The organism is Rhodoferax sp. UBA5149 (assembly GCF_002413825.1).
GTDB lineage: Bacteria > Pseudomonadota > Gammaproteobacteria > Burkholderiales > Burkholderiaceae_C > Rhodoferax.
Genome location: NZ_DHXT01000043.1, coordinates 1 through 46550 on the forward strand (window position 1 = coordinate 1; position 46550 = coordinate 46550).

At 57.0% G+C, this 46550-nt stretch carries 35 protein-coding genes; 22 read left to right on the top strand and 13 right to left on the bottom strand.

Going from position 1 to position 46550, the window contains the following annotated elements:
* Window positions 1-164 precede the first annotated feature (164 nt).
* From B3V69_RS03245 to B3V69_RS03275, 7 genes are all read left to right on the top strand, one after another.
* A complete protein-coding gene (locus B3V69_RS03245; RefSeq protein WP_296443748.1) occupies window positions 165-1544 on the top strand; it encodes a phenylacetate--CoA ligase family protein in 1380 nt (459 codons plus the stop codon).
* Window positions 1537-2847: a putative O-glycosylation ligase, exosortase A system-associated gene (locus B3V69_RS03250; RefSeq protein ID WP_296443750.1), complete on the top strand. Its 1311-nt coding sequence runs from the start codon at window positions 1537-1539 to the stop codon at window positions 2845-2847. Before B3V69_RS03245 ends, B3V69_RS03250 begins: the two co-directional genes overlap by 8 nt.
* Window positions 2766-3812, top strand: coding sequence for a polysaccharide deacetylase family protein (locus tag B3V69_RS03255; RefSeq protein ID WP_296443752.1), 1047 nt, complete (start codon window positions 2766-2768; stop codon window positions 3810-3812). Before B3V69_RS03250 ends, B3V69_RS03255 begins: the two co-directional genes overlap by 82 nt.
* A 200-nt stretch (window positions 3813-4012) precedes the next feature.
* Window positions 4013-5359 carry a polysaccharide lyase gene (locus B3V69_RS03260; RefSeq protein ID WP_296443754.1) on the top strand — a complete coding sequence of 449 codons (1347 nt, stop codon included), beginning with the start codon at window positions 4013-4015 and terminating at the stop codon, window positions 5357-5359.
* Window positions 5360-5617: 258 nt separating this feature from the next.
* Window positions 5618-7660 (top strand): heparinase II/III domain-containing protein, encoded by a 2043-nt coding sequence (locus tag B3V69_RS03265; protein ID WP_296443756.1) that lies wholly within the window; start codon window positions 5618-5620, stop codon window positions 7658-7660.
* A 66-nt stretch (window positions 7661-7726) separates the two neighbouring features.
* Window positions 7727-9055, top strand: coding sequence for a hypothetical protein (locus tag B3V69_RS03270; RefSeq protein WP_296443758.1), 1329 nt, complete (start codon window positions 7727-7729; stop codon window positions 9053-9055).
* A gap of 345 nt (window positions 9056-9400) precedes the next feature.
* Complete coding sequence (locus B3V69_RS03275) at window positions 9401-12301, top strand: DNRLRE domain-containing protein (protein WP_296443761.1); 2901 nt, start codon at window positions 9401-9403, stop codon at window positions 12299-12301.
* 127 nt (window positions 12302-12428) lie between these two features.
* On the opposite strand, the gene B3V69_RS03280 is transcribed toward B3V69_RS03275, so the two are convergent.
* Window positions 12429-14045, bottom strand: a complete 1617-nt coding sequence (locus B3V69_RS03280; RefSeq protein WP_296443763.1) for an asparagine synthetase B family protein — start codon at window positions 14043-14045, stop codon at window positions 12429-12431.
* Between the two features lie 308 nt (window positions 14046-14353).
* On the opposite strand from B3V69_RS03280, the gene B3V69_RS03285 reads away from it, so the two are divergent.
* Window positions 14354-15640 (top strand): glycosyltransferase, encoded by a 1287-nt coding sequence (locus B3V69_RS03285; protein ID WP_296443765.1) that lies wholly within the window; start codon window positions 14354-14356, stop codon window positions 15638-15640.
* A gap of 5 nt (window positions 15641-15645) precedes the next feature.
* Entirely contained in the window at window positions 15646-17088 is a 1443-nt protein-coding gene (locus B3V69_RS03290; RefSeq protein ID WP_296443767.1) for an oligosaccharide flippase family protein, read from the top strand.
* An 89-nt stretch (window positions 17089-17177) separates the two neighbouring features.
* Here the strand turns inward: B3V69_RS03290 and B3V69_RS03295 are convergent, their stop codons facing one another.
* The 3 genes from B3V69_RS03295 to B3V69_RS03305 all read right to left on the bottom strand — a co-directional run bounded on the left by B3V69_RS03295 (window position 17178) and on the right by B3V69_RS03305 (window position 19349).
* Window positions 17178-18155: a glycosyltransferase gene (locus tag B3V69_RS03295; protein ID WP_296443817.1), complete on the bottom strand. Its 978-nt coding sequence runs from the start codon at window positions 18153-18155 to the stop codon at window positions 17178-17180.
* Window positions 18156-18232: 77 nt separating this feature from the next.
* Window positions 18233-18940 carry a class I SAM-dependent methyltransferase gene (locus B3V69_RS03300; protein ID WP_296443768.1) on the bottom strand — a complete coding sequence of 236 codons (708 nt, stop codon included), beginning with the start codon at window positions 18938-18940 and terminating at the stop codon, window positions 18233-18235.
* Between the two features lie 16 nt (window positions 18941-18956).
* The gene (locus B3V69_RS03305; RefSeq protein WP_296443770.1) at window positions 18957-19349 is read right to left on the bottom strand and encodes a tetratricopeptide repeat protein; all 393 of its coding nucleotides are present in this window, start codon (window positions 19347-19349) and stop codon (window positions 18957-18959) included.
* A gap of 492 nt (window positions 19350-19841) precedes the next feature.
* On the opposite strand from B3V69_RS03305, the gene B3V69_RS03310 reads away from it, so the two are divergent.
* Window positions 19842-20540: a hypothetical protein gene (locus B3V69_RS03310; RefSeq protein ID WP_296443772.1), complete on the top strand. Its 699-nt coding sequence runs from the start codon at window positions 19842-19844 to the stop codon at window positions 20538-20540.
* A gap of 3 nt (window positions 20541-20543) precedes the next feature.
* On the opposite strand, the gene B3V69_RS03315 is transcribed toward B3V69_RS03310, so the two are convergent.
* The 5 genes from B3V69_RS03315 to B3V69_RS03335 form a co-directional block, all read right to left on the bottom strand.
* A complete protein-coding gene (locus tag B3V69_RS03315) occupies window positions 20544-21410 on the bottom strand; it encodes a hydrolase 1, exosortase A system-associated (protein WP_296443774.1) in 867 nt (288 codons plus the stop codon).
* A gap of 255 nt (window positions 21411-21665) precedes the next feature.
* Window positions 21666-22508, bottom strand: coding sequence for a PEP-CTERM sorting domain-containing protein (locus tag B3V69_RS03320; protein ID WP_296443776.1), 843 nt, complete (start codon window positions 22506-22508; stop codon window positions 21666-21668).
* A gap of 303 nt (window positions 22509-22811) precedes the next feature.
* Window positions 22812-23669, bottom strand: coding sequence for a helix-turn-helix transcriptional regulator (locus B3V69_RS03325; RefSeq protein WP_296443778.1), 858 nt, complete (start codon window positions 23667-23669; stop codon window positions 22812-22814).
* A gap of 53 nt (window positions 23670-23722) precedes the next feature.
* Entirely contained in the window at window positions 23723-24595 is an 873-nt protein-coding gene (locus B3V69_RS03330) for a hydrolase 2, exosortase A system-associated (protein ID WP_296443780.1), read from the bottom strand.
* Window positions 24596-24607: 12 nt separating this feature from the next.
* The gene (locus tag B3V69_RS03335; RefSeq protein ID WP_296443782.1) at window positions 24608-24859 is read right to left on the bottom strand and encodes an acyl carrier protein; all 252 of its coding nucleotides are present in this window, start codon (window positions 24857-24859) and stop codon (window positions 24608-24610) included.
* Between the two features lie 127 nt (window positions 24860-24986).
* Between B3V69_RS03335 and B3V69_RS03340 the strand changes: the two genes are divergently transcribed.
* The 12 genes from B3V69_RS03340 (at window position 24987) to B3V69_RS03395 (ending at window position 41900) form a co-directional block, all read left to right on the top strand.
* Window positions 24987-26603: an acyl-CoA ligase (AMP-forming), exosortase A system-associated gene (locus B3V69_RS03340; protein WP_296443784.1), complete on the top strand. Its 1617-nt coding sequence runs from the start codon at window positions 24987-24989 to the stop codon at window positions 26601-26603.
* Between the two features lie 41 nt (window positions 26604-26644).
* Window positions 26645-27889: a pyridoxal-dependent decarboxylase, exosortase A system-associated gene (locus B3V69_RS03345; RefSeq protein WP_296443786.1), complete on the top strand. Its 1245-nt coding sequence runs from the start codon at window positions 26645-26647 to the stop codon at window positions 27887-27889.
* Window positions 27882-29870 carry a hypothetical protein gene (locus tag B3V69_RS03350; RefSeq protein ID WP_296443788.1) on the top strand — a complete coding sequence of 663 codons (1989 nt, stop codon included), beginning with the start codon at window positions 27882-27884 and terminating at the stop codon, window positions 29868-29870. The genes B3V69_RS03345 and B3V69_RS03350 overlap by 8 nt, the downstream gene beginning before the upstream one ends.
* A gap of 119 nt (window positions 29871-29989) precedes the next feature.
* Window positions 29990-31372 carry a TIGR03013 family XrtA/PEP-CTERM system glycosyltransferase gene (locus B3V69_RS03355; RefSeq protein ID WP_296443820.1) on the top strand — a complete coding sequence of 461 codons (1383 nt, stop codon included), beginning with the start codon at window positions 29990-29992 and terminating at the stop codon, window positions 31370-31372.
* A gap of 52 nt (window positions 31373-31424) precedes the next feature.
* Entirely contained in the window at window positions 31425-33536 is a 2112-nt protein-coding gene (prsK, locus tag B3V69_RS03360; RefSeq protein WP_296443791.1) for an XrtA/PEP-CTERM system histidine kinase PrsK, read from the top strand.
* Window positions 33533-34894 carry a PEP-CTERM-box response regulator transcription factor gene (prsR, locus tag B3V69_RS03365; RefSeq protein ID WP_296443794.1) on the top strand — a complete coding sequence of 454 codons (1362 nt, stop codon included), beginning with the start codon at window positions 33533-33535 and terminating at the stop codon, window positions 34892-34894. The genes prsK and prsR overlap by 4 nt, the downstream gene beginning before the upstream one ends.
* 37 nt (window positions 34895-34931) lie before the next feature.
* Window positions 34932-37706 carry an XrtA/PEP-CTERM system TPR-repeat protein PrsT gene (prsT, locus tag B3V69_RS03370; protein ID WP_296443796.1) on the top strand — a complete coding sequence of 925 codons (2775 nt, stop codon included), beginning with the start codon at window positions 34932-34934 and terminating at the stop codon, window positions 37704-37706.
* Between the two features lie 249 nt (window positions 37707-37955).
* Entirely contained in the window at window positions 37956-38684 is a 729-nt protein-coding gene (locus B3V69_RS03375) for a hypothetical protein (RefSeq protein WP_296443799.1), read from the top strand.
* A gap of 38 nt (window positions 38685-38722) precedes the next feature.
* Window positions 38723-39025, top strand: coding sequence for an HPr-rel-A system PqqD family peptide chaperone (locus tag B3V69_RS03380; protein WP_296443801.1), 303 nt, complete (start codon window positions 38723-38725; stop codon window positions 39023-39025).
* On the top strand, window positions 39022-39936 hold the full coding sequence (locus B3V69_RS03385; protein ID WP_296443803.1) for an HprK-related kinase A: 915 nt from the start codon (window positions 39022-39024) through the stop codon (window positions 39934-39936). Before B3V69_RS03380 ends, B3V69_RS03385 begins: the two co-directional genes overlap by 4 nt.
* Window positions 39933-41051, top strand: coding sequence for a nucleotidyltransferase domain-containing protein (locus B3V69_RS03390; RefSeq protein WP_296443805.1), 1119 nt, complete (start codon window positions 39933-39935; stop codon window positions 41049-41051). The genes B3V69_RS03385 and B3V69_RS03390 overlap by 4 nt, the downstream gene beginning before the upstream one ends.
* Window positions 41052-41129: 78 nt before the next feature.
* Window positions 41130-41900, top strand: coding sequence for a S1 family peptidase (locus tag B3V69_RS03395; RefSeq protein ID WP_296443807.1), 771 nt, complete (start codon window positions 41130-41132; stop codon window positions 41898-41900).
* A 23-nt stretch (window positions 41901-41923) separates the two neighbouring features.
* On the opposite strand, the gene B3V69_RS03400 is transcribed toward B3V69_RS03395, so the two are convergent.
* The 4 genes from B3V69_RS03400 to B3V69_RS03415 all read right to left on the bottom strand — a co-directional run.
* Window positions 41924-43237: a GNAT family N-acetyltransferase gene (locus B3V69_RS03400; protein ID WP_296443809.1), complete on the bottom strand. Its 1314-nt coding sequence runs from the start codon at window positions 43235-43237 to the stop codon at window positions 41924-41926.
* Between the two features lie 115 nt (window positions 43238-43352).
* Entirely contained in the window at window positions 43353-44831 is a 1479-nt protein-coding gene (locus B3V69_RS03405; RefSeq protein ID WP_296443811.1) for a mannose-1-phosphate guanylyltransferase/mannose-6-phosphate isomerase, read from the bottom strand.
* Between the two features lie 49 nt (window positions 44832-44880).
* The gene (locus B3V69_RS03410) at window positions 44881-45984 is read right to left on the bottom strand and encodes an NDP-sugar synthase (RefSeq protein WP_296443813.1); all 1104 of its coding nucleotides are present in this window, start codon (window positions 45982-45984) and stop codon (window positions 44881-44883) included.
* 50 nt (window positions 45985-46034) lie between these two features.
* Window positions 46035-46550, bottom strand: a 516-nt coding sequence (locus B3V69_RS03415) for a GDP-mannose 4,6-dehydratase (protein WP_296443815.1), incomplete at its 5' end; no start/stop codon positions are given.

Genomic DNA, 46550 nt, shown 5'->3' on the forward strand with positions numbered 1-46550 from the left:
GATCAAGCCATGGCCCGGGAAGTACTTCGTGTCTTGCAAAACCCCGCTATTGCCGCGAGTCTGCGGCAGGCGGGGTTGGTCGAGGCAGAGAAATATGCTTGGCCGCAGGTACGCGCCAAGTGGCTGGATGCCTATATCCGGTCTGCTACGCCAGGGAGGGCGCTATGAGTCTCTATACCGCACTATGTTCGAACTTATTCTTCCCGCTCCATGAACGCCTCAAAGGCCATGAATCCGTGGCCTTGCGCAAGCGCCTGGAGGAAAGTCAGTGGTGGCCCGCTGAACAACTCGAGACTTACCGTGCCAAGAGATTGCAAGAGTTCCTGGTCGATATCGGACAGCGTGTTCCCTACTACCAACAGTTGTTCAAACAACTCAATTTCGCGCCGAACACGGTCCGCTCGACCGCCGCATTGCAACTGTTGCCATTGCTCGCTAAATCAGACATCCGGGAAAATGTTGAAAAGCTGAAAGCCGAAGGCCATGGCCCATTGACACGTTACAACACCGGTGGTTCTTCCGGAGAACCCCTTGTTTTTTACATGGGCAAGGCGCGCAAATGCCACGACGTTGCTGCCAAGTGGCGCGCCACCCGCTGGTGGGGCGTTGATATTGGCGACTCTGAACTGGTCGTGTGGGGTAGCCCGATGGAGATTGGTGCACAAGACCGCGTCAGGCGCCTGCGTGATGCACTGCTGCGAAGCCGCTTGTTGCCAGCTTTTGAGATGTCGCCTCAAAATTTGGACCGGTTTGTGGAGACGATCCGCGTTACCCGTCCTTCCATGCTGTTTGGCTATCCATCAAGTCTTTCTCTTATTGCACAGCACGCACGGCGAAAAAGCGTCGCCATGAATAATCTGGGGATCAAGGTTGCATTCGTCACCTCCGAGAAGCTTTATGACGAGCAACGAGCGATCATCAGCGAGGTATTTGCTTGCCCGGTGGCTAACGGCTACGGTGCTCGCGACGCAGGGTTCATCGCACACCAGTGCCTTGAGGGTAGTTTTCATATCAGCGCCGAAGACATCATTGTGGAAACAGTGCGTTCAGACGGCTCTCCTGCGGCCGCAGGGGAGGCTGGCGAGATTGTCGTCACACACATGGCAACTGTGGACTTTCCTTTCGTGCGCTATCGCACCGGTGATATGGGGGTTTTGGACGACAAGCCATGCGCGTGTGGCCGTGGCTTGCCCGTTCTGAAAGAAGTGCAGGGACGCACGACCGACTTTGTTGTGGCCCGCGATGGCACGATCATGCACGGTCTGGCATTGATCTACACAGTGCGGGACGTGCCGGGCGTTGAACGTTTCAAAATTGAGCAGTTGTCGCTGGATCAAACAATCGTCAAGGTCGTGGCTGGACCAGCCTTTGGCGCAGCAGAAGAGGCGCGCATCATCCGCGACTTCAAAGCCCGGTTGGGTGAAGCCGTTGATATTCGCGTCGAAAGGGTGAGTGACATTGCCAATGAATCCTCAGGCAAGTTCCGCTATGTTGTGAGCCAGGTCAGGACTGTTGGAAATAGCAAGGAGGGAAAAAGTGCGTGATTTACTGATGCTGGGAATTGTTCTGGGCGCGTTGCCGTTTGCCCTGCGGCACACCTGGATGGGCGTGTTGTTGTGGACCTGGATCAGCATCATGAACCCCCACAAGCTGGCGTGGGGTTTCGCCCAAAACGCGCCGTGGGCAGCCGTAGTAGGCGGCGTCACGATTCTTTCTCTGTTTACTTCCCGGGACAAACTGAATATGCCGTGGGAACCTCCGGTCAAAGTCCTGTTTGCGTTTGTCATCTGGATGTGCGTGACCACAGCATTCGCTATGTACCCCTCGATCTCTTTCGAGCATCTCACCAAGGTATTGAAGATACAGCTGATGACGGTCATAGCACTTGCTGCCTTGCGTGAGCGCAAGCACATTGAACTTTTTATCTGGGTGAATATTCTTTCAATTGGCTTCTATGGTTTAAAAGGTGGCCTTTTCACCCTCAGGGGCGGTGGTGCGGAGCGGGTATGGGGGCCGCCCGGTGGTTTTATTGAAGGAAACAACGAGCTCGCTGTGGCGATCGTCATGGTGATCCCGCTGATAAATTATTTGAGGGTAGTCGCAACGCGTCCGTGGATTCGCCACGGATTGTTGGCGCTCATGCTGCTGTGTGCAGTTTCGGTCTTCGGATCACAGTCCAGAGGGGCGCTGTTGGCTGTTTCCGCGATGGGCCTGGTTCTATGGTTGCGGTCTGAACGAAAAATAGTGACCGGTTTTTGGGTTGGTGTCATTGCTCTCGCCTTGCTTGCCTTTATGCCTGGCTCGTGGGAGCAACGCATGAACACGATCGGAAGCTATGAGCAGGACCACTCGGCGATGGGGCGAGTTGATGCATGGAAGATGACTATCAACTTGGCCAACCGAAACTTCTTTGGTGGGGGTTTTGAAATTTACAGGCCCGACATCTACGCCATATTCGCACCCGATTCACCGCAGCACCAGGGGGCCCACAGTATTTATTTTTCGGTACTTGGTGAGCATGGTTATGTTGGGCTGATTCTATTTATTGCGATATGGGTGCTGGCATTTCGAACAGCCGGGAAGCTCAGGCAGGATGCGAAAAAGCGGGCCGAGTCACTATGGCTTCACCACTTGGCCGGTATGTGCCAAGTGTCGCTTGTTGGCTATTTGGTCGGTGGCTCTTTTTTGGCCTTGGCCTACTTTGACCTGCCCTATAACGTTCTCGTCGTGCTGGTGGTCTCTTTGCGCTGGTTACAGGAAAAAAGATGGGAGAGCGAACCACAAGGGGCTTTTGGTGCGGCAACGGCCTCGAGTTCAATTCCGACGATCGTCCGGAAAAGGGCATAACAATGGTTATGAAAGGTCTCTTTGGCGCGCTATCTCCCGGTGGACCGAGGGCCCGCCTGCCCATTTTTGTATTTCACCGCGTGTTGGCGCAACAAGACCCGTTGTTTCCCGGCGAGCCTGATGCCCGCCACTTCGACGAAATTATGGGTTGGGTGGCCAAATGGTTTCAAGTACTTCCGCTGGACACGGCGGTCATGCAGCTTCGCGCCGGTACGCTGCCTGCACGTGCTGCCGCTATTACATTTGATGATGGTTACGCGGATAACGCCACCAACGCACTGCCGATACTGCGGCGACATGGCTTGCATGCCACCTTCTTTGTGGCCACATCGTTCCTGGATGGCGGGCGGATGTGGAATGACACACTTATAGAAACAATACGGGCTTGTGAAGTGGACGCACTGGACTTAAGCGGTGCAGGTTTTGGGCACTTCAAGCTGACGTCTGCCGTAGACAGACGTCTTGCCATTGAGTCCTTGCTGGGGCGCGTCAAGCATCTTCAGCCGGACCAGCGGAGTGAAGCGGTAACACAGGTGCAAAGAGCAGTGCCGATTGCTTTGCCTGACGACTTGATGATGACGTCCGGACAAGTCATTCAGTTGCGCGATGCAGGTATGCAAATTGGTGCGCACACCTGCAACCATCCCATTCTGGCGAACTTGACTGACAGCGAGGCCATGGCAGAGATAGCGGACAGCAAGATGGCACTTGAATCATTGTTAAATGAACCGGTTTCCTTGTTCGCTTACCCCAACGGTAAGCCGGGCACGGACTACTGTGGAAAACACGCCGAGATGGTCCGCCAAGCCGGCTTTGCCGCAGCGGTATCGACGGCCTCAGGCGTGTCATCGGCGGCCACAGATGTCTTTCAGTTGCCACGCTTCACGCCGTGGGACCGGACGCGGCTGCGGTATGGCATTCGGTTGATGCTCAATCTGCGCGCCGCGGCGCCGCAGGTGGCGTAGCGGATCAATCGGCTTGGCCGCCAAGGACCATTGTTGATGTTGAAAAAGGAGAGTTCGTGATGTTGAATAGATTGAGTCACCTGCTGGTCTTGGTTGGCTGTCTTGCCTGTGGTTCAGCCGCGATCGCGGTATCGGACGCTTTTGTACTCGGTGACGGCGTGGCTGGGCCGACCTGTGCGAACTACACGAGCATGGGTCCTATGGCATGGAGCCGTGCTGGCGGTGACTGGGTCGATGCCGCGGGAAAGCTATATGGCGACCATCCTTTTGCCACGCAGTCAGTGCCACCGGGCACAGGGCGCCAGGCGGAAGACTGGGACGTTACCGAGCTGGTTCGGGCTTGGCTTGACGGGCGTTATCCCAATGCCGGTATGCTGCTGCGGGTCAAGCCGGGGGTCAAAAACGGCGTGGTGGATTTTCACAGTCGAGAGTCGCCAGATCCAAGCGTTCGTCCAGTGCTCAAGTTGCAGTGGTCGGACGGCTCGCAGAGCAGGCTGTCTCCCGCTGCAGATACGTTTCTCGACTGCACCTCGCTGTCCAGTCTGGGCGAAAAACCGAGTATGAAAGTGAGTGGTTCACAAAGTGCGCTGTTGCGATTTGAACTGAAAAGAACGGAGGCGCGGCTGCAGCAGGCGGTTCTCTATCTCGTCTCAGACATACGGTATGCGAGTAACACTCAGATTGGAGTCTACCGCGTTGCCCCGCCTTACGCGCGGATGTCAGGCGATGTTGTGATGGGCTTGGCGAAAGACTACGCTCAAGATGTGGGCGTTGAAAAAAACCCTGATGTTGTGTTTGCAACGGGCTTCGAAAGCCCGGTCTGGCTCACCGAGTGGGGTTATTTTGGTCCGCGAAGTACAGCCGAGGCGATTGCCGAAGACGCTGCCAGACGATTTGAGCCGCTTTCTGGGCGGGCATTGCGCGTTCGTCTGGTTAAGGGACAAAACCTCGGCCTCGATTTGCGCTACCTGTTTGCCAAAGGGGGCAAGCCTGAGCCAGAGGAAATCTATTTCCGGTACTACCTGCGGTTCGCCGATGACTGGAACCCGTACGCTGACGGTGGCAAGATGCCTGGCATTGCCGGAACCTATGACCGCGCTGGGTGGGGCATGCGCAAGTCGGACGGGTACAACGGTTGGTCTGTGCGCGGCGGTTTTGCGCCCCGACCACCTGTGGACAAGTCTGTGGCCCGCCTGACTGCCATGGGCTCCTACGCCTATCACGCAGATGCGGCGGGCGTGTCCGGAGAGTACTGGGGCTGGAATGAAGGCCCGTCAGGCCTGCTGGAAAACAATCGCTGGTATTCAGTGGAGCAATATGTCAAGCTGAATACTCCTGGTGCCCGCGACGGCATATTTCGGGCCTGGATAGACGGTCGCCAGGTGCTGGAAAAAACGACAATTCTGTTTCGCCACACGCGCGATTTGAAAATTGAGAATGTCTGGATGAATATCTACCATGGAGGTACGACGCCCGCGCCCCAAGATATGACGCTGTACATTGACAACGTGGTGATCGCCCGACGCTACGTTGGCCCGATCAAATGATGACCCGTACAACGGTGAGAGTGCAATTGCGTGGAAATTAGCCTTAGCCCAGGCAAAGCGCGCGGTGTGGCCGGTGCCCCTGTGCGAGCCAGGTTTCTTTATTTTCTCTGGCGATGGACGCTTCCCCTCGCGCTTGTGTCTGCTGTATGGATGCCGGATTTTTTGCACTATCGAATTGATCGTAGGCCAGTCTCTCAGGCGGCGCTACAAGCCTGCGCACAGGCACCTGCTTCCGCTGTTTTGGATGAGATATCCGGCATGGCACTGGGTGCACGGCTCGGCATTCCAGATGGAAAAGTCATTGGGGTCGCCGAACAAATACTGGCGGGAACTATCCCCGTGCGCGGCTTCCTGGAAGCGCCTTTGGCCCTGCAAGGCTATCCAATAGACTATCAACGTGGGCCGCCATCGCTCCAGCTTGCCATGGCCAGCCTGGAGGTTGAACGTGTCTTGCTCAGTGCCTTCGAGCAAACGCATAGCCGGCGTTTTCTGGATTTGGCAGCCAGTCGCGTCCTCGATTTTGCAGCGCATGAGGCTGGGCAAAGACACGGGGAGGGGTTTCTGTGGAACGATCATGCGGTGTCGGGCCGAATCTCCGTATTGATAAAGCTGTGGCGACTGGTGCGCGAAAGTCCTGACTTCCCAGTTTCGTCGTCCCGTCAGATACTTTCGCTGGTTGAACGTAGCGGTCGTCTGCTGGCAAAACCAGGTCAATTCACGGTCAGAACCAATCATGGCGTGGCACAAAATCTCGCACTTCTGCAGATTGCTGCTGCATTTCCGGCGTTTCCTGAATCCGACGCGTGGCGCAGTCTCGCGCTGGAAAGGCTGATGGTCCAACTGCCTTTTTATGTCTCGCGGGAAGGTGTCGTCCTCGAACACTCGGCCGGTTATCAATTGTTTGGCGCTGAATTGCTGGCCATGGCGGGCCGTCTCAGCGCACTTAACGGCCTGGTGCCTGCGCCATCGCTTGTTGATGCCGCACGAAATTCGCGTCTGGTGCTGGCTGTCATGATGCGCCCGGATGGAACTCTTCCACTACTCGGTAATACTGGCAGCGGCGGTGGCAACGCAAGGCTAACAAGCCAGAGCACCGGCATCGCCCCCATTCGACACTTGTTGCCACCCCATCCAGACCCAGTGATTGGAAACAGCTTGTTTCCAGCGGCGGGCTACGCGATCTGGTGGCGAGCCAATGAATTGAAGCAGCTTTCCCAAACACTCATAGCCTGGGCCAAACACGATGGACATGGCCACAAGCACGCGGATGAAGGATCGGTTCTTCTCTGGTCTGGCGGCGTCGATTGGCTCACCAATACGGGCTACTGGCCTTATGGGGAGCGCAATGAGAAGGCAGCCTACTCCTGGACTGGCTCCAATGCACCTCATCAACCGGGGGAAGAGTTTTCTATCCCACGTTCTGTCCAACTGCTGAAAACTGGTAACGCATCGGGGGTCAGCTTCATTGAAGTCCAGCGGCGCAATCTCGACGGTGCGCAGTTTCGACGTCAGGTTTTGCAGATCGATAGTCAGACCTGGCTGGTTCTGGATTTCTCCCAGGACGTCCCAAAGGGTACGGAAATGATCTGGACAGTTGACCCCGTACTTCGATTATTGCCAGGCGCGACGACGCATAGTTTTATCAGTACTCCGATATCCGATGGACGGCATTTGACGATCAGTTACGCGACCCAAAGCGTGGCCAAGCTTCAAATTCGCCGTGGTTCTGTGCGACCGTTTGCGGGCTGGGTGGTTGTTAATGGCAGGCCCACGCCGGCGGATGCTCTGCAAATTGTTGATCCGGCAGCCAATTCGGCCAACGCCATTCTGTTTCGGGTTGCGTCAAGCTCAAGCGGCACCACACAAAAAATATCGATGGAAATGGGGGCAACGGCAGACCACTGGGCAGTCTTGCTGGAGGGGGCAGGGGAACCCAGGCGAATCACCAGAAACGACACGACGATCACGATTGGCAACGTAGTGACCGGGCCAAGTCTTGCCGGTGCTTCCTTGCTTGTGCCGTTGCGACCTGCGCCAGACATCGCCACCGAGCAGGCGGCCCTGAAGAGCGCCTATGCGAGTGCCATCAGTAGCTATCCGCCTTGGCGGGAACTGTCGCGCTACAGACTTCGGCTGTCTTATGCGCTGGCTATCCTGGCACTATTCGTTGAGGTGGGGTGGTTTGCCATGTCAAAACAGGTCGGCGTCATAACGACGCGCCAGTCTTTGCACGCCCACATGGGGATCACGCTGGGTTGGGCGGCCATTGCTGTGTGGACATTTCAGTTCTATTTAAGGTGACCACCCTTTTGGTTTTGGGGTGGGCGCCCGTGTTAACTTCAAATGCTACTAACCTGGGACTCTAAAATGCAAGAAGTGACGGAGTGTTGCCACCACGCTGAACCCTCGACCATAAACGGCACATCGCCCAATCGGAGAGGATTCCTGCAGTCTGCCGCGACGGCTGCGGGTTCTGTGGCCTTGTTGACTGGTGCTGGCATCGCGGCTGATCGCGTACGGGCCGCGTCGGCGTCGATCCCTGGCTGGGTACCCGCCAGCGGTGGCACCGCCAAGGCGGTTGCAACGGCGAATACCTTTCTTTCGCAGAATGGGAGACTCGTCGGCTGGGAGTACGCCTTTGGGAAGATCATTGACGACTACTCAGGGGGTGTCTTCAATCCGTACTGGGGTCCATTGGGCGCGATGGTGTTCCACGGTGGGGGGCATGCGGCCACGTTCGATAACAGTGTTGTGATACTCGATTTCAACGACGTGACCTTCAAGCGCTTGTCGATTCCGACGCCCAGCAACAAAGGCGAAAACTGGATTTCAACGACCGGGTTGGCGCAGAAAGTCGATTCCGCGTTCAATTCATCCTATTGCGAATATGGTGATGGCCAGCCCGGTTCGGGTCACACTTATGACACGCTCGCCATATTGCCCCCCGCCGATGGCGGGGCTCCTTTGGGGTCATTGATCCGCGTTTCCAGCTTTGCCGTTCATGTCAATTTGTCGCGCAGCACAGGCTGGGCCCATCGATTTGATTTTCAATCCATGGCGATGCGCAATGGCAAGTGGGTGCGCTGGTCGGTGAATGGGCCGACCAATTATTTGTTTCCCGGGGCCTGCTCCGCGTACGATTCGCGTCGCAAGCGGTTTTGGTGGATGGCTGCTCTGTCGTACCTCCCGCCGATGATCCGTTACCTTGACGTCGCAACGCAACAGCAACTGGAAACACCCTATGCGCGTACGGCACGATTGGCCCCTGCGGCGGACTCAGGTAGCATGACCCTGCGATACGACCCGGTGCGCGACATTCTTGTTTTGACATGCACCTTGGGCGGCAAACTGGTGCTCGCCTTTCTTCGTTGTGCATCGCCTGAAATGGGTTGGGTGGTGCCCCCCTTGTCGGCGAGCATTCCAGCGCAGTCCGGTGCATCACACGCATTCGATTTTGTACCCGAAGCAGACAAGTTTGTGTTGCTCACGGGTGCCGACAACTCGGCGCTCTATGACATCAGGGCTCCGCAGGATCCAACGCTCGTATGGACCGTGACACGCCGACCACTGGTCGGTGTTGCAATTGCGACCGCCCACATTGCCGGAAAGCGATGGAGCTACGCGCCGGCGGTCAAGTCGTTTGTTTGGATGGCGAGTAGTTCGTCCGGCGTCATCGCGTACCGTCCGTTCGTGTGAACGTCTGCCGTCGCATATCTTCCGCGTCGCCCCGTAGGAAAAGTTTACAGATCAGCCGCAGCGCGCAGGTCGAACATCGCTAACCCCTTGTTTCAATTGGCTTCGGGATAGTGCGCACGAAAATTGCGTACTGCGTGATGGTCCACCACAAAACGGCCATCGCTCATGAATCAGTTCTCCCCAATCTCTTGGTGCTGTCAGGCGGCATTTCAAAAAATGAGGTGCCTAGGCTACTGGCTTACGTTTGCAGTGTTGGCTGGCCTGACGGCCTGCGGTGGAGGCACCGATACCCCAGATAAATCGTCACCGACCCCGTCCAGCCTGCAGCAGACTCCGGTCAATTTGGTGATTGACACGACAAGCCCGGGGCTCGTGATCGAAGGTAGTTTTGACCAGGTTCCCGGCTACCTGGCAAAGAGCCAGCAGGTCTTGCGCAGCAATGGTGCCGCGAGCGCGCGCTTTGTGTTCCAGGTGCAGCAGGCAGGTCAGTATGAAGTTTTCGCCTGGTGGCCGCAGACTTTGGCTGATGCCGGTACGGCGGATATCACGGTCGAATACCACGGCGGCCAAAACACAATTTCCCGGAGCCAGCGCAGCGGTGGCGGCGCATGGCAATCAGTTGGCACCTATCCGTTCGACCCGTCGATCCCCGGGGCGGTGGTGCTGCGCAGCGCAAACGGCGCACCCTTGTACGTGGATGCGATGCGTCTGCAGTACGTCGGACGACTGGCGCCCGTTATGGTGTTTGCGTCCGACAAGCTGCCGGTCGGCCTGAAGGATGAGCCGTACATCGCGCAACTCGGTATGGCGGGTGGCATGCCGCCTTACAGCTATGCGATTGTGGATGGCGAGTTACCTCCGGGTTTGGCACTTGATGGGGCCACCGGTGACATCGCTGGCCGCCCGGCTCATGCCGGCGAGTTCACTTTCACCGTGCGTTCGCAGGATGCCAAGCGTCAGTTGGCGTCACAGACGATGACCCTTTACGTCGGAGAGTCGGCAGGCACGGCCAGCACTGTGCAGGGTTTGTCCCCGCGTCCGCTTGACGTCCTCAATGCACGCCGACAATCGGCTGTCACGCCTGCCAGCGCTCCGGACGTCTCCAACCTGCTCTCCATCGTGGCCGGCATGGCCGAAGGGGAATGGCGCCGTGTCAATCTGAACGCTTTCTCATCCGTCTGGACCCCCGCCGACCTGCGCCCTTTATTGTCGAAAAGCAACCCTGACCCCTCCCGCCTCATTCTCGCGTGGAGTAGTTTTGCCTGGGACTCCAACCGTGCTGCGCTGCTACTTTATGGTGGCGGCCATGCCAATTACCGTGGCAACGATGTCTACCTGTGGCGCGCCAGCACACAGATGTGGGAGCGTGCATCGCTCCCAAGCGAGATGGTCCAAACCCCTCTGGGCTACTGGAATGCGATTGACGGTGTCGACAAGGCGCCGGCTTCCGCGCACACTTACGACAACACCATCTTTCTTCCGATTCTGGATCGCATGCTGGTGCTGGGCGGCGCCGCCGACCCCAATGGCGGACCTTACATTACCCAGGACACTGCAACAACAGCGCGCGTCACCGGACCCTACCTTTTTGACCCAAGCCGCGCGAACGCCGACAGGGTGGGCGGCAGCACCGGGTCGCATGTGAAGCGCGTGGCGCCCTACCCTGAAATTGTCGGCGGCAATATGTGGTCAAACCGCGAGTCGTGGTTGAATGCATCGGCGTCATCAGTACCTCCTGTCGAAACCCTGTCCAACGGGTGCACGGGCTATGCCGTGGAGGCCGGCCGTGACGTGGTCTATTTGCGCACGGCCAGCCGCCTGTACCGCTATGAAATAAGCGACTTGGCCAATCCTGCCGCCGATGTCTGGAAGCAGGTCAATAGGTATTACTACGGCGGTTCTGGTGGCCAAGGCACCTGCGGTTACGACCCGCTGCGCAAGATATTCCTGTCGACGCATCTGAAGACGCCATTCATCTTTTGGGACCTGTCAAATTCCAATCCGGGCAACCTGGACAAAATGATCACACCTGTCGACCCAAGTGGCGAGTTTCCGACACTGCTGTCAAGCGGTGAGATCCAGATGCGCAACTGTGGTCTGGAGTTTGACCCCGTTCGCAATGATTTCAAGCTCTGGTGTGGTGATGGTCGCGTCTGGACCGTGACGCCACCGCCAACGCCGGTTGCCACGGGCTGGACTATTGTCAAGGCTGCGTTGCCTGCGAGTGCCGTTCCGACCGAAAGCCTGGGTACCGGCATTTTGGGCAAGTGGAAGTACGTGCCGAACCTGGATGTCTTCATGGGTCTGGCCGATGCGGTGCAGGGCAACATCTGGGTTTATAAGCCGCATGGCTGGGTGAACCCCGCGGGGGGCAGCAACCTGCCACCATCAGTGTTGATCACCGCACCCATTGATGGCACAAGCGCCACGGTAGGGGCGAGCATCGCGGTGTCGGCCACTGCGACGGACGTCGATGGCAGTGTTGCCAAGGTCGAATTCTTCGCCGACAACCACAAGATTGGCGAAAGTCTGGTCGCGCCCTACGGCATGATGTGGTCTGGCGCGACTGTCGGCGCGCATACGCTCACAGCAGTGGCCACCGACGACCAAGGTGGCAGCGCCATCTCGGCGGTGGTGTCCGTGACCGTCGCGCCTGCCTCGGACGGCACAGTGTCGATCACCTTGCAACGCGGCGCGGGTCCGTTCGTCGCCGCCGACACCTATCTGTCTGCGTATCACACGACGTTGAACTTCGGAGCAACGAGCAATGTCCAGGATCAGTACAGCAACTACTCGTCGCTGATGCGCTTTGCGATCTTCCAGTCCGAAGGCGGCCCTGTTCCGAACGGCACGAACATCAAGTCGGCGACCCTGTCGTTGTACAAGTACTCGTCTTACAACATGGTCTTTGCCGTGCATCGTGTGTTATTGGATTGGTCGGAGAGCTCCGCCACCTGGAATCTTCGCCTGCCGGGTTTGCCCTGGACCACAGTCGGCGCCAACGGACTGGGCACCGATATCGCCTTGACACCCGATGCGTTGGCAAGCACCGACTTCAACCCGGGTTGGATTGACTTTGACGTGACTGCAAGCGTGCAGGAAATGAGCCTGGCCTCGTCGCTCGCCAACTACGGCTGGCGCCTCAAGGGGGTGAGTGGCTACACCAGTGCGCTCAAGAAAATTTATGCGAGTGAGTTCACTGGCGCGCCGTCACTGCGTCCGAAGCTGGTAATCACCTACAACTGAGAGGGGAAGTCGTGTGCGCAAGAGCCGCACGCAAGTCCGGGATCACGGGTAAAGTTTGGCTCCCAAGTGTTTTTGCCTCTAAGCCCCCGTATTATCTTCATAGTGTGCTATATAAACAATAGCAATTTCAATCGATGAGCCTGAACTGCGGCGCCTTGGTCGCAAGCCACTGCTCCAGCATCATCAAGATCCACACCATCTCGCCAAAGTAGCCCGGGTGCTCGGGCAGGCGTTGCGTCAACAGGGTCTGGACGAAATCGGCGCGCACCACGCCGCGGCGCGCCAAGCTGTGCAGTGAGTCGGTAGCCAGCGCCTTGAGGGCCGGGTGGGTGTTGGCCCATACGCCAAACGGCAAGCCGAAGCCCTGCTTCTTCTTGGTGATGATCTCGTCGGGCAGAAAGCCGCGCAGCGCCTCCTTGAAGAACCAGCGCAGTTGCAGGCCTTTGAGCTTGTACGCGGTCGGCAGCTTGAGTGAGAACGCCAGCAGCCGCTCGTCGAGCATCGGAAAACCTACGCCCACCCCGGCACAGCCGGTAGCGCCCAGCACTTTGGGCAAGTCACTCTCGGCGAGGGTAAAGCGCCAGTCATAGGCCAACTCTCTATTCAAATGGCTGCAGTTCTGGGGCATCTGCCATACCGCGCGTTCCAGTCGCAGTGGCGCCGCAGTGTCAATTTGTGCCATCAGTTTTGGCGTGAGCACGTCGCCGGCACCCAGGCGCATGATCAGGTTGTACATCTGCAGTCGGTCGGGCATGGGCGCGCGGGCTTGCTCCACGTAGCTTCCCGCCTTGCGGGTCAGGGCGAAGGCCGCCGCGGCACGGGTGCCCAGCAGCGGTTCCATCAGGCCTTTTTGAAGGAAACCGGGAACATGGTTGTACCAGCCAAACACCCGCTGCTTGGCATAGCGGGAGTTGCCGCCAAACAGTTCGTCGCCGCCATCGCCCGCCAGCAGCTTGGTCACGCCGTCTTCACGCGCCATCCTGGCGCAGTAGTACGCGGGTAGGGCAGACGAATTGCCAAAGGGCTGGTCGTAATGGGCTGCCACCGCCGGGATGCTGCGCACCAGGTCATCCGGCGTGACGTAGTACTCGTGGTGCTCGGTCTTGAAGTGCTTGGACGCGAGGCGGGCATATTCCATCTCGTCATAACCCTGCGCGTCAAAGCCGATCGAATAGGTGGCCGCCGTTTTACCATTGGCCAGTGCCGCCATGCCCGCTACGGTAGAGCTGTCGGTGCCACCGCTCAAAAAGCAGGCTGGTTTGCTGCCGTCGAGCTGGGTCGCGACCGAGTCCAGCAGCAGTTGCCTGAATTCATCCTTGAGCACATCAAACGAGGGGTTGCGTTGTTCCTCAAAGCTGGGCACCCAATACGGTGCGACCTTGAGCTGGCCATTTTCAAACAGCGCATAGTGTGCCGGCGGTAACCTGTAGATGCCTTTGTAGATCGTGCGTGGCGACGGGATGACGTGAAAGTAAAGGTAATCAAAAATCGCCTGCGGGTCAATCTCGGCACTGGTGTCAGCCAATTCATCGGCGCGCTCGGCAAAGCGCAGTTGCCCGTTGTCCACTCTGTAGCACAGGGTGCAGATGGCAAAGCGGTCCACCGCCAGAAAAATGCCGCCATCGGGCAAACGTAGCCCCACGGCAAAGTCGCCAGAAACCCCCAGAGCGGTGTCAGGGCCGTTTTTGGCAATTGCTTCGCGCCAGGCCGATACGGCGCCGGCGGTTCGTGCTAATTCGGCCAAGCGTGCATCTGTGAATTTGGGGGAACCAGAGGTCAGTGAATTATCGGTTGCGGCCATTTGGAAGTGACAAGTGATCGTGTTCAGCGCGATTCGCTGTTCTTTATGTTGTTGGTGGATTATGCGCAACCGCGTGGGGCTTCACGGCGCGCTGAATATGAGAATCATCAAGAACAGGCGAACAAATTGTCAACTTGCGCAATCAGTCGCCTCGGTTGTCTCGAATTCGCCGGGCAATTGATATTTCACATTTATGATGGCGATCCCACTCTAGCGGGCGTGCCAGCGCCGCAACAACGACCGGAATCCACTTGAAGCGAATCCTGATGATTGCCTACCACTTCCCGCCGCTGGCGGGCAGTAGTGGCATACAACGAACGTTGCGGTTTGTACAGCATTTGCCGTCACTGGGATGGCAACCGCTGGTGCTTAGCGCCCACCCCAGCGCTTATGAAAAAACCAGTGACGATCTGCTGGCCGATGTGCCCGCCGGCACCGTCGTGCGCCGGGCCTTTGCACTGGACACCGCCCGTCACCTGCAAATTGCGGGACGCTATCTGGGCTGGATGGCGCGACCCGACCGCTGGATCAGCTGGAAGTTTGACGCCATCCGACAGGGGCTCAAGCTGATTGAAGAGTTCAAGCCGGATGTCATCTGGTCCACCTACCCTATCGCCACCGCGCATGTGATTGCATCAGCGCTGCACCGCAAAAGCGGTATTCCCTGGATTGCCGATTTTCGTGACCCCATGGCGCAAGAGGGGTACCCTGCTGACCCCCTCACTTGGCAGCGCTACTTGGCGATAGAGGCTGACGCCGCAGCGCTGGCGCGCTACTGCCTGTTCACCACGCCTGGCGCGGCACGGGCCTACCAGCAGCGCTACCCGGCCGCGGCCAGCCGCATGATGGTGCTGGAAAACGGTTATGACGAAGAGAGCTTTGCGTCTGCTGCGCTGCAGCCCAAGGTGGCAATGCCAGGAGTCGACGAGTTGGCTCTTGGTCTGCGCCCGCTGGTCATGCTGCACAGCGGCATTGTTTACCCATCAGAGCGCGATCCAACACAATTGTTTGTGGCGCTTGGCCGCTTGCAAGAAGCGGGTGCACTGGGCCCGGATGAGTTGCACATCCGCTTTCGCGCATCGGTGCACGATGACTTGTTGCAAAGTCTGGCACTGGCTTATGGTGTGCAGGACTTCATCGAGCTGTGCCCAGCAACTCCATACCGCGAGGCGCTGGCAGAAATGATGGCCGTCGATGGCTTGTTGGTCATGCAGGCCAGCAACTGCAATGCGCAGATTCCGGCCAAGATATACGAGTACCTGCGTGCTGGGAAACCCATTTTTGGGCTAACTGACCCCGACGGCGACACGGCTGGCGTGCTGCGCGGAGCGGGGCTGAATGACATGGCACGCCTTGATTCGGCGGATGAGATTGCGCATGCGTTGCCTGCGCTGGTGCGTGACTGGCGGCGGGGCAAAGCCGTGCTCGCGCACCCATTGGCTGTTCAACAAGCGTCCCGGCATGGACGGGCACGAGCCCTGGCGGCCTTGCTGGCACAGGCGACGTCTTCGCAGGGCTTTGCAGCCAGTAGGCGCTGAACCGCATGTCAACCCGTAAATCGCTGTTTTTTTCCTTTTTGGATCGTTATGCGAGTCTGGCGATTTCCGTCGCGTCTTCCATGGTGATTGCGCGCCTGCTGTCGCCCACCGAGATCGGGGTGTTTTCAGTCACCATGGTGCTCTTGATGTTTGTGGCCACCGTGCGGGACATGGGGGCCGGCCAGTACATGGTGCAGGAAAGAGAGCTCACGACCGAACGCATCCGGGCCGTGTGGGCCGTGCAATTGGGCCTGGGCCTCGGTCTGGCTTGTTTGGTGTTGCTGGCCAGTTATCCCGTCGCGGTGTTCTACAACGAGCCGCGCATGCGCAACATCATGCTGGTGGTTGCTTTGAACTATGCCATTAATCCTTTTGGCTCGCTGACTTATGCGTGGCTGATGCGGGAAATGCGTTTTGAGAGCGTCGCGCTCATGCGCTTTTCAGCAGGCCTTGGCGGGGCGCTGGTTTCAACCTGGCTGGCCTGGAAAAACTATGGCCCCATCAGCCTGGCTTTTGGCTCACTGGCTTCAACCATGGTCAATGCAGTGATCGCAGTTTATTACCGGCCAAAGTCCTTTCCATGGTTGCCGGGCGTGGGCGAGATTAAACGCGTTTTGCTGTTTGGCTCACAACTCACGGCCAGCACCGTGGTCACCGTGATGTCAAGCGGCGCGCCGGAGCTTTTTCTTGGAAAATTGCAAAACCTTACCGCTGCGGGGCTGTATTCGCGTTCCAACGGCTTGGTGCAGATGTTTCACCGGCTTTTTGTCGATGCGGTGGGGGCCGTGTGTCTGCCCTGGTTCGCCAGGCAATCGCGCGAACGGGGGGGGGTTGTTGACCCCTTCCTCAAAGCCACTGCGTACGTGACGGCATTTGGCTGGTCGTTTTGTTTGGCTGTCATTTGCTTGGCGCAACCCATTGTGCGTGTCTTGTATGGCAACCAGTGGGACCAGTCTGTTGACTTGACGCGTCTGCTGGCAGTGGCCATGGCCTGCAGCGTGCCAGCTGCTTTGTGCGAAATCGCATTGCTGTCATCCGGCGCGGTTGCCACCATTGCCCGTGTGACCATTTTGGGAATGATTCAGAGCGTCGCATTCGTGGCCTTCGGTGCCCTGCAAAGTCTTGTTGTGCTGGGTATTTCCATGATCGCGGCTGCAGCAGTCAGCGCCGCCCTTTGGCTGCGAGCAACGTCCAGACATATTGACCTGCCAATACTTGGTCTGCTGACCACCTTGCGCAAGAGTGCGGCGGTTGCCTTGACGGCGGCCATCGGACCGGTGCTCGCCTTATGGATTTACGGTCCCTATCCTGACCGTTTGGTGATGCCCCTTGCGGTGGGCGGCGTCGGCGGTGTGGCCGGTTTTGTGGTGGGAGTCATGGTGTTTCAGCATCCGTTGCAGGAGGAATTAAGGACGATCTGGTCCAAGATAAAGCGACAAGCAGCTTGAGTGAGCCATGGCATCGACTGAGGTCGCGTCTGTTCTAGCCTTACGGTCGCAGAGTGAGCCGCGCGCGGGACCGTCCAGAGGCGACCTGTTCAGACTTCACTCAACACGCGGATTAGCTTAGTTGCCTGTTCCTTCATTGAATATTTTCTCGTCACCGAAGCGCGCGCGGCTACGCCCATCTCTCGCCGCCGCTCAGGATCACGCAAAGCTGTCAGGCAGGCCTTCCAGTCGTGCGTCGAACGGGCGAAGAAGCCGTTGACGCCATGCTCAATCACGGGTTCGTAAGATGGGATGGGCGTGGCGATGACCGGCAGTCCGATGGACATTTTCATGGTGAGTCTGTTCTCGGACTTGACCTTCCAGGGCGGTGATGCGGTCGAGTCCAGCGCAGCAGCAGGCTGGTCAATTGGAATAACAGCAAGATCCGCTTGCAGCATCTCTTTGTACACGCCTTCTTGATCCCAGGGCAGGCATTCAATGCGGCGATTTGCCAGGAAACGCAGGTAGTCAAATCGCTCGTCGCGTGTTTGCATTGCCAACGTCCAGCGAGTTTCTTGCCATCTGCGCAGGCCGCGCGCATAACGCCCAACAATGCCAACTTTCAGCCACCGTGGCGGTTGGTCGATGAACGGCAAATGATCAAGAGTCGCCGATGTCACCAATACCGCCTTCAACGGATTGAGCCAAGTGCCTGTGTTGTTGCCCCATTCTTTTTTTTCCATGACGGGCCGCTCGATACCGTCATGCACGACGTGAATGCGCGACTGTAATTGCGTCGGGTAAAGCGATTTCAAATACTCGGTGACGACGGTTGTCGCATCCGTGGCCCTTGCCATTGACGCATCAACCAGGTCGCAGACACAGTACACGGTGCCTACACCCGCCGCCGCCAATTTATGCGCCAGTGCTTCGGCTCCGGGTCCGCGAATCTTCTGCAAAACCACCACATCACATTTCGCCTCGATCGCACGTTCGGCGACACCTGTGAGGTCCGGTGTTTCGGTTGGCTCAGCGGGCTCAAATAGTATGCGCGTATCTATCCCTGCGGCCGACAGGAACGGCAGCATGTTGAGCACGGCAATACGGGAGCTGGGAAGCGGTCTTGATGAAGGCGAGCACAGCACGAAGCCGACACACTGAACACTCACGGTGCGCCCTCGGCGCGCAAGCACATTTGGTAGGTGAGAAACTCACGTACCGGTGCCCATTGCATGATCGTTGTTGGCAAGCGGTTGAGCAGCCTGTTCCAACGACCACCGCCCTGATCGCCCCAACGCAGTGCAAAGCTCATGGCGCTGGTCTTGAAACCACAGGCCCCGAGGAGTCGCTGCGCATCGCCCACCGTAAACCAGCGCAGGTGCGTGCTATCAAAGATGCCGCGCTCATTTTGTGGGAAACGACCGCTCACAAAAATGGCGCGCAAAGCGGACAGGTGACGAATGTTGGGTAGGCTGACAATAATGCTACCACCGGGCTGCAGGTGCTCGCGTGCCTGCAGCAGGCTGCGTTTCGGATCAACCAGATGCTCCAGTACATCGGCAAAGATGATGCAGTCAAAACGGCGACCAGCCATGGCCTCGGACCAGTTCAGCAGATTGAGGTCTGCGTTGAGCACCTGATCAAGATGCGTTCCCGCTTCTTTTGCGAAAAGCGCGTCAAATTCAATCCCGAAAACAAATCGATCCGGGCGCTGAATTTTCAAACTGCGACCCAGGGCGCCGCTGCTGCAGCCTACGTCCAGAATCTCCATCGAACCGGTTGGTACCATCGCCACCACATCCGGGCGCGGTGTGGTGTATGCGGCGTCTCGCAGGGTTGCGGTGGTTGGGTTGATTGACGAGTCGGTTGACATGAGGGGATGATGCGGGCTATTTTTTTAACGTCACCGGTGCGCTTGCCGTAGCGGCGGGTGGCCGCGGCAAGTCTGCCGGCTCGCGCCATTGGCCGACGCTCTTCAACTCGTCACGTAAAGCCGACTGAAGAAATCCAAGCGCAATGGCTTTGTGGGCCTGAATCAGGGCTTTGTCGTACTTCTTGAGGTCGAAATAGATCAGGCCTATGTTGTAATGTGAAAAGCCATTGTCTGCGGCCTCCACGGTGGCCAACTCAAGTTGTCGAATGGCTTCTGGCGTGCGTGAGTTTTTGGAGAGAAACGTGGCGTAGAGCATTCTGGCAATCGTGTCATCGGGGCGAAACCGCACGGCCCGTTCAAAATAACACGTCACCGAGTAGCCAGTGCCTCGCGGTTGCGGGGATTTCATTTTTTCACCGTAGCGCATCATGGACATCAACGCTCGATGGTGGTTGGGAAAGGCCCGCAGGGTGTAGTCAAGGTCAGGTCCTGGAAGGACGTTGGTACTGCCCCGTATCAGCGTTTCGACCGCAGGCGTGAAGTGGTATCGCTCAACGATACCTAATTTGGACTTGTCAGTACGGTAATCGTACGGGCCATAGCCATTGGCGAGAGACCCGCAAGCCAAATCGCCTGTTTGGGCGTACCCCGGCATAACGCCAAAAATGGCTATTGACAAGCCGATCAACTGGCAGACGAATCTTTGACTGGGATTGAAATGCATCAAAGGTGGCTCCCCTTGGTTGAGTAATTGGACCATCTTGCAAGTGTATGGGGCTGGCCGTGGGCGAGCGTTTACGGGCCACGCCCTGAATCCTGGGCATACAGACTTTCAAGCTACCATAGCCTACTGATGAAAGCAATCTGCCAAAGTGATAATCGTCAAGGAACTCGTTAAACAATGAGTCTCTCCGTTTGGCAACGCCTGAATTTTCTGGTTCGCGAATTGGGCATCTCCACCGCATTTTTGTATTTATTGGATCGTCTATTGCGTCGAATCAGCAGCACATGCGGTCTTTGCTACTACCTCTTCGTCGCTCAACCTTTGGCCGATCAGCCCCGCCTGCCGCCGATGCGCGGCAAGTCATTCACATTTCGGCTGCTACAAGGCCCCGCGCCTGTTTTGAATCGCTTGGATCGTCCACCGGCGGTGATAAACCAGCGCTTTATCCAGGGCGCCCAGTGCCTGGTTGCGACCAAAAATGACCTGCTGGTGGGCTGCATCTGGTTCATTCGCGGTGCTTACGTTGAAGATGAAGTACGTGTCGATTATTTGCTGCAGAACGACGGGCGCTGTGTCTGGGATTTTGATGTTTTTGTGGCCGAGTCGGAGCGTCTGGGTTTCCTCTTTGCCAAGCAATGGGATGCTTTTGATGCGTTGCTCAAGCCGCAAGGTATACGTTATACCGTGAGCCGAATCAATGCGTTTAATCAGCGCTCTATTGCATCGCACCGCAGTTTGGGGGCAAAAGACTGTGGGCGCGCACTGTTTTTGCGGCTGGGGCCGTATCAATGGATGCTGTCCAGCCAACGCCCATTCATTGCTTTCGGGGGGCGTCCAAAACTGCACATAGGCCCGAAAGGACCACCAGAGTCTTGAGGTTCAAGCTCTCTGGTCGGGTTGTTGCAGACTTTTTGTCAGCGTCAATTCTTCTGCCTTGGTGCGAGAGGCCAGGCTGGAAAATGTGTGGTCCGCATCCTGCAACTCATGGCGAACCAAACGCGGATGCGTTAATGCGTTGGTCCAGGCGGCGTCCGTGTGCACGTACTCCAGAAATTCTTTGGCCGTGTAGTCGTCGCCACTCAGGAGTAGCAAAATATTGCCATTGAAGGCATCCCAAGCGGCCGCCATGCGATGCTGAAAGGGCATGAGAGATGTCGTTGCTCCGGAATGCCGCGCACCTGTCAACGCGACTCGAATAGTTTGCATCAGGCCAGGCAGGGCTTGCAAAGTGACTCCCCCGTGAAGCAGCTTGGTCCAAAACTCTTTTTGCCTCAATCTCCGGGTGTAGTAGTGCTTGACCTGGGTGCGCGCCAGGCTGGTCTCGGAGCGCACCCACGGGTTCAACAGGCACAGGCCACTGACGCGCGGGTCATGGGTTTCGTGGCAGTAGAGCAGGGCGGCCGAGGCGCCGTCACACAGGCCCCAAAGCACCATTTGTTTGATGGCGGGCAGGCGCTGTTGCAGTGCGTCAATGGCGGCGGCAATGTCGGCGCTCACCGCTTCAAAATTTCGCGGTTCACCTTCGCTGTCACCCATGCCCCGGTAGTCAAAGCGCAGCACCGCGTAGCCAGCCGCGGCCAGCGTGCGCGACAACAGTACAAACTGCCGGTGGCTGCCGACCCGGTACTGTGGTCCACCCACGATCACGACCACACCGACCTCTGACGGTATTTCAGGTTTGGCCAGAATGCCCAGCAAGGTGTCGCCTTCGCAGGCGAAGAGGGTGGTCTCTTCGGTGTAGGTCATGTCGGAAAATTTTAGGGCGAGGCCTTATAGAAATTGATGCCGAATGTTAGAACCAATTCGGGTTTTGGCCATTTGTGTACCCAATTCGATAACGGCAGATTGTCAGGCAACCGCACTTGACGCATCAAACGTCCTTCTCTTTTTGCAAGGCGAACCAGGAGTTGGTTGGGTCCAGCAGAGAGGACTTGCACCCCCGCAGGGAGCACCTTGAAAAAAGGCCCGCAATGGCGGGCCTTTTCACGGCGAGGCCGAAGCTCAGACCTTGCGTCGACGGGATACGGCCAGAGCGGCAAGGGCCAGGCCGAAGAGGGCGAGGGAGGCGGGTTCGGGAATGGCATTGCCGAACACCTGTACATTCACGTCTGAGGACTTGTCCCAGCCTCCACCTGGGTCGCTCGAACTCCACGCCCCGACACTGAGCGGGTCGACTACACCACCAAGAACATTTGCGAAAAGCATCAGGTTGTCTGCCCCATCTTGCGGCGATCCACTCAATGCGGCGTTGGACGCATGAACAAATGGAACAGAGGTACCTTGCCCAGAGGCGGCAGAACCAGTTCCATCAAGGAAGAAGTCATAAGTTTGGCCGGCTCCCAATGTAATATTGACGGCAAAATCGATCTGGTGCATGGCAATCATCGAGCCAGAGCTGCCTTGGTACAGGCTTGAGCTTGGATCCGCGTAAGTTGCGTCCGATATGACGCCAATGGTTGAACCATCAACGCCACCCCGAAGAACCGTCGTGTCAGTTTTGCCTACCGTCCACAGCCGAATCAAGTCGATGTTCCATGTTTGCAAGCTTGTATTTGTAAAAGTATCGCCAACCAACCAGTAGTCAGGCGACGTGTATGCCGAAAATGCCCAAGCAACATTGGAGCGGTTGGAGCCGGCGACGTTGTTCAAGTTGGCCGTCGGCAAACCCCGATCCACGAGCAACGGCGCAGCGATGACGGTGCCGGAGAGCGCGGCGGTCAGCAGCGCGACAGTAATACATGATGATCGAAACATTGAGGTCTCCTGGTATGGGTTACCCAAAAAATAGGGGTGCCGTAACAAAATGTTGCACGATGTGTGCCACATATTCAGGAAAATCTGCAAGTCATTGTTTTCATTGAATTAATTTGTGAAATTCACCATTTTTTAGCCGCCGACCGTCGCCCTCGGTATCCACCTGTCAGCCTTGCAATCCCCACACATTGGCGGGTGACAAATTCCAGTAATCCGTCAATCGGCCCTCCAAGAATCGCATGATCTCCAATGCAGGCAATTCCAGCGGAATTTTTGACGCGATTTCAGCCGAGACACCCAACACAATGCGGGGGGTGGCATTTCTCAACCTTCGGCGCGCAAGTGTAAAAAATCCCGACAATTTGGCCGAAATGGGCCTGCTGGGACGCGCCCTTAGCGCTGCGTGACGCGGCGCAGTACGACCAGCAAGCCTCTGCGATCGGGTACGCCGGTGCGCTGTTCCAACGCTGCCAAATGCTCATTGGCCGTGTGGCGCGAGATGCCCATCGCCCGTGCGGCACCTGCCAGAGTCTGGTCCGCCAGCAAATGGGCGGCAAGTTCGCTTTGGCGTGGTGTCAGTCGCAGTTGTTCGGCCAACGCCAGGGCGAGTTCCATCGGGTCCGGCGCGTCCAGCAGCGCGGTGACGGCGATGTGCGTGGCATCGGACAGCGCCCGCAACATAAAGCTCACGCGCCTGCCGTTGCCGTCGGTCCAGGGAAGTCGCGTGCGTGCACCCGCTTTGGCTAGTGCCTTGAGCAACGCGCGGGCCCCACCCGGGCCCGCCAGCTCCAGCCGCGTACCCACCAGGCTGACGCGCTCGCCAGACTGGGTTAGCGCCTTGGCCGCCGTGTTGGCCTCGCGCACCTGGGCATTGCGGTCAACGATCCAGGTGGGTGGCAGCTGATCAAACAGCCCGGCCTGCAGCGTCTTGTGGGCCGCCGCCGCCGCAGTGTGCATGTGCGCCGCGAATGCCGCGCAGAGGGCGCCATTGAGCGACGCGTCGTCACCACATTCATCGCCGTAGTTGGCGCAGTGTGTCAGGCACCCCGCCAGCGCCGCCAGATCGTCAGGGCCCAGTGGCGCGTCAGGCGCCAGATCGAGCACGCCATGGCACGGCGTGCAATCTTGAAAGGCCAGCAGGGTTTCGCGCCAGACATCCGGATTGGCGCGCGCTGTGTGCAGGCGCGCCGCCAGTTGCAGCAACATCGGCACCTTTTCGAGTGAATGACGATCAGGCTGATTCGATTTCATTGGCACTTTTTTTTGCTCCCTCATTAGGCATCACAGTGAGGTGTGCCAATTTTTCAATCGTTACAGACGGCGGCCGTGGTGGCGGTAATCAAGGCCGGAGCATCTTCCATTTCGGTGGTTTGCCAGAACGCCGGACCATGCACGATGTGGCTGCCAACCCTGTAACCCGCTTGCTGCCACTGGGTGATGGTTTGGGTCGAGACTGGGCTCAAGCCTGCATCCTCGCGCGTGGACAGTTCGAACCATTCCAGTCGCTGTGTCGGGCCTCGGGCGGCAGGTGGCACCAGAGCCGCTTGCTCCAGGCCAGATGCAAGTCCAGGTGAAAGCAGGTAGCCCGCAATTTCTACCGGTGAGCCATTGGCCAGCTGCTGGCGCATGCCTTCCATGACGCCCTTGGCCTGGCCGCCCAGCAGGTCGCCCGCCACTTTGAGGCGCAAGAACTGTTGCAGCAGCGGCTTGCCGGCAGCGGGCGGCTGCCAGAACAGAAAGTTGCAGGGCGCGCCAAGCTGCCTGGCCGCCTCCACCGCCAGCAGGCAGCCACCGCGCAGGCCCCACAGCCACAGCGGCAGTTGGCCCGAATCCGCGCCAGGTGTGTTGCTTTGCTTGCGCAGCCAATGGCAGCCTTGCAGCACGTCGCTCACCCAGCTTTGCCAGCTGGCGTCGCCAAAGTCGCCCGAACTGTCGCCACAACCGAGCAGGTCCATCTGCAGCACCGCGTAACCCGCCCGAGCCAGCGCACGCGCCTGCAAGGCCGCCATGTGGCGGGCCTTATTCATCTCTTCGGCAAAGGGGTGGATGTACAGCACCAAGCCGCGGGCTGCACCGCCACTCGCGCCACATTCAGCCGGGTAAAACAGGCAAAAACGCTGGTCGTTTTGAGTGGTCTGCGCCGCCCCGGCAGGCAGAAAAAAAGCCTCCGGCTGCACAGGCGGGCCGTGTTAAGTAGCCAGTTTGCTGCTGACAAAGTCAGTCAGCGAGCCCACCGTGGCAAAGGTTGATCCATCGATGTCGTCATCGTCAACCACCAGGCCAAACTGTTCTTCGAGGGTGGTGATGAGCGTCACGACGGCCATTGAATCCAGCTCCGGGATGGCGCCCAACAACGGGGTGTCGCGCGTGAAGGTGGCCGTGCGCCCCTTCAGACTTAGAACTTCGTCAACAACGCGAAGTACTTCTTGTGATATGTTCAATTAAATCTCCCTGGGAGGCAATTTCGCCGATCAGGATTATTCTAGGGTTCAAAAGCGCGTGCGGGTTGTGTGATGTCTTGTGTCCGCATGGTTTTTCTCAATTGGCATGATTTTTTCTTGAATTTCTATGACCGAATCCACACTCCTACCCGAACTGATAACCCTGGCGGCCCAGCGCACGCCGCAGGCGATTGCACTGACCAGTGGCACCTCACATTTGAGTTACGCAGAGCTCAGCACCAGCGTCAGCCAGTTTGCCGCTGGCTTGTTGGGCCTGGGCCTGGCTCGCGGTGAGCGGGTCGCCATTTATCTTGAAAAACGTTTCGAAACTGTCATCGCCAGTTTTGGCGCCCCGGCGGCCGGGGCGGTGTTTGTGCCAGTCAACCCGCTGCTGAAACCGGAGCAGGTGGCATTTATTTTGCGCGACTGCAATGTGCGCGTGCTGGTGACGTCGCCGGAGCGTCTGGCCTTGATGAAGGAGGTGCTGGCTGAGTGCCATGACCTGCGCCATGTGGTGGTGACCGATGCTGTGGCTCCTTCAACCCCAGCCGACTTCACCCTGCCCGGCCCGTTGGCCTTGGTCTCCTGGCGTGACTTGCTCAACAGCCCGGCCCGGCCTGGGCACCGCGTGATTGACGTCGACATGGTGGCCATTCTTTACACCTCGGGCAGCACCGGCAGGCCCAAAGGCGTGGTGCTGTCGCACCGCAACATGGTAGCGGGTGCCAAGAGCGTGGCGTCTTACCTGGAGAACAAGCCCGAAGACGTGCTGCTGGCGGCGCTGCCTTTGTCGTTTGATGCGGGCTTCAGCCAGCTGACGACGGCATTTCATGCGGGTGCGCGGGTGGTGTTGCTGAACTACCTGATGCCGCGCGATGTGCTCAAGGCCATGGAGCGGGAAAAAGTGACCGGTCTGACCGCCGTGCCACCCCTCTACATCCAGTTGACACAACTGGAGTGGCCCGCGTCTATCAACGGGAATTTGCGCTATTTCGCCAACACCGGCGGACGCATGCCACGTGAAACGCTCACCTCCTTGCGCCAGCGGGTGCCCAAAGCCAAACCATTCCTGATGTATGGTCTGACCGAAGCTTTTCGATCAACCTACCTGCCGCCGGACGAAGTTGACCGGCGCCCCGATTCGATCGGCAAGGCCATTCCGAATGCTGAAATTTTGGTGCTGCGGGAGGATGGCTCCCCGTGCAGTCCGGAAGAGCCTGGTGAGCTGGTGCACCGCGGCGCGCTGGTCGGCATGGGTTACTGGAACGATGCCGACAAGACGGCGGAGCGCTACAAGTTATTGGCGTCAGACGCGCCGGGGCGGCAGTCGGGCTTGCAGCTGCCCGAGTACGCGGTTTTTTCGGGCGACACGGTGCGCATGGATGCCGACGGGTTTTTGTACTTCATCGGCCGACGCGATGAAATGATGAAAACATCCGGTTACCGGGTGAGTCCCACCGAAGTGGAAGAAATTTTGTACGCCACTCAACTGGTAGGAGAGTGCGTGGCTTTTGGCGTGGATCATCCCACGCTCGGTCATGCTATACATGTGATAGCTACTCCCTCAGGTTCTACGCGGGCTACAGACCTAAATGTCTTGATGTCTGAATGCCGCACCCGGATGCCCGCCTACATGGTGCCAGCAGGCATTGAGGTCGTCGCAGGGCCGCTACCGCGCAATCCCAATGGCAAAATCGACCGGAAATTACTGTCAACCGAGTGGTTGGAGCGCCATGCACCTTAGCCGCATGGCCCTGACCTGAACTTCAAAGCCGAATCAAATTTATGTCAGTTACTGAACGCCAATTGCCTGTGCATGCCCCCATGAACCAGTTCTCCGTCAGCGATGGAGAACTGGTGGTCGGTGGTGAGCGTTTGTCATTGCTTGCCGCCAGAGTGGGGCAAACGCCTTTTTATGCCTACGACCGCTCGCTCTTGCGCGCACGGGTGGCCGAGTTGCGCCAGGTGCTGCCTGCCCGGGTGAAGCTTCACTACGCGATGAAGGCCAACCCGATGCCAGCGCTTGTCGGCTTGATGGTCAGTTTGGTGGATGGGATTGACGTGGCCTCCGCGGGCGAGTTGAAGGTCGCACTGGATGCCGGTGCCAACCCGCTGGAAGTCAGCTTTGCCGGGCCTGGCAAGCGCGACGCCGAGTTGCGCCAGGCGGTGGCGTCCGGCGTGCTGATCAATGTTGAATCGTTTCGCGAAGTCGTGGCACTGGAGGCGATCTCCAGCGAACTGGGCCTGCGGGCCCGGGTGGCGGTGCGCGTCAACCCGGACTTTGAACTCAAAGGTTCGGGCATGAAAATGGGCGGGGGCCCGAAGCAGTTTGGCGTCGATGTGGAGCAGATGCCTGCGCTGCTGGCGGACATCGGCCGCGCCGGTCTGGCCTTTGAAGGTTTTCATTTGTTCGCCGGTTCACAGAATTTGCGGTCAGAATCCATCTGCGAAGCGCAACAAAAATCCTACGAACTGGCCGTGCGGCTGGCACAGGACGCGCCAATGCCGGTGCGCTTCCTGAATTTGGGGGGTGGTTTTGGTATCCCCTACTTTCCGGGTGAACAAAGACTTGATCTGGCGTCCATTGGAGACAACTTGGCTCGGCTCGTCCAACGTGCCCAAACTGAACTGCCCGAAGCTTCGTTGGTGATCGAACTGGGCCGTTACCTGGTGGGTGAGGCCGGTGTTTACGTGGCGCGTATTGTGGACCGCAAGATCTCGCGCGGACAAGTGTATTTGGTGACCGACGGCGGACTGCATCACCATTTGTCTGCGTCCGGTAACTTTGGACAGGTGGTGCGGAAAAACTATCCTGTCACGATTGGCAGCCAGGCCGATTCGCTGGACAAAGAAACTTCGTCTGTGGTCGGGCCGTTGTGTACCCCGCTGGACCTGCTGGCTGACCGCATGACCTTACCCGTGGCGCAGGTCGGTGATTTGGTGGTGGTGTTCCAGTCGGGCGCCTACGGTGCAAGTGCCAGTCCGCAGGGGTTTTTGGGGCATCCAGTTTGCCTCGAAGTTCTTGTTTAGGGGCAGTCCCCTGAAGAATCCAACTTGGCTGCTCGTGGCCCTGGGCAGCTTCTCTGCAGGAGTGGCGCTGGCGTGGCACCACCCTTTGTGGCCCATCGCGGCGTTCGCGGTCTTTGGGCTATGGTGCGTCATGGTGGTGTGGCGTCCGGGTATCTGGCTTTTTGTGGTGCCCGCCTGCCTGCCGTTTCTGAATTTTTCACCGTGGACGGGTTGGCTCGTTTTTGAGGAGTTTGACCTCCTGTTACTGGGGGCGTTGGCGGGCGGTTATGGCCGTTTGGCTTGGTCGTCCCGTGCCGGCGCGCAGACCAGAATGCCAGCGGTTTTGTTGGGGCTGTTGGCTCTGATGGGGGGCTCGGGTCTGTTAGCCCTGTACCGTGGATTTTTGGATGCAGGTGGCTTTGCCTTTGACTGGTTTGCCGGGTATGTCGATGCGCTGAACAGTTTGCGCGTGTTCAAGAGTCTGGGTTTTTCGATGCTTTTCATTCCCTTGCTGCAGCAGGAAATTGGCAATTCCAGAGCGCTGGCGGGTCAGCGTCTGGCGACCGGCATGGTGGCGGGGCTGACCGTGGTCACGCTGGCGGTTTTATGGGAGCGCGCGGCATTTCCCGGGCTACTGGATTTTTCTACGAACTACCGCACGGTCGCCCTGTTTTGGGAGATGCATGTGGGGGGCGCGGCGATTGACGGCTACCTGGTTTTGACGGCACCTTTTGTCGCATGGGCTTTGTTTTCTGCGCGTCGCCCCGTGGTCTGGGCCACCGCCGCCGCGCTCGCTTTGCTGACGGGCTATGCTTGCTTGACGACCTTTGCACGTGGTGTCTATCTTGCCCTTGCGGCGCCGTTGGCACTGCTGGGCGTGTTGCTCTGGGCCCAAAAGGCTGACTTCAACGCGCGGGCTTTTTGGGGGCATGTAGGGCGACGCTACCGACCCGAGGGCTGGCGTGCGAAGGCCGGCCTGATGCTGATGCTGGCACTGACGGCAGAGTTGGTGGCGGTGCTCGGTGGCGGTTCGTTCATGATGGAGCGCCTGGCCAGCACGGATCGTGACTTCGGTAGCCGCGTTGCGCATTGGCAGCATGGCCTTGATTTGCTGGATGGCCCGGCCGACTGGCTGCTGGGAAAGGGCCTGGGACGTTTCCCGGCAAATTACGCGGCGCATGTTCCTCAAGGTGAATTTTCGGGTGATGTGAAGTTGCGCGATGAGTCGGTGCCGGGCGGCGGCGTAAACGGTTTTTTGACTATGCGCGGGCCTAACACCATGAAAATATTGGGGGGGCAGTTTGCCTTGACGCAACGGGTGGGTCAGGTGTCGAAGGGAAGACATAGGGTTAGTCTGGATATTCGGGTGCAGAAGGATGCCGATATTTACCTGGAGCTGTGCGAAAGGCATTTGCTCTATGACCGTAATTGCCAGTCGGTCTTCATTCGCGTTGTCGCGGACAAAACGGCGGGCACGACGTCGTGGCGCACCTTTGTATTGCCGCTCAAAGGTTCGACGTTGGCGGGTGGCTTCTGGCATGCACCCCGCTTGGGCATGTTGTCGCTGTCGGTGGTTAACGCGGGCGGGGTTGCTGATTTCGACAACGTGCGGCTGATCGGGCCGCGTCGTGAGTCATTGCTTGAGAATGGTGACTTCTCCAAGGGACTGGTGCACTGGTTCCCGGCCGCACAGGCCTATTTTTTGCCGTGGCATATGGATAACTTGTTTCTGGAAGTGCTGTTTGAACGCGGGGTGGCCGGTTTGCTGCTTTTTGCCGCGCTGATGGCGTATGCGCTATGGCATCTGGTGTTCGGGCGCGCCCGGGCGCTCGCATTGTCCCCCTACCTGGCCGCTTCACTGTGCGCGGCGTTGCTGGTGGGGCTGGTGAGTAGTTTGATGGATGTGCCTAGAGTGGCGTTTCTGCTTTATTTTTTGACACTGTTTTCGATTCAAACAGCGCAAGAAGTGGGATGTCAAAATCTGCCGAAAATCAAGGTCTAATAGCTTGATTTCCAGCACAAAGCCTAGGATGGTTTTTTCTCGATTGCTTGAGAAAAATCAAGCGCTTAAGAGCTGGTCAAGGCAGACTCGATCTTGAGTGGGGAAAGTGGAGCTTGAACGTGATAAAAATATTCAATCATTATTTTCATAAGCGTACGCTTTTACAAATCTTTTTTGATCTTGGCTTGGTGGTCGCTGCCGTGGTGGTATCTGTTCTGTCCCAGGTGGCAGATCCGGCTTCAGTCTCGTCCATGGTTGTGACCATGGCTGTCTTGTTGGCCGGTGCCATCGTGGTCATCAATGCGAGTCTCGGTTTTTACCAGCGCGTACATAGTTGCACGCTGGGGCAGACGCGTGCGCGCGCCGTGCTGTCGTTGTGCCTTTCGTTGCCCTTAGCCTACGGGATTTTTCATCTTTCGCCTCTCAGGTTGACGGATGAACGGGTTTTTACGTTGGCATTGGTGGCTGCGGTGATCGTTATGCTGATGCACAGGATTTATGTGACCCACGCCACGCCAAGGGCCCGGATGCGGCAACGTGTATTGGTCTTTGGTTCGGGTGCGCGTGCCAAACTGGTTGGTAAAATACTGAAAAATTCAGATCCCAACGTTGACTTGGTAGGGTATTACGCCAGCCCTAATGAGACCGTGACCGAGGTCTCCGCATGGGGGCTTTTGTCACGCGAAAAGTCGCTGACTGATATTGTGCTGGAAGAGCAGGTTGATGAGATCGTGGTCGCATTGTCCGAGCGTCGCGGCGGCAGTATGCCTTTGCGTGAATTGCTGGATTGCAAGCTTCAGGGTGTGCGGGTAGTCGACATTGCAACCCATTTTGAAAAAACATTGGGACAGATCAGGCGTGACTCAGTGTCTGCGGGCTGGCTTATTTTTGGTGACGGATTTGAACAAGGGCTGGTTCGCACCATGGTCAAACGCCTTTTTGACATTGTGTGTGGGACGATATTGATCGTGTTGGCATTGCCCATCATGTTGTTGACTGGGATTTTGATTTTTCTGGAGAGTGGGGGGCCCGTTTTGTACCTGCAGGAGCGCGTGGGTTTGAACGGACGACTCTTCAATGTGGTGAAATTTCGCAGCATGCGCACCGATGCCGAAAAAGACGGAAAACCACGTTGGGCGTCGGCGACTGACGACCGCGTCACGCGGGTTGGCCGGGTAATCCGCAAACTCCGAATTGATGAGTTGCCGCAGCTGTTCAGCGTGCTGGGTGGCGATATGAGTTTGGTCGGGCCGCGTCCAGAGCGGCCTTATTTTGTGGACAAGCTAACGCAAGAACTTCCGTATTACGCGGTGCGCCAGAGTGTCAAGCCAGGCGTCACGGGGTGGGCGCAAGTTCGATACCACTATGGGGCTTCTGTCGAGGATTCGGCTGAAAAACTTCAGTATGACCTCTACTATGTCAAAAACCACACCCTGTTTCTTGACCTTGTCGTTCTTTTTGAAACTGTAGGTGTTGTCGTGATGGGCAAGGGTGCGCAGTAATATGGTTTTCACTTCGGTCGTGGGGAGACGCCAATGCCGCAGTTGTTGATCCATGGATAGCGGTAATCTTGTCTTGAGCGCGTGGGGTTATGGCTTGGTGGGATTGGCCTATTCGGCTTTTGCGTTGCGGCTACTCCAACTCGGCTATTTGCGCTCCGCGCGTGAGTTGTCCAAAACCACGGTGCTCGCGGCGGTGACGTGGACTGCCCTGTGGGGGTGGTTTGGACTGGCGCTGCTATTTACTGGAAAGCCATTATTTTTATGGTTCAGCACCTTGTCTGATCTGCTTCGGTACGGTTGCTGGTATGCCCTTTTGTTAGTTTTGTTGCGACCGAATCGGACGCACGGAGCGCCCGCCGGCATGGCTTGGATGGCTCCTGTTGCTGTTGCCGTGGTGTTTTTTGGACTGCTGGCGCTTTCTTTCGCCGCGCTACGTATCAGTGTTTTGGGCGACACCTCAAGATTGATCCTGTTCAGTTCGATGGCTTCATCGGTTCTTGCCATGGTCTTGCTTGAGCAGGTGTTCCGAAATGTCGCGGAAGATTCGCGCTGGAACATCAAACCCTTGTGCCTTGGCCTGGCCGGTGCGTTTTTATTTGACTTGTATTTGTTTTCACAGGCCGTTCTGTTCAACCGCTTCGACGCAGATGCCCTCAGCATCCGTGGGGCGGTGCATACCTTAATCGCCCCGCTGTTGTTGCTTTCGATTACCCGGCGTAGCGACTGGATATCAACCATCCGTCTTTCGCCCAGGGCGGCCTTTCATTCGGCAACACTGTTGATCGCGGGCATCTATTTGATATTCATATCGGGGGTCGGTTACTACGTTCGCTATTTTGGAGGCGAATGGGGGCGGGCACTTCAGTTGGGCTTGGTATTTTTTGCGCTGGTGATTCTGGTGGTTCTGGGGCTGTCTGGCTCCGTGCGTGCCAAGCTTCGCGTGTTTTTGGGTAAGCACTTTTTCCGCTACCGCTTTGATTACCGTGAGGAATGGTTGAAGTTCACGCGCACCTTGTCGGCCAAAAATTCCCCGCAGGAAATGGGACAGCAGGTGATTCGTGGCTTGGCGGACATGCTGGAGAGTCCGGCAGGGGGACTGTGGATGAAGACCAAAGGAGAGACTGCATTCAGTCAAACGGCTCGCTGGAATCTGGCACAAACGCTGGAAAAAGAAGATGCCAATTCGCCTCTGTGTCAGTTCATGATGACCAGCGGTTGGGTTATCAACCTGGAGGAGTACCGCTCCTATTCCCGGCGCTATGGGCAATTGAAACTACCGACGTGGTTGCAGGAGCTGGCGCAGGCGTGGCTGGTCGTGCCGCTTATGGTGGGGGAGGAACTGATCGGCTTCTGTGTGCTGGCCAGTGCGCGCACGCGTGTGGACGTGAATTGGGAGGTCAATGACTTGTTGAAAACGGCGGGTCAGCAGGCGGCCAGCTTTTTGGCACAGATGCAGGCCACCGAGGCACTGCTGGAGGTGCGCAAGTTTGATGCATTCAATCGGATGTCGGCCTTTGTGGTGCACGATTTGAAAAACATTGTGACGCAGCTCTCGCTGATGATGAAAAACGCCAAACGCCTGGGCGACAACCCGGAATTTCAACAAGACATGTTGATGACGGTTGAGAATTCACTGGACCGAATGCGCCAGTTGATGCTCCAGTTACGCGAGGGGGCCACGCCGCCAGGGACGGCATTTGGTGTGAACTTGGGTGGAATCATTCAACGCATTGAGGCCGTCGCAGCAGGGCGGGGCAGAACGCTTGAGGTTCAGTTGTTGGAGTCGGTCGTTACGCGCGGCCATGAGGAACGATTGGAGCGGATCATTGGACACGTGGTGCAGAATGCTTTTGATGCCACGGATCCTTCTGGGCGCGTCTGGCTCAATCTTGATCGTTCAAGCGGGCAGGCCAGAATTGTGGTGGGTGACACGGGCCAGGGCATGTCTCAGGATTTCATTCGGGATCGCCTGTTCAAGCCCTTTCAGACCACGAAGCAGGCCGGGATGGGCATTGGTGCCTATGAAAGCTTCCAGTATGTGCAGGAATTGGGAGGGCGAATTGAGGTTGACAGCGAACTCAACAAAGGAACCACCGTCAAAATGCTCTTGCCCTTGTTTGAAAATCAGAAGGAATCAGACCTTCACTCGCTGGAAGCCACATGACATCCGAAAGAACACGTTCGTTGCTGATCGTTGAAGACGATCTGGCCCTGCAAAAGCAGATCAAGTGGTCGCTCGACCGGTTTGACTCGGTGACAGCCCATGACCGGGAAAGCGCCTTGCTGCAATTGCGCAAAAGCACACCTGCGGTGGTGACGATGGACTTGGGACTGCCGCCTGACGCGGACTCGGTGTCCGAAGGATTCAGACTGCTTGAGCAAATGATTGCTTTCGACCCGGACATCAAGGTGATTGTTCTGACGGGACAGAACGATCAGGCCAATGCTTTGCGTGCCGTGGCCATGGGTGCTTATGATTTTTTCGCAAAGCCGTTCGAGCCCGAGTTGCTCAACCTGACCGTTGAACGCGCCTTCAGGTTGTTCGAACTGCAAAGCGAAAATCGGCGGCTGCACTCGCTGTATCAACCGGATGCCTTGTCGGGGTTGATGACGCGTGACCCGGAGGTATTGCGCATCTGCCGCACGATTGAAAAAGTGGCAAGCAGCAACGCCACGGTCATGCTGCTGGGCGAAAGTGGAACGGGGAAGGAAGTGCTGGCGCGTGGCCTGCATCAGGCGTCACCCCGGCGGGCTGGCAAATTTGTTGCCATCAACTGCGCCGCCATCCCGGAGAATCTGCTGGAGAGTGAGCTATTTGGTTTTGAAAAAGGTGCTTTCACCGGTGCGGCGAAAATGACGCTGGGCAAGATCGAAACGGCCAATGGTGGAACCTTGATGCTTGACGAGATTGGGGATTTACCCTTTTCATTGCAGGCCAAACTGTTGCGGTTCTTGCAGGAAAGAGTCATCGAGCGCGTGGGTGGTCGGCAAGAAATACCGGTGGACGTCCGGATCGTTTGTGCCACCCATCAGGATTTGAATGCGTTGAGCAAGGAAGGCCGGTTTCGCGAGGATTTGTATTACCGACTGGCTGAGATTGTCGTCAACATTCCGCCGCTGCGTGCCCGCGTGGGCGATGCGGCGTTACTGGCGCATGCCTTTGTCCGGCGTTTTGGACAAGAGCAAAATCGATCTTCCATGACGCTCAGCGAAGACGCTGTCAGGGCGGTTGAATTGCACCCGTGGCCAGGCAACATTCGCGAGTTGGAAAATTGCATCAAACGCGCCACCATCATGGCGGAAGGTAGCCAGATTTCTTGCGAAGATCTGGGTTTGAAAAATACGGCCTTGGATGAAGTTGACGGTTCACTGGATCTGCGCCTGATTCGTGACAACGCCGAAAAACGGGCAATTATTGCGGCCTTGGGTCGCGTCAACGGAAATATGGTCAAGGCGGCTGAATTGCTTGGGGTGAGTCGGCCCACGCTATACGATTTGATGCACCGGCTGGCTTTGAAGTAGTTTGCTTCAGCCCGATATTTATTCTCAGGGTACAGATATGAACTCCAAAAAATCAAAAACTCGCATGACCCTGTCGGCTTTGCTGGTGTCATTGCTGCTGGTCGCTTGTGGCGACAAGCCGGAAGCCATGCTGGTCTCGGCCAAAGACTATTTAGCGAAGAACAATAGCAAGGCTGCGATCATTCAGATCAAGAATGCGTTGCAGAGCAATCCGAACCTACCCGAGGCACGCTTTTTGTTGGGTAACGCGCTTCTGGATGGTGGAGACCCGGTTGGCGCGGAAACTGAGCTGCGCAAAGCGCTTGACCTGAAACACCCGCAAGATGCGGTGGTTCCACAATTGGCCAAAGCCCTTCTCGCGCAAGGGCAAGCTAGGAAACTGACGGATGAATTTGCCAAAATTGAATTGAGCCAAAGCGCCGCCAAAGCCAGTCTCCAGATGTCGCTTGCCTCTGCCTATGCCATGCAGGCGAATACTGAGCTTTCACAGGCGGCCTTGAACGCTGCCTTGCTGGCTGTGCCTGGCTATGCGCCGGCCCTGATCATGCAGGCCCGACAGAAGGCCGGACGGCGAGACTTTGATGGCGCGCTAGCGACGGTAGATGAAGTGATTGCAAAGTCTCCCCAGAGCTATGACGCCTGGAAACTCAAGGGTGACATATTGCTGTTTGCGAAAAATAATGTCAGTGATGCATTGGCGGCCTATCGCAAAGCGGTTGAAATCAAGCCAGATTTTCTGGCGGGCCATGCAGCCGTGACAACGATGTTGCTGCAACAAGGCAATCTAGCCGAAGCTGCAGTGCAAATTGAACAATTGAAAAAATTTGCTGCCAATCATCCACAAACCAAATACCTTGAGGCCCAACTGGCGTTTCAAAAGAAAGATTTCAAATTGGCCAGAGATCTGGTGCAGCAGGTTCTGAAAGCTTCCCCAACGAACATTCAGGGATTGCAGTTGGCCGGGGCAGTGGAGCTTCAACTCAATTCACTGCTGCAGGCGGAAGGCTTTTTGAGCAAGGCCGTGCAAGCCGCACCCAAGCTGGCGTTAGCCCGTCGCTTGCTGATCGTGACCTATCTGCGCTCAGGGCAACCGGCCAAGGCGATGGCGACCTTGCTCCCGGGCCTGAACCGAGAGAACGTCGATCCCGAGTTGATTTCGGTGGCCGGCGAGGTTTATCTGCAAAATGGCGATGTCAAGAAGGCAGAGGAATACTTTACGAAGGCCAGCCAGCAGGCGCCTGCGGACGCAAGAAAGCGAACATCCCTGGCGTTGACCCATTTGATGACCGGTCCGGCGGACGCTGCTTTCGAAGAGTTGGAGGGAATTGCGGTTTCTGACACGGGTACGACCGCAGACCTGGCCCTGATTAGTGCGCACTTGCGGCGGCAAGAGTTTGATAAGGCTTTGAAGGCCATCGATGGTCTTGAGAAGAAGCAGCCTGACAAGCCGTTGGCAGCCCAATTGCGGGCCAGAACACTGTTAGCCAAACGAGACATTGCCGGTGCGAGAAAGAGCTTTGAGCGTGCTTTGACGATTGACCCCACTTACTTTCCGGCAGTGGCCAGTCTGGCAGGGCTGGACGTGGCGGACAAGAAGCCTGAGGACGCAAAAAAGCGATTCGAGGCCGTGCTCACGAAAGATCCGAAAAATAGCCAGGCGTTGTTGGCGCTTGCTGAGATCGCGGCCAGCTCGGGGGCTGCAAAAGATGAGGTTGCCAAGCTGATTGGCAATGCGGTGTCGGTCAACCCTACTGACGCGGCTTTACGTTTGTTGTTGATCGATTTCTACCTGCGCAATCAGGATGTCAAAGCCGCTTCTTCGGCCGCCCAAAATGCATTGGCTGCGCTGCCAAACAGTCCCGAGGTGCTCGATGCGTTGGGCCGCACTCAACAAGCGTCTGGGGAATATAACCAGGCCATTGCCACCTATAACAAGTTGGCCAGCATGCAGCCGCTGTCACCGCAACCTTATATGCGCTTGGCGGATGTCCATTTGGCTGAAAAAAACAAGGAAGCCGCGGCCCAAAGTCTTCGCAAAGGGCTTGAGATCAAGCCGGATCTTCTGGATGCGCAACGCGCCTTGATCGCGCTCGACCTGGATGCGAAGAGAGTTCCGGATGCGCTGACGACTGCGAGCACGGTGCAAAAGCAACGGCCTAAGGAGGCAGTGGGCTACGTGCTGGAAGGTGATATTTACGCCGCGCAAAAGAACTGGGATGGCGCTGCAGCGGCTTATCGTGGTGGACTGAAGCAGTCGAATTCGTCTGAGCTGGCGTTGAAGTTGCACTCTGTTTTTCTTGCCTCTGGCAAGGGAGCGGAAGCGGACAAGTTCGCATCTACCTGGCAGAAGGACAACCCCAAAGATGCGGCCTTTCTGCTTTATCTGGGTGACGGCGCTATTGCGCGCAAGGACTACGGCAATGCCGAAAGGAATTATGCGGCAGTGATCAAGTTGCAACCCAATAACGCGGTTGCGTACAACAATCTGGCATGGGTAAGCGCAAAGTTAAGTAGGGGGGGCGCTATCGCCTATGCCGAGAAGGCAAATACCCTGGCGCCAAATCAGGCGGCTTTCATGGACACCTTGGCGATGTTGCTGTCTGACAAGGGCGACTATGCGAAGGCGGTGGAACTCCAAAACAAAGCGTTGGCGCTGCAGCCGCTGAACTCATCGTTGAAACTCGACCTGGCAAAAATCCATATCAAAGGCGGGAAGAAGGATTTGGCGAAGAAGGAACTGGATGAGCTGAGCAAACTGGGCAATAAGTTCCCGGCACAAGCTGAAGTTACAGCGCTCTTGGCGCGGCTATAAATATGTCGATATTTCTTACATTCGTTGATCTGCTTGCGCATATTTAAAGAAATATTTATACAAATCAATAACTTAATTCTTAGGCATGAAATATGCGTATGTATTGCATCATGGGGGTAAGGCAAGCTCAGGATGCCTGGGAACTCCTTTGGAAAAGGCCGACATGGATATCTGTCATGTGGTGCATGTGTGCGAGCGGAGAGTTCGATCGGATTTCATCCCGCGGACATGAATTAGTGAGGTAAGTTTATGAGCGAAATTGAAAAAAAAATAGATGCGGGGTTTGACGAGGTGACCGTGCCCACTACGGCTTTGCCTCCTATTGCGTCTCCGTCCCGGCGTCGACTCATCAAGTTGGGGACAGCGGCTGTTCCTATTGTGGCCACGCTGGCTAGTCGACCAGCTCTCGCTTGGCATTGCCAAAGTCCGTCGGCTTGGGGATCCGAACAGATCAATCCCAATACCAGTCTGAAGCATGGTGTCGCGCATAAGTCGTATATCGATGAAACATGGACGATAAATAATTGGAAAACGAACACACCACGAACTTCTGTTGATCTTGCGACTGGTGTTGATGCTGGAGCGCCTTGGAACGAACTGTGCGTTGCGTGCCCCACGCTGTTGACTATCCCTGCGTGCAATTCAAAGCATAGAAACAAGAGTGTTTTTGACTACACAAAGGTGACAGTGGGGCATCTTGTGACTTGTGGCTTTATTAATCCTGGATTTTCCACTACCTTGCTTGTGAAAGATGTGCCAACCGGCACCTATGGCACGCAGCCCAAGACTTACGCCCTTATTGGCCAGTTGAACTATGCTGTACTGAAGAAAGCCAGGTTCAAAAATGACATCGATAGTTGTCTTAGAGACGGTCAATTGGAATCAATGATCGCAGGGACCTTCGATGGGGGTGACGGGAAGTGGACTCTAACGAAGGTAAGTGAGTATCTTTTCAATAACTGGGTTGTGACCCCTTAGCGGAGCTTGGTGGTGAGAATCAAACATTACTGGGTGTTGTGGAAAAAGGCCAATTGAATTTCTGGTCTTCTTTGTCCAATGGGGTGTTGCAGTTCTGTGGTTGGGATGATGATGAATTGTCGGTGGTATACAACATTGTCACAGGAGATACGCACCTGATTAGTTCAATCGACGTTGAATTGTTACAACGACTCTCAAAATCATCGTGTACGACGGGGGCGCTGGCGGGAGAGCTTGCCGGGTTGTTTTCGGAAGCGGAACATGCAGTGGTCGTGGAGTTCCTTGATGCCACTTTGCTTCGGTTGCAAACGGTTGGCCTCGTTACTGTCTCTCCACATTGAAAATAGCTGAATTCACCACGTCGCAACTCGCCAGTTCGCTTCGTCGAAGCGAACTCCTGTTAACTGTGGGCCCCTTTGTCGCACGAATTAAGAGCAATGTGACGTCTCTTGCCACCGACATCGCACTGATGTATGCAGATTTTGACGTTTGTTCAGTTGACGCGTTTGCCGATTTCCACATAGAGGTTGCCCGTGAAACCGGCTTGCGACGCTGGATCAAACCCCAAGTTCGGTTTTTCTTTGATGGCCAACCTTCCTTCATTCCCTTGCCTGCTGCCCAGGCATTTGCCATGCTGGAGTGGGGGCTCAACTGGTGTGTGGCTGCCCATTGCCACCAGTATTTGATCATTCACGCGGCAGTGATCGAAAAAGAAGGGAAGGCTGCGTTACTACCCGCCCCACCCGGGTCCGGGAAAAGTACTTTGTGCACTGGCTTGGTCATGCGGGGATGGCGTCTGCTTTCGGACGAATTGGCTCTTTATGACATGGAGGGTGGCATGATCTATGGCATGTCTCGGCCGATCAATTTGAAAAATAAATCAATTGACGTCATTAAACAATTTGCACCATCTGCCGTGATGACGGCCTCAGTGCCCGATACCACCAAAGGCACGGTGGCTTTGTTGCGTCCGCCATTGAACAGCGTCTTGCGTGCTAACGAACCGGTGCGGCCTTCATGGATTATTTTGCCCAAGTATTCACCTGATGCGCGCCCTGATCTGGCGCCGTATAGCCGCGCGCGCACATGTATGCTGATTGCTGAGCAGTCTTTCAACTACGACGTCCAGGGCGTGCGCGGCTTCGAGGCGATTGGGAAATTGGTAGACCAAAGTCAGTGTTACCAGTTGACTTATAGCCAGCTTGACGATGCCCAACGAATTTTTGAAGAACTACTGGCGGGAGGGGGATGACTCCAAAATGTGATTCGATTGTCATGGCTCTGCTGAGTCCGCAATCACTGTGTCACTTGTCTGCGCTGGAATGGGACTTGCTGATTCGTCAGGGACGACGTGCAAATTTGTTGGCGCGTCTGGCGCACAAATTGACTCAAAACGGCTTGATAGATGCTATTCCCCTGGCTCCTCGCCACCACCTGACCTCTGCACTGAAAATGGCGCAACGACAGGAAACCGCCTTGCGCTGGGAGGTTGAGTGTATTGGCCAAGCCTTGACGGATGCCGAGGTAAAGGTCGTTCTGCTCAAGGGCGCTGCGTATGTCATGGCCGATCTTGCCGCTGCGCATGGGCGGACTTTTTCGGATGTTGACATCATCGTACCTAAGAAAAGACTGGGTCGCTGCGAAAGCGAGTTGATGATTCATGGCTGGCAGGGTTCACATCACGATGACTATGACCAGCGTTACTACCGTCGCTGGATGCACGAAATACCTCCGATGCGTCACGTCAAGCGGGGAACGACCATTGATGTGCACCACACCATCCTGCCTGAGACCGCGCGCGTCAAAGTAAATACAACGGCCTTGTTGACGGGCGTGGTTGCATTGCCGGGCCATACCAATTTGTATGTCCTGCAGCCCACAGACATGCTGCTACACAGCGCAACTCACCTTTTCCATGAGGGAGACTTTGAGAAAGGACTTCGTGACCTGTTTGACCTGGACAGCCTGCTCAGGCAATTCGGTGACATGCACGGCTTTTGGGAGCAGCTCGTGCCGCGGGCGGCGGTGCTGGGATTGACACGACCACTGTATTACGCGTTGAGGTATACCACCTTGATGCTGGATACCCCCGTCCCCAGTCATGTGCTGGAACTGGCCCGAATTGGAAAACCGCCGCCGTTGGTAGGCCAGTTGATGGATGCCTGCTATTTGCGGGCTCTGCGACCAGTGCATGCAAGCACCAGCTCGCTGGGGACCTGGCCCGCACGTTTCGCGTTGTATGTCCGATCACATTGGATCCGCATGCCATTCTTTTTGCTGGCCTACCATTTGGGGCGAAAGGCATTTATTCGACCAGAATCACACGATTTGGAAAAATCGATTGCTGACGTTGATTTGAAAGCCTGATGGCATGCGTGCACAACGTGTGTCGTCGTGGGTAGGGCAACTCGTGTCCCTTGACTCGATTGCATGGAGGGTGAAAAGATGAAATCCAGGCTGCTATTCATTGTTGTCGTGAATCTCTTTTTTGTCGGCCCGCTCAAGGCCGACATGTCCAGCACGATTGCCAAAGTCAAACCGTCGGTGGTCATAGTTGGCACTTACAAGAGCACAAACAGTCCGCGATTTACTTTGCGGGGCACGGGTTTCATTGTGGGCAACGGCAACCTGGTTATCACCAATGCCCATGTCCTTCCGCAACCCACAGAAGAGGGCGCCCAAGCCGCTTTGGTGATCCAGATCAGGGTTGGCAAAAATGAACTTGAAATGCGACCAACGACGGTGCTCGAAGTGGACCCGATTCATGATCTGGTCCTGCTGCGTTTTGATGGGCCTGCAGCACCTGCGCTCAGCGTGCGTGATTCGGGCTCGGTTCAAGAAGGGCAAGCCATTGCCTTCATGGGGTTTCCGATTGGGGGGGCACTTGGTTTTTCCCCCGTGACGCACCGGGGTATGGTTTCTTCCATTACAGCGGCTGCGCTGCCCACCCCTTCCGCACAGCAACTCAATGAAAAAACAATACGCAGCCTGCGGGGCGGGGGCAGTTTCGATATCTTTCAGCTGGATGGCACGGCCTATCCCGGAAACAGTGGCGGTCCTTTGTTTGATCCGGACACGGGCGAGGTGCTTGGCGTTGTCAACATGGTTTTCATCAAAGGAACCCGGGAATCGGCGTTGACTCACCCGTCGGGGATCAGCTATGCCGTTCCATCCGTATTCATTCTGCAATTGTTGCAACGGGACAAGGCCAACTGACCCGAATTGAATGATTGAAACCTTCAATCCGTCAGAAATCGCGTGGCATTGTCCAGGTCTTCATGGGTGGTCCCCGACTTGAGCACGCTGACAAGTTTTCGCCAGGATAAATCAGATTCAACCAGCTTGAAACCGTAAAACCCGTGAGAGCCCTTGTGATTGCCACGTACGACCATGGCCTTCACGATCGATTTCTCCTCACTCCCGAGTCGAATACTGGCTTCACCCCAAACGTTGGTGGGTAAGGGTGCTTTGGAATGCGCCAGAAAGCCATCGTCGGAAAACTCGACCACCCGCAGTGCATAGACCTCCGTCTTTTCAGGACTGATGACCGAGAAACTGCCCGGGCATTTGAGTGAATAGCGTTGATGCCTGCGCTGACGGATGCGGAAGTTGGACTCGGAAAAAATAACCGGCAGCACCTCTTTGTACTCGGGGAGGTTGTAGATGGAATGCAGCAGCCCCTTCTCTCTTTCATTTAAATTTTGAAAAGTATGGGTGCATTGGTTGAAAAAATAGTCGAGCAGATCCGGCGTCATCACCGGATCATTGGTTGTGAAGTAACGCCGACTTGGCATCACAATGTTGCGCAGCCTGGTCCGCAAAAAATACAGATAGAGATTCTTTCGCCTCGGCTTCTTCCCATAAACCCGTTTGAAGATTTCAGGGGCGACGTGCAGGTCAACGGAGGCCCCTACCGCCGGTGCGCCATTGGCGAAATCGTAGTTTTCAACTTCGTTTTCCGCCAATCTCTCAAAGAACAAAAGAGACTCGTACATTTCAATCCGGTTGGGATTGACGGCGATCACAAGATGCCGGGTATCGAAGAACGTGGTGCAGTATTCATACATGAATTTCATCAGCGGAAACAGGATCGTCCCTCCGGTGTTCCTGAATTTTGGATGCACGGCAAGCGCAGACACCTCCGCAACCCGGCCTTTTTTCTCGCGAACTTCGTGCAAGTCAAAAATGGACTGCAAGGGAAAACCGAACACACTTTCGCGAATCAGCGAGATGGTCCCCACCACCTCGTCATCGTATTTGGCGCAGAGTGTGGTCGTGGTAGGCAGAGCGTGGTAAATGGTGACGCGCATGCCTGACGGGTCGGGCCGCATGAAGCCGCTGCCAACGTAGGCATCATGCAGGAGCTTGAAACACGCTTGCAACTCTTCCCTCGTCTCCGCGATCTTGAGGACCAGGCGTTTGTCGGGTCGGGGGTCACAATCAACAAAAGACCGGTACACCGCAAATCGCAGGCTTCGCGGGAAGAAAGAAAATGCTTTCCGAAGTGTTTGATGCAAGAATCTTCTGGCGTCTGATGCACGTGGATTTTTCATTCAACTTTTTGCAGCGTTACCGCTTTGCTCGTAGAGTCAAGAAATGGGTGGCATTCTTCGGTTCATCTTCTGTTGTCCTTCATTGCATTGCATTGACGAATGACAAGTTGGACAGCTAACGCCCGTACACATCTTCAAACCGGACGATATCGTCTTCGCCCAAATAGGCGCCTGATTGCACCTCAATCATCTCCAGCGCCACGCGGCCGGGGTTTTCCAGGCGGTGCGTGGTGCCCAGTGGAATAAAGGTGGATTCGTTCTCTGACAAGAGGAAGGTGCTGTCGCCCCGCGTCACTTTGGCCGTGCCGCTGACCACAATCCAGTGTTCGGCGCGGTGGTGGTGCATTTGCAGCGACAGCGTGCCGCCGGGTTTGACCACAATGCGTTTGACCTGAAAACGGGCGCCCGTGTCCACACTGTCGTACCAGCCCCAGGGGCGAAACACTTTGCGATGATTTTGCCCCTCGGTTCGTCCGGCCTGTTTGAGCTGGTCGACAATTTTCTTGACGTCTTGGGTCTTGTCCTTGTGAGCCACCAGAATGGCATCCGCAGTTTCCACCACGACCAGGTCGCTCACGCCCACGCAGGCGATGAGCCGGCCTTCTGACAGGGCCAGCGTGTCATGACAGTCCTGCAGCAGCACATCGCCTTGGGCGACGTTGCCCGACTCGTCTTTGGGCAGCACCTGCCACAAGGCGTCCCAGGCGCCCACGTCCGACCAGCCCGCGGCGAGCGGAATGACCACTCCCGGCGGCAGTGAACCCGCCCTGGTGCCGGACTCAGCGCCACTGGCGGCAATGCGTTCCATCACGGCGTAATCGATCGAGTCAGGCGGGCAACCGGCAAATGCTTCTTTGCCAACCCGAACAAACTCACCGTCGGTTGAGCCCTGATCCCAGGCGCTCTGGCAGGCCGCCAAAATGTCCGGTCGGCAGACCCCGACGGCGGCCAGCCAGACCGAGGCGCGCATCATGAACAGGCCGCTGTTCCACAAGTATGAGCCCGCATCCAGATAAACCTGTGCCGTTTGCCGGTCTGGTTTTTCAACAAAGCGGGCGATCAGCTTGGCCGGAGAGGGTTTTTTTTCGTCGGGCGCCCCGGTGTAAGTCGCACCCGACTGGATGTAGCCGTAGCCGGTCTCCGGCGCATCGGGTGTGATGCCGAAGGTAACGATAGCGCCGCCTGCGGCCAGCAAGGCACCCTGACTGACAACGCTCTGGAACGCCGCGGTGTCGAGGATGACGTGATCCGCCGGCATCACCAGCAATACCGGGTCTGCTCCTATTTTAATAGCTGACAATGAAGCAATCGTGAGGGCTGGCGCCGTATTTCTACCTACGGGTTCGAGCACGATGGTGCCGGGCTTGCCCATCAGGCGCAGTTGCTCGGCGATGACAAAGCGATATTCCTCGTTGCACACCACCATCGGGGGCGCCAGCTCGGCGCCTGCGATGCCGTCTACCCGGCGCACCGTGGCCTGCAGTAGGGAGTCTTCGCCAATCAGCGGCAGCAGTTGCTTGGGGTATTTCTCGCGTGACAGAGGCCACAGACGGGTGCCGGAGCCGCCAGACAGAACAACGGGTTGAATCAACATGGGGAAATCAATCTCAAAGCGGATTGGTGGGTCAAATGGGTGCGCGCTTTCAGGCTCTGGCATCGCCCCAGCGCAGCTGGGCGGTATCGTCGCCGCGGTACAGGGTCTCGCCGTGGCGGTCAACACAGTAATCGGGCGAGACAATCATCTCGCTGAACCGCATGTCGGCGGCGATGCGGGTGTACTCAAACAAAATGCTGCGGACCACCTTGGCCCCCGTGCGAATGTGGCTGCCATGACCGATCCAGGCTGGGCCCGTGATGGTGGCGCCGGGCTCGATGCGCACGCTGGAGCCGATATACACCGGCCCTTCAATCTTGACTTCATCCCAGGGAACGGAGGTATTGAGACCGACCCAGATACCCGGCTTGATCTGGCGCCCGGGCATGTTCATCTGGGCCACTTCGCCACTTAGCACGCGCTGCAAGACCGACCAATAGTCGCTGACCCGGCCGATATCGATCCAGTTGAAGGGGCGGTTCTGGGCAAAGAACGGCAGGTTTTGCTCGACCAGCTGGGGGAACAGCTGCGAGCCGATGTCATAGACCTTGCCCGACGGCACCAATGCCAGCACCTCGGGCTCGAAAATATAGATGCCGGTGCTGGCCAACGTGGATTTAGCCTCTTCGGGCTTGGGTTTTTCCTGAAATGACTGAATGCGCCCGTCAGGTGCCGCCACCACAATGCCGTAGGCTTGGACATCTTTCAGCGGCACGTCAAGCGCCACCACACTGGCGATGGCACCCTTGGCCTTGTGCTCCGCCACGGCCGCCGTGATGTCCAGATCAATCAGGGCATCGCCGCACAGCACCAGGGTGGTCTCATCAAAGAAGCCGCTGAAGTCCTGGATGCGCCGCATACCGCCGGCCGAGCCCATGGGGCGGGGCAAGATGTCGCCATGGTCGCGAACACCTTCGTAGGAATAACCGATCTGCACACCCCAACGTCTGCCATCGCCAAAGTACTCTTCAATTTTCTGATGATGCCAGGCGACGTTGACCATGACCTCGGTGATGCCGTGGCGCGCGAGGTGCTCAATCAGGTACTCCATCACCGGTTTTCCCAAAATCGGCACCATCGGCTTGGGCAAGTCGCGCGTTAGCGGCCGCACGCGGGTGCCTTGCCCGGCCGCCAGAATCATGCCCTTAGCCATGGTTGACCTCGTTTTTGCTATTCATTTTCCACTCCCTCTGTTGTTGATAGTCAAGCCACGGAATAGCCGTTGGGGTTGCCGATTTGCCAGCGCCAGGCGTCCGCGCACATGGCCTCCAGCCCACGCTCAGCGCGCCAGCCCAGCGTCGCGAACGCATGGGTTGGATCAGCGTAACACGAAGCGATATCGCCGTCCCGGCGTTCCGCTACCTTGTAGGGCACGGGTTTGCCGCTGGCTTTCTCAAAGGCGCGCACCATGTCCAGCACGCTGTAGCCAACGCCCGTGCCCAGGTTGACGGCCAGGCATTCGGTCTGCTGTTGCAGCCGCTCCAGTGCCTTGACGTGCCCCAGCGCCAAATCCACCACATGAATGTAGTCGCGCACGCCGGTGCCGTCGGGCGTGGCGTAGTCGTTGCCCCAGACGTTCAGGAACTCGCGCCGCCCCACGGCCACCTGGGCCACAAACGGCAGCAGGTTGTTGGGCACGCCCTGCGGGTCTTCGCCGATCAGGCCGCTCGCGTGGGCCCCCACCGGGTTGAAGTAACGCAGGATGCCGATGTGCCAAGT

What these genes read in the sequence shown, in the direction of transcription:
- B3V69_RS03345 (WP_296443786.1), top strand. Translation starts at nt 26,645, where the DNA reads ATGTCAGTTACTGAACGCCAATTGCCTGTGCATGCCCCCATGAACCAG.
- B3V69_RS03245 (WP_296443748.1), top strand. Translation starts at nt 165, where the DNA reads ATGAGTCTCTATACCGCACTATGTTCGAACTTATTCTTCCCGCTCCAT.
- B3V69_RS03375 (WP_296443799.1), top strand. Translation starts at nt 37,956, where the DNA reads ATGAGCGAAATTGAAAAAAAAATAGATGCGGGGTTTGACGAGGTGACC.
- B3V69_RS03390 (WP_296443805.1), top strand. Translation starts at nt 39,933, where the DNA reads ATGACTCCAAAATGTGATTCGATTGTCATGGCTCTGCTGAGTCCGCAA.
- B3V69_RS03400 (WP_296443809.1), bottom strand. Translation starts at nt 43,237, where the DNA reads ATGAAAAATCCACGTGCATCAGACGCCAGAAGATTCTTGCATCAAACA.
- B3V69_RS03405 (WP_296443811.1), bottom strand. Translation starts at nt 44,831, where the DNA reads ATGTTGATTCAACCCGTTGTTCTGTCTGGCGGCTCCGGCACCCGTCTG.
- B3V69_RS03340 (WP_296443784.1), top strand. Translation starts at nt 24,987, where the DNA reads ATGACCGAATCCACACTCCTACCCGAACTGATAACCCTGGCGGCCCAG.
- B3V69_RS03295 (WP_296443817.1), bottom strand. Translation starts at nt 18,155, where the DNA reads ATGCTGCCGTTCCTGTCGGCCGCAGGGATAGATACGCGCATACTATTT.
- B3V69_RS03290 (WP_296443767.1), top strand. Translation starts at nt 15,646, where the DNA reads ATGTCAACCCGTAAATCGCTGTTTTTTTCCTTTTTGGATCGTTATGCG.
- prsR (WP_296443794.1), top strand. Translation starts at nt 33,533, where the DNA reads ATGACATCCGAAAGAACACGTTCGTTGCTGATCGTTGAAGACGATCTG.
- B3V69_RS03260 (WP_296443754.1), top strand. Translation starts at nt 4,013, where the DNA reads ATGGCATGGAGCCGTGCTGGCGGTGACTGGGTCGATGCCGCGGGAAAG.
- prsT (WP_296443796.1), top strand. Translation starts at nt 34,932, where the DNA reads ATGAACTCCAAAAAATCAAAAACTCGCATGACCCTGTCGGCTTTGCTG.
- B3V69_RS03410 (WP_296443813.1), bottom strand. Translation starts at nt 45,984, where the DNA reads ATGGCTAAGGGCATGATTCTGGCGGCCGGGCAAGGCACCCGCGTGCGG.
- B3V69_RS03325 (WP_296443778.1), bottom strand. Translation starts at nt 23,669, where the DNA reads ATGAAATCGAATCAGCCTGATCGTCATTCACTCGAAAAGGTGCCGATG.
- B3V69_RS03255 (WP_296443752.1), top strand. Translation starts at nt 2,766, where the DNA reads ATGGGAGAGCGAACCACAAGGGGCTTTTGGTGCGGCAACGGCCTCGAG.
- prsK (WP_296443791.1), top strand. Translation starts at nt 31,425, where the DNA reads ATGGATAGCGGTAATCTTGTCTTGAGCGCGTGGGGTTATGGCTTGGTG.
- B3V69_RS03395 (WP_296443807.1), top strand. Translation starts at nt 41,130, where the DNA reads ATGAAATCCAGGCTGCTATTCATTGTTGTCGTGAATCTCTTTTTTGTC.
- B3V69_RS03305 (WP_296443770.1), bottom strand. Translation starts at nt 19,349, where the DNA reads ATGAAATCCCCGCAACCGCGAGGCACTGGCTACTCGGTGACGTGTTAT.
- B3V69_RS03315 (WP_296443774.1), bottom strand. Translation starts at nt 21,410, where the DNA reads ATGACCTACACCGAAGAGACCACCCTCTTCGCCTGCGAAGGCGACACC.
- B3V69_RS03310 (WP_296443772.1), top strand. Translation starts at nt 19,842, where the DNA reads ATGAGTCTCTCCGTTTGGCAACGCCTGAATTTTCTGGTTCGCGAATTG.
- B3V69_RS03265 (WP_296443756.1), top strand. Translation starts at nt 5,618, where the DNA reads ATGGCACTGGGTGCACGGCTCGGCATTCCAGATGGAAAAGTCATTGGG.
- B3V69_RS03300 (WP_296443768.1), bottom strand. Translation starts at nt 18,940, where the DNA reads ATGTCAACCGACTCGTCAATCAACCCAACCACCGCAACCCTGCGAGAC.
- B3V69_RS03270 (WP_296443758.1), top strand. Translation starts at nt 7,727, where the DNA reads ATGCAAGAAGTGACGGAGTGTTGCCACCACGCTGAACCCTCGACCATA.